Annotated in this window: 55 protein-coding genes (1 of these 55 cut by a window edge); 49 read left to right on the top strand and 6 right to left on the bottom strand. The window is 45.8% G+C overall.

Features of this window, described 5'->3' with window-relative positions:
• From DESPCE1_RS0112945 to cobC, 10 genes are all read left to right on the top strand, one after another.
• A protein-coding gene (locus DESPCE1_RS0112945) for a molybdopterin-dependent aldehyde oxidoreductase (protein ID WP_019850724.1) crosses the window boundary here: on the top strand, window positions 1-1,995 show its 3' portion. 738 nt of this gene lie to the left of the window's left edge; 1,995 of the gene's 2,733 nt are visible here — the last part of the coding sequence; its start codon lies off the left edge, out of view; the stop codon is at window positions 1,993-1,995.
• A 101-nt stretch (window positions 1,996-2,096) separates the two neighbouring features.
• On the top strand, window positions 2,097-4,394 hold the full coding sequence (locus DESPCE1_RS0112940; RefSeq protein ID WP_019850723.1) for a pyridine nucleotide-disulfide oxidoreductase/dicluster-binding protein: 2,298 nt from the start codon (window positions 2,097-2,099) through the stop codon (window positions 4,392-4,394).
• Window positions 4,391-4,600: a DVU_1557 family redox protein gene (locus DESPCE1_RS0112935; protein WP_014794413.1), complete on the top strand. Its 210-nt coding sequence runs from the start codon at window positions 4,391-4,393 to the stop codon at window positions 4,598-4,600. The genes DESPCE1_RS0112940 and DESPCE1_RS0112935 overlap by 4 nt, the downstream gene beginning before the upstream one ends.
• An 11-nt stretch (window positions 4,601-4,611) precedes the next feature.
• Window positions 4,612-5,058, top strand: coding sequence for a DVU_1555 family C-GCAxxG-C-C protein (locus tag DESPCE1_RS0112930; protein ID WP_019850722.1), 447 nt, complete (start codon window positions 4,612-4,614; stop codon window positions 5,056-5,058).
• Window positions 5,042-5,791, top strand: coding sequence for a DVU_1556 family methyltransferase (trsM, locus tag DESPCE1_RS0112925; protein ID WP_019850721.1), 750 nt, complete (start codon window positions 5,042-5,044; stop codon window positions 5,789-5,791). The genes DESPCE1_RS0112930 and trsM overlap by 17 nt, the downstream gene beginning before the upstream one ends.
• A complete protein-coding gene (gene trsS, locus DESPCE1_RS0112920; RefSeq protein WP_019850720.1) occupies window positions 5,788-7,113 on the top strand; it encodes a radical SAM (seleno)protein TrsS in 1,326 nt (441 codons plus the stop codon). Before trsM ends, trsS begins: the two co-directional genes overlap by 4 nt.
• A 2-nt stretch (window positions 7,114-7,115) precedes the next feature.
• Window positions 7,116-8,456 (top strand): DVU_1553 family AMP-dependent CoA ligase, encoded by a 1,341-nt coding sequence (locus DESPCE1_RS0112915; RefSeq protein WP_019850719.1) that lies wholly within the window; start codon window positions 7,116-7,118, stop codon window positions 8,454-8,456.
• Window positions 8,453-9,613 carry a DVU_1551 family NTP transferase gene (locus DESPCE1_RS0112910; RefSeq protein WP_019850718.1) on the top strand — a complete coding sequence of 387 codons (1,161 nt, stop codon included), beginning with the start codon at window positions 8,453-8,455 and terminating at the stop codon, window positions 9,611-9,613. Before DESPCE1_RS0112915 ends, DESPCE1_RS0112910 begins: the two co-directional genes overlap by 4 nt.
• Window positions 9,606-10,733: an XdhC family protein gene (locus DESPCE1_RS0112905; protein ID WP_019850717.1), complete on the top strand. Its 1,128-nt coding sequence runs from the start codon at window positions 9,606-9,608 to the stop codon at window positions 10,731-10,733. The genes DESPCE1_RS0112910 and DESPCE1_RS0112905 overlap by 8 nt, the downstream gene beginning before the upstream one ends.
• On the top strand, window positions 10,730-11,335 hold the full coding sequence (gene cobC / locus DESPCE1_RS0112900; RefSeq protein WP_019850716.1) for an alpha-ribazole phosphatase: 606 nt from the start codon (window positions 10,730-10,732) through the stop codon (window positions 11,333-11,335). Before DESPCE1_RS0112905 ends, cobC begins: the two co-directional genes overlap by 4 nt.
• 17 nt (window positions 11,336-11,352) lie before the next feature.
• On the opposite strand, the gene DESPCE1_RS0112895 is transcribed toward cobC, so the two are convergent.
• Complete coding sequence (locus DESPCE1_RS0112895) at window positions 11,353-12,909, bottom strand: ABC-F family ATP-binding cassette domain-containing protein (RefSeq protein WP_019850715.1); 1,557 nt, start codon at window positions 12,907-12,909, stop codon at window positions 11,353-11,355.
• 121 nt (window positions 12,910-13,030) lie between these two features.
• Between DESPCE1_RS0112895 and DESPCE1_RS0112890 the strand changes: the two genes are divergently transcribed.
• The 8 genes from DESPCE1_RS0112890 to DESPCE1_RS0112855 all read left to right on the top strand — a co-directional run bounded on the left by DESPCE1_RS0112890 (window position 13,031) and on the right by DESPCE1_RS0112855 (window position 21,917).
• Window positions 13,031-13,366 carry a hypothetical protein gene (locus DESPCE1_RS0112890; RefSeq protein WP_014794404.1) on the top strand — a complete coding sequence of 112 codons (336 nt, stop codon included), beginning with the start codon at window positions 13,031-13,033 and terminating at the stop codon, window positions 13,364-13,366.
• 93 nt (window positions 13,367-13,459) lie between these two features.
• Complete coding sequence (locus DESPCE1_RS0112885) at window positions 13,460-14,176, top strand: ClpP family protease (protein WP_172637660.1); 717 nt, start codon at window positions 13,460-13,462, stop codon at window positions 14,174-14,176.
• A gap of 194 nt (window positions 14,177-14,370) precedes the next feature.
• Complete coding sequence (locus DESPCE1_RS0112880) at window positions 14,371-16,731, top strand: DNA translocase FtsK (protein ID WP_014794402.1); 2,361 nt, start codon at window positions 14,371-14,373, stop codon at window positions 16,729-16,731.
• A 67-nt stretch (window positions 16,732-16,798) separates the two neighbouring features.
• Complete coding sequence (gene mnmH, locus DESPCE1_RS0112875; protein ID WP_014794401.1) at window positions 16,799-17,875, top strand: tRNA 2-selenouridine(34) synthase MnmH; 1,077 nt, start codon at window positions 16,799-16,801, stop codon at window positions 17,873-17,875.
• Entirely contained in the window at window positions 17,811-18,596 is a 786-nt protein-coding gene (locus tag DESPCE1_RS0112870; protein WP_019850712.1) for a DUF3388 domain-containing protein, read from the top strand. Before mnmH ends, DESPCE1_RS0112870 begins: the two co-directional genes overlap by 65 nt.
• Before the next feature lie 22 nt (window positions 18,597-18,618).
• Window positions 18,619-19,401 carry a RodZ domain-containing protein gene (locus DESPCE1_RS0112865; RefSeq protein ID WP_019850711.1) on the top strand — a complete coding sequence of 261 codons (783 nt, stop codon included), beginning with the start codon at window positions 18,619-18,621 and terminating at the stop codon, window positions 19,399-19,401.
• Between the two features lie 47 nt (window positions 19,402-19,448).
• Complete coding sequence (locus DESPCE1_RS0112860) at window positions 19,449-19,940, top strand: YajQ family cyclic di-GMP-binding protein (protein WP_019850710.1); 492 nt, start codon at window positions 19,449-19,451, stop codon at window positions 19,938-19,940.
• Window positions 19,941-19,994: 54 nt separating this feature from the next.
• Window positions 19,995-21,917 (top strand): YgiQ family radical SAM protein, encoded by a 1,923-nt coding sequence (locus tag DESPCE1_RS0112855; RefSeq protein ID WP_019850709.1) that lies wholly within the window; start codon window positions 19,995-19,997, stop codon window positions 21,915-21,917.
• A gap of 3 nt (window positions 21,918-21,920) precedes the next feature.
• On the opposite strand, the gene DESPCE1_RS0112850 is transcribed toward DESPCE1_RS0112855, so the two are convergent.
• Window positions 21,921-22,526, bottom strand: coding sequence for a hypothetical protein (locus tag DESPCE1_RS0112850; RefSeq protein ID WP_028305564.1), 606 nt, complete (start codon window positions 22,524-22,526; stop codon window positions 21,921-21,923).
• A gap of 270 nt (window positions 22,527-22,796) precedes the next feature.
• Here DESPCE1_RS0112850 and rimO point away from each other — a divergent pair, with 270 nt between their 5' ends.
• The 7 genes from rimO (at window position 22,797) to DESPCE1_RS0112815 (ending at window position 31,215) form a co-directional block, all read left to right on the top strand.
• On the top strand, window positions 22,797-24,125 hold the full coding sequence (gene rimO / locus DESPCE1_RS0112845) for a 30S ribosomal protein S12 methylthiotransferase RimO (protein WP_019850707.1): 1,329 nt from the start codon (window positions 22,797-22,799) through the stop codon (window positions 24,123-24,125).
• Window positions 24,122-24,679, top strand: a complete 558-nt coding sequence (gene pgsA / locus DESPCE1_RS0112840) for a CDP-diacylglycerol--glycerol-3-phosphate 3-phosphatidyltransferase (protein ID WP_014794394.1) — start codon at window positions 24,122-24,124, stop codon at window positions 24,677-24,679. Before rimO ends, pgsA begins: the two co-directional genes overlap by 4 nt.
• A gap of 227 nt (window positions 24,680-24,906) precedes the next feature.
• Window positions 24,907-25,446, top strand: a complete 540-nt coding sequence (locus DESPCE1_RS0112835; RefSeq protein ID WP_019850706.1) for a hypothetical protein — start codon at window positions 24,907-24,909, stop codon at window positions 25,444-25,446.
• 19 nt (window positions 25,447-25,465) lie between these two features.
• A complete protein-coding gene (locus DESPCE1_RS0112830) occupies window positions 25,466-26,947 on the top strand; it encodes an AAA family ATPase (RefSeq protein ID WP_019850705.1) in 1,482 nt (493 codons plus the stop codon).
• An 800-nt stretch (window positions 26,948-27,747) separates the two neighbouring features.
• Entirely contained in the window at window positions 27,748-28,995 is a 1,248-nt protein-coding gene (locus DESPCE1_RS0112825) for a competence/damage-inducible protein A (protein WP_019850704.1), read from the top strand.
• A gap of 7 nt (window positions 28,996-29,002) precedes the next feature.
• Window positions 29,003-30,595 carry a DEAD/DEAH box helicase gene (locus DESPCE1_RS0112820; RefSeq protein WP_014794390.1) on the top strand — a complete coding sequence of 531 codons (1,593 nt, stop codon included), beginning with the start codon at window positions 29,003-29,005 and terminating at the stop codon, window positions 30,593-30,595.
• Window positions 30,596-30,891: 296 nt separating this feature from the next.
• A complete protein-coding gene (locus DESPCE1_RS0112815; protein ID WP_014794389.1) occupies window positions 30,892-31,215 on the top strand; it encodes a hypothetical protein in 324 nt (107 codons plus the stop codon).
• A gap of 168 nt (window positions 31,216-31,383) precedes the next feature.
• Here the strand turns inward: DESPCE1_RS0112815 and DESPCE1_RS0112810 are convergent, their stop codons facing one another.
• Entirely contained in the window at window positions 31,384-32,046 is a 663-nt protein-coding gene (locus DESPCE1_RS0112810) for a CatB-related O-acetyltransferase (RefSeq protein ID WP_345787846.1), read from the bottom strand.
• Between the two features lie 644 nt (window positions 32,047-32,690).
• Between DESPCE1_RS0112810 and recA the strand changes: the two genes are divergently transcribed.
• From recA to DESPCE1_RS0112755, 10 genes are all read left to right on the top strand, one after another.
• Window positions 32,691-33,731 (top strand): recombinase RecA, encoded by a 1,041-nt coding sequence (gene recA, locus DESPCE1_RS0112800; RefSeq protein ID WP_014794387.1) that lies wholly within the window; start codon window positions 32,691-32,693, stop codon window positions 33,729-33,731.
• 1 nt (window position 33,732) lies between these two features.
• Complete coding sequence (locus tag DESPCE1_RS0112795) at window positions 33,733-34,227, top strand: regulatory protein RecX (protein ID WP_019850702.1); 495 nt, start codon at window positions 33,733-33,735, stop codon at window positions 34,225-34,227.
• A 367-nt stretch (window positions 34,228-34,594) separates the two neighbouring features.
• Window positions 34,595-36,169, top strand: a complete 1,575-nt coding sequence (gene rny, locus DESPCE1_RS0112790) for a ribonuclease Y (protein ID WP_033422454.1) — start codon at window positions 34,595-34,597, stop codon at window positions 36,167-36,169.
• A 179-nt stretch (window positions 36,170-36,348) separates the two neighbouring features.
• A complete protein-coding gene (locus tag DESPCE1_RS0112785) occupies window positions 36,349-36,861 on the top strand; it encodes a hypothetical protein (RefSeq protein ID WP_014794384.1) in 513 nt (170 codons plus the stop codon).
• An 83-nt stretch (window positions 36,862-36,944) separates the two neighbouring features.
• On the top strand, window positions 36,945-37,724 hold the full coding sequence (locus DESPCE1_RS0112780) for a TIGR00282 family metallophosphoesterase (protein WP_014794383.1): 780 nt from the start codon (window positions 36,945-36,947) through the stop codon (window positions 37,722-37,724).
• Between the two features lie 136 nt (window positions 37,725-37,860).
• Window positions 37,861-38,121 (top strand): stage V sporulation protein SpoVS, encoded by a 261-nt coding sequence (spoVS, locus tag DESPCE1_RS0112775; protein ID WP_011459952.1) that lies wholly within the window; start codon window positions 37,861-37,863, stop codon window positions 38,119-38,121.
• Between the two features lie 106 nt (window positions 38,122-38,227).
• The gene (locus tag DESPCE1_RS0112770; protein WP_014794382.1) at window positions 38,228-39,175 is read left to right on the top strand and encodes a dipeptidase; all 948 of its coding nucleotides are present in this window, start codon (window positions 38,228-38,230) and stop codon (window positions 39,173-39,175) included.
• Between the two features lie 38 nt (window positions 39,176-39,213).
• On the top strand, window positions 39,214-40,065 hold the full coding sequence (locus DESPCE1_RS0112765) for a PHP domain-containing protein (protein WP_019850700.1): 852 nt from the start codon (window positions 39,214-39,216) through the stop codon (window positions 40,063-40,065).
• Between the two features lie 36 nt (window positions 40,066-40,101).
• A complete protein-coding gene (locus DESPCE1_RS0112760) occupies window positions 40,102-41,268 on the top strand; it encodes an aminotransferase class I/II-fold pyridoxal phosphate-dependent enzyme (RefSeq protein WP_019850699.1) in 1,167 nt (388 codons plus the stop codon).
• 36 nt (window positions 41,269-41,304) lie between these two features.
• Window positions 41,305-41,613: a translation initiation factor 2 gene (locus DESPCE1_RS0112755; RefSeq protein ID WP_172637620.1), complete on the top strand. Its 309-nt coding sequence runs from the start codon at window positions 41,305-41,307 to the stop codon at window positions 41,611-41,613.
• Between the two features lie 45 nt (window positions 41,614-41,658).
• On the opposite strand, the gene DESPCE1_RS0112750 is transcribed toward DESPCE1_RS0112755, so the two are convergent.
• Window positions 41,659-42,144: an HD domain-containing protein gene (locus DESPCE1_RS0112750; protein WP_019850697.1), complete on the bottom strand. Its 486-nt coding sequence runs from the start codon at window positions 42,142-42,144 to the stop codon at window positions 41,659-41,661.
• A gap of 233 nt (window positions 42,145-42,377) precedes the next feature.
• On the opposite strand from DESPCE1_RS0112750, the gene DESPCE1_RS0112745 reads away from it, so the two are divergent.
• The 4 genes from DESPCE1_RS0112745 to DESPCE1_RS0112730 all read left to right on the top strand — a co-directional run bounded on the left by DESPCE1_RS0112745 (window position 42,378) and on the right by DESPCE1_RS0112730 (window position 46,055).
• Window positions 42,378-42,956: a TetR/AcrR family transcriptional regulator gene (locus tag DESPCE1_RS0112745; protein ID WP_014794377.1), complete on the top strand. Its 579-nt coding sequence runs from the start codon at window positions 42,378-42,380 to the stop codon at window positions 42,954-42,956.
• Between the two features lie 80 nt (window positions 42,957-43,036).
• Window positions 43,037-44,107 (top strand): P1 family peptidase, encoded by a 1,071-nt coding sequence (locus DESPCE1_RS0112740; protein ID WP_019850696.1) that lies wholly within the window; start codon window positions 43,037-43,039, stop codon window positions 44,105-44,107.
• A 65-nt stretch (window positions 44,108-44,172) separates the two neighbouring features.
• Complete coding sequence (locus DESPCE1_RS0112735) at window positions 44,173-45,408, top strand: hypothetical protein (protein WP_019850695.1); 1,236 nt, start codon at window positions 44,173-44,175, stop codon at window positions 45,406-45,408.
• Between the two features lie 194 nt (window positions 45,409-45,602).
• The gene (locus tag DESPCE1_RS0112730) at window positions 45,603-46,055 is read left to right on the top strand and encodes an N-acetyltransferase (RefSeq protein WP_014794374.1); all 453 of its coding nucleotides are present in this window, start codon (window positions 45,603-45,605) and stop codon (window positions 46,053-46,055) included.
• Between the two features lies 1 nt (window position 46,056).
• Here the strand turns inward: DESPCE1_RS0112730 and DESPCE1_RS0112725 are convergent, their stop codons facing one another.
• Window positions 46,057-46,275, bottom strand: a complete 219-nt coding sequence (locus tag DESPCE1_RS0112725) for a hypothetical protein (protein WP_019850694.1) — start codon at window positions 46,273-46,275, stop codon at window positions 46,057-46,059.
• Between the two features lie 182 nt (window positions 46,276-46,457).
• A complete protein-coding gene (locus DESPCE1_RS0112720; protein ID WP_019850693.1) occupies window positions 46,458-47,216 on the bottom strand; it encodes a M48 family metallopeptidase in 759 nt (252 codons plus the stop codon).
• 545 nt (window positions 47,217-47,761) lie between these two features.
• On the opposite strand from DESPCE1_RS0112720, the gene DESPCE1_RS0112715 reads away from it, so the two are divergent.
• The 10 genes from DESPCE1_RS0112715 to rd all read left to right on the top strand — a co-directional run bounded on the left by DESPCE1_RS0112715 (window position 47,762) and on the right by rd (window position 57,442).
• Entirely contained in the window at window positions 47,762-49,039 is a 1,278-nt protein-coding gene (locus DESPCE1_RS0112715) for an ATP-grasp domain-containing protein (protein ID WP_014794371.1), read from the top strand.
• Between the two features lie 9 nt (window positions 49,040-49,048).
• Window positions 49,049-49,336: a hypothetical protein gene (locus tag DESPCE1_RS0112710; protein ID WP_014794370.1), complete on the top strand. Its 288-nt coding sequence runs from the start codon at window positions 49,049-49,051 to the stop codon at window positions 49,334-49,336.
• Between the two features lie 81 nt (window positions 49,337-49,417).
• On the top strand, window positions 49,418-50,314 hold the full coding sequence (locus DESPCE1_RS0112705; RefSeq protein WP_014794369.1) for a CoA-binding protein: 897 nt from the start codon (window positions 49,418-49,420) through the stop codon (window positions 50,312-50,314).
• Between the two features lie 225 nt (window positions 50,315-50,539).
• A complete protein-coding gene (locus DESPCE1_RS0112700) occupies window positions 50,540-51,427 on the top strand; it encodes a CoA ester lyase (protein WP_014794368.1) in 888 nt (295 codons plus the stop codon).
• A 184-nt stretch (window positions 51,428-51,611) separates the two neighbouring features.
• Window positions 51,612-52,868 (top strand): NADP-dependent malic enzyme, encoded by a 1,257-nt coding sequence (locus DESPCE1_RS0112695; RefSeq protein WP_014794367.1) that lies wholly within the window; start codon window positions 51,612-51,614, stop codon window positions 52,866-52,868.
• 249 nt (window positions 52,869-53,117) lie between these two features.
• Complete coding sequence (locus DESPCE1_RS0112690) at window positions 53,118-53,693, top strand: lactate utilization protein (protein WP_019850692.1); 576 nt, start codon at window positions 53,118-53,120, stop codon at window positions 53,691-53,693.
• Window positions 53,686-55,839 (top strand): L-lactate dehydrogenase (quinone) large subunit LdhH, encoded by a 2,154-nt coding sequence (gene ldhH, locus DESPCE1_RS0112685; RefSeq protein ID WP_014794364.1) that lies wholly within the window; start codon window positions 53,686-53,688, stop codon window positions 55,837-55,839. The genes DESPCE1_RS0112690 and ldhH overlap by 8 nt, the downstream gene beginning before the upstream one ends.
• A 129-nt stretch (window positions 55,840-55,968) precedes the next feature.
• Window positions 55,969-56,661, top strand: coding sequence for an HAD family hydrolase (locus DESPCE1_RS0112680; protein ID WP_019850691.1), 693 nt, complete (start codon window positions 55,969-55,971; stop codon window positions 56,659-56,661).
• 19 nt (window positions 56,662-56,680) lie between these two features.
• On the top strand, window positions 56,681-57,133 hold the full coding sequence (locus DESPCE1_RS0112675; RefSeq protein ID WP_019850690.1) for a hypothetical protein: 453 nt from the start codon (window positions 56,681-56,683) through the stop codon (window positions 57,131-57,133).
• A 144-nt stretch (window positions 57,134-57,277) separates the two neighbouring features.
• On the top strand, window positions 57,278-57,442 hold the full coding sequence (gene rd / locus DESPCE1_RS0112670; RefSeq protein ID WP_019850689.1) for a rubredoxin: 165 nt from the start codon (window positions 57,278-57,280) through the stop codon (window positions 57,440-57,442).
• The last annotated feature ends 229 nt before the right edge of the window (window positions 57,443-57,671 follow it).

The raw sequence follows: 57,671 nt of genomic DNA, 5'->3' as shown, positions 1-57,671 counted from the left end.
GGGAAAAACCGCATTACCGGTTTGATCACTTTCCCGAACAATAAGGGGGATGGTTGGGACCGTCCCATTCTTTGCGATGAAAAAGTATTCCAATTCGGCGATGCCATAGCTATTGTAGCCGCCGATACCGAAGAACATGCCCAGGCTGCTGTTGAAAAAGTTAAGGTTGAATTGGAAATCCTGCCTGCTTATATGAGCGCACCGGCGGCTATGGCAGATGATGCCATCGAAATCCACCCCGGAACACCCAATATTTATTGGGAAACGAAAGTCATTAAAGGGGAAGAAACTGCTCCCGTCATGGAAGACCCCAATGTTGTCGTAGTACAGGATGATTTTTATGTGGGACGTCAGCCCCATTTGCCTATGGAGGCGGACGTGGGATTTGCCTACATTGATGATGAGGAGCGGGTTGTTATTCACTCCAAGAGTATTGGCATCCACTTGCATCACGCTATGATTGCTCCGGGGCTGGGTTTGGAACCCGAGAAATTAGTGCTGGTTCAGAATCCCGCGGGCGGAACCTTCGGCTACAAATTCAGTCCGACCATTGAGGCCCTGCTGGGAGTCGCAGCAATGGCCACCGGAAAACCGGTATTTTTGAACTTTGATTATTATCAGCAAATAACCTATACCGGAAAGCGTTCACCCTTCTTTATTAACCTTAAATACGGAGCGACAAAGGAAGGGAAATTGCTCGCTATGGAGGCGGACTGGAGCGTTGACCATGGTCCCTATTCCGAATTTGGCGACTTGGTCACTCTGCGGGGCAGTCAATTTATCGGCGCAAGCTATATGATTCCCAATATTCGCAGCAATGGCCGTACTGTCTGTACAAACCATGCCTGGGGTTCCGCTTTTCGTGCCTATGGATCTCCCCAGAGTCTCTTTGCTACCGAGGTGCTGATGGATGAATTAGCGGAGAAGCTTGGCATGGATCCCTTTGAACTTCGCTATAAGAACGTTTATCGGCCAGGTGATACCACGCCGACAGGGTGTCAGCCTGATGTCTATAGCCTGGTTGAAATAATGGATAAATTGAGACCTCTGTACGATGCCGCTAAAGAAAAAGCCAAAGCAGAATCTACTGCAGATAAAAAACGGGGAGTAGGTATCTCCCTTGGTGCTTATGGAGCAGGTCTTGATAATCCGGATGGTTCGGAAGCCTGGGCTGATTATACAGAAACAGGTGTTACTATTTTCAATGCCTGGGAAGATCACGGTCAAGGCGCGGATATGGGAACATTGGCTACTGCTCACCAGGCTTTATTGCCCTTGGGAATCAAACCGGAACAAATCAAGCTGGTTATGAATGACACGTCTAAGACACCGGCCAGCGGTCCTGCCGGAGGGAGCCGCTCCCAAGTGATGACCGGGAATGCAACTAAAATTGCCTGTGAAGAATTGTTAAAAGGTATTCAAAAACCTGACGGCAGCTACAGAAACTATGCTGAACAGGTAGAAGCAGGTCTGCCCACCCACTTCGTCGGTAAGTACAGTACCCCCGCCGGCTATAACGGCTGCGATCTGGAAACCGGACAAGGGGCCCCCTTCACTACCTATATGTATGCAGCTTTCCTGTCTGAGGTGGAAGTGGATATTAATACGGGAAAAACAAAAGTTCTCGGCATGACAGGTATCTTTGATGTGGGAACCCTGGCTAATAAGCTGGTGGTGGACGGCCAGATGTACGGCGGGATGATCCAAGGACTTGGTCTGGCCTTAAGCGAAGACTTTGAAGATTTAAATAAACATATTGACCTGATCAGCTGCGGTCTGCCTTATTCCAAAGATGTTCCCGATAAACTGGTGGTCGACTATGTTATGCCCCCTCGTGAGCATGGACCCTTCGGAGCCTCCGGTGTCGGCGAAGCACCCCTGACCTCTCCCCATGCATCCATCATCAATGGCATTACCGATGCTTGCGGCGTACGCATAACCAAACTGCCTGCCCTTCCGGAAAAAATCCTGGCTGGGTTAAAGGCCAAACCATAATCTTTTTACTTTCTGATGCTGCTGCAAGCCTGGCCGGCTCAGGCCGGTAAGGTTTGCAGCGGCCCTTTCTTTAGTAGATTAAGGCAAAAGTAGGGATGAAAATGGAGCAGGATGAACTGAGACGATTGGAAAGTAAATGTATCCAGGAAAGTCCTCCCGCTTGCACGGCAGGATGTCCTATCCACGTTGATGCCAGGAAGTTCCTGCAGGCAATCCAGAATCAGGACTGGCAGGGAGCCTTGGCGGCCCTATGGCAAAAACAGCCTTTTCCGGGGATCATCTCCCGAATCTGTGATCATCCCTGCCGAGGGGTTTGCCGGCGCGGAGAGGTGGGGGGGGCCGTCTCTATCTCCGCCCTGGAAAGATATTGTGTGGAAAACCATATTTATAAAACCCCCAAGGTCAAACCTATGGCGTATAAAAGTCAAAAGGCCGCCGTGATTGGCGGGGGGCTGAGGGGGTTAACCGCTGCACTGGATTTAGCGAAAAAAGGGTTTCAGATCACCATCTTTGAGGCAATGGACCGGCTGGGCGGGAGGCTCTGGGCTTATCCTGAGCAGCGGCTGCCCACCGATGTCATCAGGGAGGAATTGAAGCTTCTCAACCGTCCTAACATGGAAATACGTGTGAATTCCCTCATCACCCGACAAGACCTGCCCTCCCTGCAGGAGGAATTCGATGCCCTGTACATCGCCCTGGCAGCTGGGGCGGCTCCAGCTGCGGATGTGTTGGGAGCCAACTGTTCTGTGGATAAACATACCTGTGCCACTTCCCAGGCCGGAGTGTTTGCCGGGGCCTATATGGGCGAGCCTTCACCGATTCAGGCGGTCGCTGAAGGCAGAAGGGCCGCCCTGTCCATCGACCGTTACCTGCAAGGGGCTTCCTTGACGGCCTCCCGGGAATGGGAGGGTGAGTATATCAGCAATCTTTTCGTCAATTTGGAGGGGATTGCTCCTCTTGATACTGTGGCCATGAAGGATGAAAACCAAGGATATAGTGGCGAAGAAGCCTTGGCGGAGGCCAGGCGTTGTCTGAATTGTCAATGCCTGGAATGTGTTAAAGCCTGCAAATACCTGGAGTCCTATGGCCGGTACCCCAAGAAATATCTGCGGGAGATATACAATAATGATGCCATTGTCAAAGGAACCCGTTATGCCAATAAAATGATTAATTCCTGCAGTCTCTGCGGGTTATGCGCAGAAATCTGTCCCCATGAACTGAATATGGGGGAGGTATGCCTGAGCTCCAGGGAAGGGATGGTCAGAAACAAGCGGATGCCCCCTTCAGCCTATGATTTTGCCCTACAGGATATGGCGTTCAGCAACAGTGAGCAATTTCAGTTGACCCGCCACCAGCCTGAATTCAGTGAGAGCAGGTTTGTCTTTTTCCCTGGGTGTCAGCTCAGTGGATCGGCACCGGAGCATGTGGAGGAAGTATATGCTCTATTGACGGCACATCTGCCGGGAGGGATGGGGTTGATGCTGCGCTGTTGCGGAGCCCCTGCCCAATGGGCTGGAGAGCAGGAAATGTTTCAAAAGGCAATGGCTGATCTCGTCAAAGAATGGGAAAGCTTGGGGCGGCCTCAGGTCATTGTGGCCTGCTCCTCTTGCTATAGCTTATTTAAAGAGATGCTCCCTGTGGTATCTCTCTGGGAAGTGCTGAACACCCTGGAACTTTCTCTTCCAGTCCACAATATACCCTATAAATTTGCGGTACAGGATCCTTGCACCACCCGGCATGAGGAGAGTATTCACAGGGCTGTTCGGGAGCTTTTAAACAAACTCAATTGTCAAGTGGAAGAACTGCCTTTTAGTAAAGAGTTGACCAAATGCTGCGGTTTCGGTGGACTGATGTCTTTTGCTAACCGCAGTTTAGCTAAGGAGGTCACGGTGGCGAGAAGTCAGGAAAGTTCTCTGGACTATATTGCTTACTGCGCTATGTGCCGTGATCGTTTCTCAGCTTATGGCAAACGGATCGTCCATATTTTCGACCTGATTTTTCCCAAGGCAGAAAGGGATGCAGCTGCACGGGAAGATCCGGGGTTTTCACGCCGCCACGAGAACCGGGCTAAGCTAAAGAGAACAATGCTTCGGGAAACCTGGCGGGAAGCTTTGGAATCCGAAAGGGGGGATCGAGCCATAGAACTGATAATCAGGGAAGAGGTCAGAAAAAGCATGGAAGAGCGGTTGATCTTGATTGAAGATGTTCAGCAGGCCATCCAGGCGGCTGAGAAAAGCGGCCGAAAGTTCATTAATCTTGAGAATGGCCATAGTTTGGCTCATCACCGTCCAAGCCGGGTTACTTACTGGGTGGAATACAAGACTCAGGAGAGCGGTGCCTACCTTGTTCATAATGCCTACAGCCACCGGATGGAAGTTATCGAGGAAGTGAAGTCATGAGCAAGGGAGAGAATCAACCTAAAACAGTCTGGAAATGCGGTAAGTGCAACGCCGAGCTTAGCCGGGGTACAGTGACGGTTGCTTACCTGGGCAATGAAATCCGGGTAGAAGAACTGAAGTGTGCCCAATGCGGCTTGGTCTTGATTACGGAGGATCTGGCCTTAGGAAAGATGTTCGAGGTGGAGCAAAGCCTAGAGGATAAATAGAGGTGATAAGGATGCCGGTAGATGGTTTTCGTTTGTTCCAACTGGCGGCCCAGGGATTTTGCTGCAGCCAAATTCTTTTAATCATTGGTTTGGAGGAAGAAGGCAAGGATGCTCCGGAACTTATACGGGCCATGCATGGTTTATGCGGCGGTATGGGGCGTTCCGGTGCTACCTGCGGTGTGCTGACCGGGGGAGCTTGCCTGCTAGGATTGGTAGCCGGTAAAGGAACCGTGTCCGAGCAATCTCATCCCCAAATCCATAGGATGGTGCAAGAGCTGCTGGAGTGGTTCGAAGAAACTTACGGGAGTCTGCTTTGTGAGGATATTCTTCATTACAAACTGGAAGAAGGGACAGACTATCCGGTCAAATGTGGCAGTACTATCTCCGCTACCTATGACAAGGTTCAGGAGCTTGTTGCCACTTATCTGGAAACGGAAAAAGATGATGAGGAATGTTAAAGGCACCTTCTACGAGAAGAATTTGTTGCGTGAAACAACCGGCAATACCTTACGCCCCGGCGGATTTGAGTTGACAGATCTGGCTGTGGGAAACTGCAGGTTTCAGGTGGGTGACAGGATTCTTGATGTGGGCTGTGGCTGGGGAGCCACTGTCGATAGGCTGAGATCCTTATATCAGTTGGAGGCCTATGGGATTGACCCCTCGCAAAGATTACTGGTATGGGGCCGGGAGGCCTATCCCGGTTTACCGATAAGCCAGGGGAGGGGGGAGGATATTCCCTTTGAAGCTAATTCCCTGGACGGGGTTTTCCTTGAATGCAGCCTTTCCTTAATGTTGGATATAAACAAGGTCTTGTCTGAAATACAGCGGGTGCTTAAGGTTGACGGCCGGCTGGTTATCCATGATGTCTATGCCCGCGACCCCCGAGGTGTCCCAGACCTTCAGGCTCTCAGGATGGATTCTTGTATTAGAAGTGCCCTGATCAAGGAAGAGTTGGAAAATTGTTTGCAAAGTAGGGGCTTGCGGATCAGCCAATGGCAGGATCATTCGGCCCTCTTAATTCAACTGACCATGGAACTTATCATGACCCATGGTTCGATGAGCGCATTCTGGCTGAAGTCCACGGATTGCTCAGCAGATCCAGCTGAAGTTCAGGCTGCCCTTAAGAAAGCAAAAGTTGGGTACTTCCAGTTGATTGCCCAAAAGGAAGGTAGAGAGGAGGCTGAACATTGAGGGATCACAGTATAACGGATACCCGCAGTGTTTGCCCGGAATGTCTGAAGCGGATTCCGGCCAAGCGAATAGCAGAAGAGGATCGGGTTTATATGGTAAAGCAATGCCCAGAGCATGGAGAATACCGCGCCCTTCTCTGGCGGGGAAATCCCAGCTGGGAATCCTGGATGAGACCGACGATCCCCAGTCAACCCCTGGCCTGCTTTACAGAGGTGGAAAAGGGCTGTCCCTACGATTGCGGATTATGTGCCGATCACTGGAAACAGACCTGCACAGCGCTCATGGAGGTCACCCGGCGCTGCAACTTAAACTGCCGGTATTGCTTTGCCGATGCCGGTGACAGTGTTCAGGACCCATCCCTGGAGGTTTTGGCCGGTTGGTATCGGAAAGTGATGGAAGCCAGTGGTCCCACCAATATTCAATTATCCGGGGGGGAACCGACCCTGAGGGACGATTTGCCTGAAATTGTGGCTTTGGGTAAGGCGGAGGGATTTGGTTTTATTCAGATTAATACCAACGGGCTGCGTTTAGCCCAGGATATGGACTATGTAAGGCGATTACAGGAAGGGGGATTGAATTCGGTATTTCTGCAATTTGATGGAGTGGATGATTCCATTTATAGAGCGCTGCGGGGACGGGAAATGCTTCAGGACAAGATGAAAGCCATAGAGAATTGCTCTCAGCTTGGGATAGGGGTGGTTCTTGTCCCTACCTTGGTGCCGGGCATCAATACACAGCAGATCGGTGATATGGTGAGGTTTGCCCTGGACCATCATCCCGGGGTGCGGGGAGTTCATTTTCAGCCTGTCAGTTATTTCGGACGGATCCCACAGGTGCCCGGGGATGAGGACCGCTTTACTTTACCTGAGGTCATTCAGGCTATTGAAGAGCAAACGCTGGGACTCATACAAGGGATAGATTTAAAGCCCAATAACGGGAGATGCTCTTTCAGCGGCAGCTTTGTCAAACAAAGTGACGGTACCTTAAGAAGTGTTCAGACCACTAACTGCTGCGGCGAACCTGAACCGGCCGAGGATTTGGTTCGCAAAACCCGGGCCTTTGTCGCCCGGCAGTGGGGCGGGACTGGAGAAACGGACTGTGCCTGCCGTGACGAAAATTCTTGGGACTTTCAGCTTAAGCGGATTAAAGAGGCCGGCTTTGCCGTCACCGGTATGGCCTTCCAGGATGCCTGGAATCTGGATTTAGAGCGTTTGCAAAACTGCTGCATCCATGTTCTGAGCCCTGAGGAGAGAATGATTCCTTTCTGCGCCTATAATCTTACCAACCGTCAGGGGAAATCTCTCTACCGGAAGGGGTCATAGCTGTGACGCCGGAGAAAACACCTCTCGAATCCTGGATTGGGCGGAAAATCACCGGGAGCAGTTCAGGAATACTTGCCTCGGAAGGGCTTAAAGAGTACCAGCTGAACAAGCTGGGGGAGACTTTAGACTATGTAAGGGAAAAGAGCTCCTTTTATCAAAGGCATTTAGGAAAAACCGATTACACCTTGACTCATCTTGAGGACATGGCAAAGCTGCCTTTTACCACGGCTGATGATCTCCGCCGATTCGGGCAAGAGATGATTTGTGTTAAACCAAGCGATATTCATCGGATTGTGACTCTCCAAACCTCCGGAACGACCGGACAGCCTAAACGAGTCTTCTTCACCGAAGAGGATCAGGAATTGACCCTGGATTTTTTCCATCAGGGGATGCTGACCATGGTTAAGCCCGGGGATCGGGTGTTGATCCTTTTGCCGGGCAGTGTGCCGGGCAGTGTGGGTGAGCTCTTGCAGCGCGGTTTAGCCCGTGCCGGAGCCGAGGGCCTTGTTCATGGGCCGGTCTACAACCCTCAGGCCGCCCTTGAACACATGATACGGGATGGGGTTAATGTGCTGGTGGGTATACCGACCCAAATCCTGACCTTAGCCAGAGTGCAGAAAAAAATGCAGGTCCCGATCCCGCCCTTGCTCAGTGTTTTATTGACCACAGATTATGTTCCCCATAGCATAGTCAGGGAATTGGTCAAAGTCTGGGGCTGTCAGGTATTTAATCACTATGGCATGACGGAAATGGGCCTGGGCGGCGGCGTTGATTGCCAGGGATTTAATGGGTACCATTTGCGGGAAGCCGATCTCTATTTTGAGATCATCGATCCGTCGACAAGCCGTCCTGTTCAGGAGGGACAAAGCGGGGAAGTTGTCTTTACCACCTTAACCCGCACGGGAATGCCCCTCATCCGTTATCGGACAGGAGATTATTCCCGCTTTATACTTGAGGCCTGTCCCTGTGGTACGGTTCTGCGCAATTTAGAGAGGGTGCGATCCAGGGATAGAGTGGATCTCGGTGCTGGTAAAATCCTGAGTATGGCTGATTTGGACGAAGCCATTTTTGCTCTGGACGGGGTACTTAATTTTTCGGCGGTCATTGCCGGGGAGTGTGGTAAAAAGATTCTCGCCATTGAGGTTCTTATGGACGGGGCGGTTTCGGAAAGGGCAAAGAAGATGATGCTTCAAGCGATTGAGACCTATCCCATAATCCAATCGGTTTTAAGCAGCGGTCAGACCCAGTTGGCTTTGACCTTCAATACAAATACAGCCGCCTACAGCGGTGAAAAGGGAACAGGGAAAAGGATGATTCTTGACCAAAGGGGGTGGGGGGCATGAAAACAGCCACAACTGGGGAGCCAAGAAAAAGTAAGATTACCGCCATCATTTTGGCAGCCGGTTTTTCCTCCCGGATGAAAAGCTTTAAACCCCTTTTGCCTTTGGGTTCAGCCAGTGTTATAGAAATTGCCGTCCGGTCATTCCAGGAGGCAGGTTTCAAGGATATTCGGATTGTCCTCGGACATAGGGCCGGGGAGCTTATTCCGGTGTGTGATGCATTACATGTTCAGTGGATCTTTAATGAACATTATGCTGAAGGGATGTTTTCTTCAGTCAAGGCCGGAGTAATAAGTTTAGGCCCGGAAGTGGAGGGTTTTTTTCTCTTGCCGGTTGATAATCCGCTCATCCATGAAGACACCTTACATAGGTTATACGAAGCGTTTAGCATGGAGCATAAAGGTATAGTTTATCCGGTCTACCGGGGCAAAAGAGGTCATCCCCCTTTGATTTCCCGATGTTATGTGGATAGTATTCTAAGCTGGACAGGTAAAGGCGGACTTAGGGCCCTTTTGGAACACTATCAGGGGGATGCTCTTGAGGTCAGCATGGAGGATCAAGGGGTGCTCCTGGATATGGATACTCCTGAGGATTATAGGAGGATTTTGAAGTACTATGGGTATGCACCCACTCCCACAGAATTTGAATGCTATGAATTGCTTAGAGGAAATAACACCCCGGAGAAGGTTATCAAACACTGTGAAATGGTGGCTTGGCTAAGTGTTTTTTTGGGTAAGCAATTAGAGGAGGCGGGGCGGCACTTAAATCTGGAATTATTAAAAGCCTCTGCTTTATTGCATGATATAGCCAGGCTTAAACCCAATCATCCCCTAGAAGGAGCGAAGCTTACTGCAGCTTATCCAGAGGTTTCCGCTATTATTGCCGCTCATATGGACTGTTCATGGGAGCCTTCGCAACCGCTGACAGAGAAAGAGATAGTCTACCTTGCTGATAAATTGGTGGCAGATGACCAGATTATTTCGCTCCAGGAACGCTTTAACAGTAGTGTAGAACGATATAAAAACGAACCGGAAGTTCTTGAGCATATCCACCGGCGTTTTTATCATGCCTATAGAATCCTTTATCGCGTAGAAGAAAGAGTAGGAAAATCTGTACAGACCTTAATCAAGTTAAATCTAGGGAGCGATGTTCATGGATAAAGAGATTAAAATGGGGCTGCGGCATGTTCTTGAAGAAAAACTGGAGGCAGCTTTGATTACAGTCACCAAAGTGTTGGGATCCGCCCCCAGGAAGCCGGGAGCACAAATGTTAGTTTTAGCAGATGGGACGACCACAGGGACCATTGGCGGCGGTTGCGGTGAGGCAGAGGCCAGGCAGGCGGCGCTTCAAGTCTTATCCACGGGGAGAGCAAGGAAACATTCTTTGAATATGACAGCGGACATAGCTGAAGATGAAGGAATGGTTTGCGGTGGTATTATGGAGTTATTTATCGATTACCTTGGTCAGGGTAATGTATCGGAACAGTTAATTCTATTGGAAAACTATTTACTTTCCTTCAATCACGGCGAAAGCCCTGTATTGGTTACCTTAACGGAGTCCAAACAAGAGAATATCGGCCAAAAGCTTGTGGTTCAAAAAAACAATCAGTATTCAGGTGATTTAGGTTTACCCATACTGAATCGGATTGCTCTTGAGCAAGTTTTGGCTAGTAGGGGTCATAGTCATTTTTCTATGGTCAATCTGGACGAAGGGTTCAATCCATGTGATACAAAAGCTGAAATCGCCTACCAATTGCTCCTTGAGCCACCGGTCTCAGAGACAAAGCTGGTGATTTTAGGAGCAGGGCATATTGGCTTGCCTTTGGCCGGCATGGGAAAAATGCTTGGTTATGAGGTTACCGTAGTAGATGACCGGCCCTCCTTTGCCAATACCCTTCGGTTTAGAACAGCTGACCGGGTTATATGCAATGATTTTGAAAAGGCCTTGGCGGACTTGGTTATCGACCCCCAGACTTATGTGGTCATCGTAACCAGAGGCCATCGTCATGATAAAGTCTGTCTGAAAAACGTGATTCATAAACCGGCGGGATACATAGGGATGATTGGCAGCCGCCGCAGAGTAAAGGCTATGTTGGCCGAATTACAGGAAGAAGGTATTCCAGCCGAGAAATTAGAGAAATTGTACTCCCCCATTGGGTTGAAAATCGGTGCGGAAACCCCTGAAGAAATCGCAGTCTGCATTCTGGGCGAAATAATCAAGGTTCAGAAGGAGCAAACTGTCTCTATAAACAATGAAGAACCCCAAAAGATGCTCGTATGAAAAAAGTTTATATTGTGCGCCATGGTGATATAGGATTGGGCAAAAATAAAAGGTATATAGGTATTAAGGATCTTCCCTTAAGTGCAGAAGGCAGGAAACAAGCCTTTTCTTTAAAAGAGCGTTTACGGGAGATTCCTTTAGACAGGATCTATTGCAGTGCTTTAAGCCGGTCACGGGAGACCGCTGCTATCATAGCCGAAGCACACCCCTTATCCTTAACCGTTCTTCCTGATCTGCATGAGATAGAGATGGGAGAATGGGAAGGAAGGCTCTTCAGTGAAATACAGGAGCTGTTTCCAGCTGAGTACCGGCAGAGAGGTGAGGATATTGTTAATTACCGCCCTCCCGGGGGGGAAAGTTTCCTCCAGTGTTACCTTCGCATCATCCCGGTATTCGAAAGAATTGTCCGATCAGATGCTGAAACCAGCCTTATTGTCGGGCACGCCGGGGTCAATCGGGTGATTTTATGTCATGCCCTCGGGCTGCCTCTTCCTGATATATTTAGCTTCAAACAGAATTACGGATGTTTAACTCTTTTGAGCCAAAACCATAGGGGGCAGTGGGAGGGAAAATTAAATATCCTAGCCGTTACTAACGGCTAGGATGCTGTTCAGGGTGTTTATACGATTTTAGTGGTCCATTGCTCCAAATTCCAGATATCACTGACCCAATCACTGTAGAAGTCAGGATCATGGGATACTAAAAGAATCGTACCCTTAAACTCCTTGATGGCCTTCTTTAGCTCGTCCTTGGCATCTACATCAAGATGGTTGGTGGGCTCGTCCAGAACGAGGAAATTGATGTCTTTCAGCATGAGCTTACAGAGGCGTACTTTGGCACTTTCTCCACCGCTTAGGACCATCATCTTATTGGAGATATGCTCATTGGTTAGTCCGCATTTGGCCAGAGCTTGACGAACTTCATAATTCGTGAGTCCGGGATACTCCTGCCATATCTCCTCGATGGGGGTATTGGTATTGCCGCGATTGGATTCTTGCTCAAAATAACCGGGGGAAAGATAGTCCCCTAAGATGACTTCTCCGCTAATAGACGGAATGATCCCCAGCAAGGTTTTAAGCAGGGTGGTCTTACCCAAACCATTGACCCCACGGATGGCCACTTTCTGTCCTCTTTCCAGTTTCAGACTGAGGGGGCGGGTTAGGGGCTCATTATAGCCAAGAACCAAATCCTCGGCTTCAAAGATGACTCTGCCAGGGCTTCTGGCCTCCTTAAACCGAAATTGGGGCTTGATTTTCTCTTTGGGTTTTTCCAGGATCTCCATTTTGTCCAACTGCTTTTGGCGGCTTTTCGCCCGGCCGGTGGTGGAGATGCGGGCTTTGTTGCGGGCGATAAAATCTTCCAAGCGGTCCACTTCTTTTTGTTGCTTTTCATAAGCCTTCAGCTCTTGTTCTTTTTTAATTTGATAGAGCTGCATAAATTGCTCGTAGTTTCCGGTATAACGGGTTAAGTCTGCATTTTCCACATGATAGATCACATTGACCACATCATTTAAGAAGGGGATATCATGAGATACCAGAATAAAAGCGTTCTCGTAGTTCTTCAAGTAATTGCTTAACCAAATAATATGTTCAGCATCTAAATAGTTGGTGGGCTCGTCCAATATTAATATAGTAGGCTTTTGCAGTAAAAGCTTGGTCAGGAGGACTTTTGTTCTTTGACCACCGCTCAAATCCGTTACATCCTTATCCAGGCCGATTTCACCGAGGCCTAAACCGTTAGCCACTTCCTCCACCTTGGCATCGATCATGTAGAAACCATTGCTCTCAAGTATGGTTTGAATTTCTCCTACATCCTCCATCATTTTGTTCATCTGCGCTTCTGTAGCTTCGGCCATGCGGTTGTAGAGCTCCAACATTTCAGCTTCCAGCTCGAACATTTTTTGAAAGGCTTCTCTGAGAACATCGCGAATGGATTTACCTTGGGTCAACACAGTGTGTTGATCCAGATAACCCACGGACACCCGGTTGGACCATTCTACTTTGCCTTCATCAGGAATGAGCTTACCGGTGATAATGTCGAGAAAGGTTGATTTCCCTTCTCCGTTAGCCCCTACTAAGCCTACATGTTCCCCTTTAAGAAGGCGGAAGGTTGTATTTTCCAGAATCTTACGGCCGCCGAAGCCGTGATTTACATTTTCTACATTTAATATGCTCATGATAAAACTCCCTTTATCTTCATACTCATCTATCTTAAAAAAAGCTTATAGAGTTGTCAAAGGATATTTGCAAAGAAGACAGGTTTTTGGGCGTTATAGATTGGGTTAGGACGACATAGGGATGAGTAGAGGGGGAATGGGAGTGGTTCTCATAGTTTTGAATTTAATGTTCGTCTGTCTGCTCAATATTCCGTTTGGTTATTGGCGGGAGAATGTAAAGAAGCTTTCCGTACAATGGTTTATGGCGGTCCATTTTCCGGTGCCTTTTGTTGCCCTGCTGAGAAATCATTTGGAATTATCCGGGGCCTTAACACTCTTACTTTTTGTGGCTGCTTATTTCATGGGACAATACCTTGGCAGCAGATTATCCAGGGAGTTCCGACATTATGGAAAAGTCAGCTCATCCTTGGCTCATGACTTAATTCGCCGCTCTTGGATTATAATCATAGGAAGATGAAGGATGCAGGAAGGTTGGCCTGCATTTTTTTATGGGCAAATCTCCATAATAGTATCAGGCTGGTTAATCGGTCTTTTGAGAATTGGGAAGGAAATGCAGACGTTGTCGGAAGGAGTGCACCTTGTGAGAAATGAAAATCAAAATGAACCCATAAATCCGGAGGTCCAGACCTTAAAAGAGCTGGGCCAGATTCGTATCCCTGAACCTTCAGAGAGCATTTATTGTCTGACCGTCGTCGGTCAGATTGAAGGACATCAGGTTCTTCCCGCTCAGTCGAAGGCCACCAAATATGAACATGTCATTCCTCAATTGTTCGCTGTAGAGCAGAATCCAAAGGTAGAAGGGATATTGCTGATTTTAAATACGGCCGGAGGGGATGTAGAGGCTGGGTTAGCCATATCTGAGCTGGTGAGCAGTTTAAGCAAACCCAGTGTCTCCATCGTTTTGGGGGGCGGGCATAGTATTGGAATTCCTATAGCTGTAAGCTGTGATCGCAGCTTTATCTCGCCCACGGGAACCATGACTTTGCACCCCATACGCTATACGGGGTTAGTGATCAATGGCCATCAGCAGTTTGAGTATTTACAAAAAATGCAAGAGAGAATTAATCGCTTTATCCTCCAACATTCAAAGATAACGGAAGAGCAGCTAAAAAAGCTCATGTTTGCAACAGGTGAATTAGCGCAGGATATTGGGACCATTTTAATCGGGCAGGACGCCGTAGAAATTGGACTGATTGATGCTGTTGGAGGGCTAAAGGAAGCCCATGAAGAATTAAAGCGGCTAATCGCTGAAAAGCGTGAAAGTTAAATTTACGATTAAATCGGCTTAAGAGCCGATTTTTTGTTATAATTTAAAGATGACAAGCATAGTGGAACAGGGAAAAATTCCCTTTGCGTAGAAATAAATAATACATAAAGCTTGGCATGAATCGGGATGAATCTTCTCACCATGCTCTCGTGAGAGGACTTCCTAAGTATAAAGAATGATGTGAGGGATGTTTTTTGGCTAGGAAGAAAAAGAAGATGACGGTAAAGAAAAAGGGTTTTCTTAAAGATAATGTCCGCCATGAACTTATAGGCATTGTGGCCTTGGGATTGGCGGTATTGGGCATTGTGGCCCTATACTCCGGAAGCAATGGTGTTGTAGGTGGCAAGATTAAAGAAGGCTTAACCATGCTGGCCGGCAACGGCCGGGTATGGTTGCTTCTCATGCTGGGTGCTTGGGGAATCGCTTATATGAATCTTAAACATATAAATAACCAATGGAGAACGGTGGGAGTTCTCTTATTATGGTTAGCTTTTGAAGGACTATTGCATTTTCAACTCCCGGGGATTGAGGCTTTTGATCACGAGACTATGTTCGATGAAGGCATGGCAGGTCACGGAGGAGGACTAATTGGCGCACTGATAGCCATAACCCTGAAAAGCTCAGTGGGTATTTCCGGAGGGTATGTGGTGCTCATTGTCATAGCACTCATCGGAGCATTGCTGGTAACGAACCGTTCCCTCATCGGAGGTCTGCAGCAGGTTCAAAAGGCCGGCAAAGAATCAGGACGTTGGGTCAAAAACCATGTAGAAGATTTCATCTATGTGATTCAGGATTCTGAAGAGAATCCTGAAGAGGTAGTTCCTAAAGAGCCCATGGAAAAGAGGCCTTTAAAGAAAAATGTCAAGAAGAAAGAGACAAAAGCGACAACGGAGCCTTTAAAAGTGCTGGAACCTGAACTGGTGGAGCGGCCGGTAATTATTAAGACTCTTCAGGATATGGCGGACCATACCGGGGAGGAAGAGAAGCCTCTTTCCGATAGTCCAATGATGCAAACCGTACTCCCTTTTGCCGAGGAAAAGAAGCAAAAAAATCTTCCTCCGGGCAAGGTCACAGGGACGCCTGTTTCCAGGCTGGCCCAAAAGGAGAGCGGCGATTTTCAACTTCCTAATTTTACTCTTCTTAATAAAACCATGAAGGTGAAAAATCCTCGTATTAATAAGGATTTGGCGGATAATGTGAAGATTCTTGAAGATACCCTGGAAAGCTTCGGGGTTAAGATTAAAGTCACCCATGTGACCCAGGGACCGGCCATTACCCGCTATGAAGCTCAGCCTGCACCCGGGGTCAAGGTTAGCAAGATTACGAACTTATCCGATGATATCGCTCTGAGCTTAGCCGCTACCGATGTACGTATCGAGGCTCCTGTTCCGGGAAAATCCGTAGTGGGAATTGAGGTGCCTAATAAAGAGATAGCGACGGTGCATTTTCGGGAAGTACTGGAGACTCCGGAGTTTCAGAATTCCCCCAGTAAGCTGACGGTAGTTCTGGGAAAAGATATTACAGGAAGTCCTATTGTCGCGGATTTAACTAAAATGCCTCATTTATTAATTGCCGGTGCCACAGGTTCGGGAAAGTCCGTCTGTGTCAATACTCTGATTAATAGCATTTTGTATAAGGCCAGACCGGATGAGGTAAAATTTTTATTGGTGGATCCGAAGATGGTGGAACTGACCAATTATAATGGAATCCCTCATCTGATCTCGCCGGTGGTAACGGACCCGAAAAAGGCGGCAGGGGCCTTAAAATGGATTGTCACCGAAATGGAGACCCGTTACGAGCTTTTTGCCGCGGCGGGAGTAAGGGATATCGTACGCTATAATTTTCTGCGCACCCAGGAAAAGAAAGAGGATGCGCCGCCCCTTCCCTATGTGGTGGTGATTATCGATGAGTTGGCGGATCTCATGATGGTAGCCCCCGGAGATGTGGAAGATTCGATTTGCCGCTTAGCTCAGATGGCACGGGCAGCGGGAATCCATCTCTTGATTGCCACCCAGCGTCCATCGGTGGATGTTATTACTGGCTTGATCAAAGCCAATATTCCTTCCCGGATTGCTTTCGCTGTGTCTTCTCAGATTGATTCGCGAACCATATTGGATATGAACGGGGCGGAAAAACTCTTAGGCCGCGGGGATATGCTTTACTATCCTATGGGGGCCAGCAAGCCCATAAGGGTGCAAGGATGCTTCCTGGCTGACAAGGAAGTGGAAAATGTGGTCCTCTTCCTGCAGAATCAGGCCAAACCGGAATATCAGGAGATTCCCAACATTGAGCTGGGAATGAATAAACCGGCGGAAGATGCCGGAGATGAGCTGTTTCATCAAGCGGCCCTGCTCTTTATCGAAGCAGGGAATGCTTCCGTCTCTTTATTGCAAAGAAGGCTCCGCATCGGCTACACCCGGGCGGCCCGCTTGATGGACCTGTTGGAAGAAAAAGGGGTCGTGGGCGGATATGAAGGATCAAAACCCCGGGAAGTTTTGCTGACCAAGGGGCAATTTGAGCAAAAGTTTGGTTTGGAAGAAGAAGAGATAGGGTAATAGTTGCACATTTTGTCGAGAGGATTTATGATAATAAAGGAGAATAGTATAATTTAGAGGCAATAAAATGATTCATGATATAACTATTGAAGAATTGCGAAAAATTAAAGATATAGTTCTTTTGGATGTTCGTTCTGAAAATGAATATGAGGAGGCCACAATACCTGGTGCTCTGAATCTGCCTCTATTTAATAATGAAGAACGAGCTATGATTGGGACAACTTATGTACAAATCTCTCCCGCTTTGGCCAAGGAGCAAGGATTGGCTATAGCCGGTCCTAAATTGGATGGGCTTTATAACCAAGCCAGACAATGGTCAAATGGCCGGCCTGTGGCGCTTTTTTGTTGGCGGGGGGGGATGAGAAGCAAATCCTTAGCTACAGTTTTTGCTCTGATGGGCTTGTCTGTTTACCGTTTACAAGGGGGATACAAGGCCTATCGTCATTTGGTTAATGATTACTTTACTCAAGAGTTTCCCTTTAAAGTTGTTGTGCTGCGGGGAAACACGGGTGTAGGTAAGACAGAACTATTGAAACGCTTAAGGGCTGATGGCTATCCGGCCATTGATTTGGAGAATATAGCGAATAATAGGGGCTCTGTATTCGGCTCCGTTGGTTTGGGTTCTGCCCCTTCACAAAAGTCTTTTGAGTCCGCTTTATATGAACGGCTTAGGGAAGTGGAGCATTTTCCTTACATCATAGTCGAATGTGAAAGTAAGCGAATTGGCAGAATCAATTTGCCTTCAAGTGTATATGAAGCTATGAATGCGGGTCCCCAGATCTTGGTCTATGATTCCATTCATAACCGGATTGAGCGCTTAATCAAAGAATACACCAGCTACCCTAATGCCACCCTTGAGATTAAGTCGGCTCTGGGGCGTCTGACGAAAAACCTGGGACATAATAAGATTGCTCAGTGTCATTCTTTGCTTGAACTAGGGAATTTAGAAGAGTTCACTGAAGAAATGCTAAACTATTACGACGCTCTTTATTCCTATCCTAACCATCCCAGCGATGATTATGATTACTCAATAAGCCATGAAGATCCTGATAAGGGGATCAAAGAATTGGAGGATTACCTTGATCACTGGTCGGGTATACCCGGAAGAACAACTCTACCTGGAATACGTGATACAGCAAAATAAACCCGGCTTGCTGGGTGCTGTCTCCACATTATTGGGAATGCTTGAGATCAATATTTTGACCGTCAATGGAATTGGGAAAGATCGCCGGGGATTTTTGCTTCAGTACCCATCCCAGGACAAAGTCCAAGCCCTTAACTCGGCTTTGGCATATGTTGACTCTATTCAGGTAACGGCTTTCCGATCTCCGACACTCTTTGATCGTCTGGCATTACGTCATGGGCAGCGTTTGGATATGGCGGAAAGCGACCCGCCAACCTACCATTTTATTAGGGAAGAATTAGGGTTGCTTGTGGACTTTTTAGGGGATACTTTAAAGGAAGGCGGAAATCAATTCATTGGTATCCGAGGGGTTCCCCGGGTTGGAAAAACGGAAGCAGCGATCAGCGCTTGCGTTTATGCCAACAAAAAATGGATACTCCTTTCTTCTACTATAATCCGGCAAACCTTGCGTACAACCCTTATGCTGGACGAAGCCGAGGATTCGGTGTTTTTGATTGATGGGATGACAAGCACCTCCCGTGGAGATGATGCTCACTGGCAATTATTAAACCGGGTGATGGAATTACCTACACCAAAGATCATCGAGCATCCTGATGTTTTTTTGCGTGATGGTCATATTAAGAGAGAACTTGATTTTATCATTGAGATTCGTAATCAACCTCAAGATGAGATTAGGATTGACGATGTAGCAATTAGTTTTTCTTCTTTTGATATTAGTTAAAACACAAAGAGGAGGGTTTATCATGGCAGGAGAGGGACAAATCCTTCGCAACGCTCGTGTGGATAAAGGGTGGAGCTTAACCCAAGCTGAAGAAGTTACCAAAATCAGAATCCGCTATCTGGAAGCTTTGGAAGAAGAAGCGTATCATATTTTACCTGGCGCAACCTATACCAAAGGGTTTTTAAGAACGTATGCCAAGCATTTGGGAATAAGCCCGGAGGAGGTTTTGGAACGTTATAATGCCTCAGAGCAACAACCGGAAAAACCGCTGATAGTTGAGCCTGTTCCACCACCCCGCAAGAAGCCTCAATGGATTAAGCCCGCTCTTGTGGCAATCACCGGAGTAGTTGCTCTTGTGGTCGTTATCGGAATCGCTTCTTTGAGCAAGCCTCAAGGTACCAATATTGCTCCGGAAAATATCATCACTCCCTTGCCTACTGTGCCTCAAGAAGAAATAGCCCAACAACCGGAGAATACCCCACCGGTCCAAACCCCTCCGCAAAATCCACAAAATGTTATCGCCCAGGAAAATGAGGATGTGGTGGCACAGCTGGTATTTAGTCAGCCATGTTGGATTCGGGTCAATGTAGATGGTCAGTTTGCTTTTGAAGGAACCTTTACCCAGGGGGCCACTAAAGAGCTGAGAGCAAAGGAGCAAATTGAACTTGTTACTGTCGGCAATGCCGGTGGTCTTACCGTAACACTCAACGGCAAGGCTTGGCCAAGCCTTGGGGCTCAGGGACAGGTGGTTCATAATATCATTCTTAAGAAGGACACCGAAAGTCAAGTCAGCTTAGTGCCCTGAGATCTTGTGCTGACTTTAGGTATCATACTATAAAAGGAGAGAGATTCGTGGCGAAGGATTCATCATTTGATATTGTTTCTAAAGTGGAAATGCAGGAAGTAACCAATGCAATTCACCAAGCGCAAAAGGAAATTGAACAGCGTTTTGATTTTAAAAACAGTAAATCTTCCATTGAGCTGCAGGATGAAAAGATCATCTTGGTTTCCGATGACGATTTTAAACTCCGTAACGTCATAGATATTTTAGAGAGTAAACTCGTTAAGCGGCAGATATCCCTTAAAGCCTTAGACTATGGCAAAGTTCAGCCGGCAGCCGGAGATACGGTCCGCCAGGAAGTAAAGCTTGTTCAGGGAATATCCCAGGATAAAGGAAAAGAAATCAACAAGATCATCAAAGACAGCAAAATCAAAGTATCCAGTTCTATCCAAGGGGATCAGGTCCGTGTAACGGGTAAGAACAGGGATGATTTGCAGGCGGTCATCGCCTTGTTGCGCAAGCAGGATCTGGGTATCGACCTTCAATTCATCAATTATCGTTAAATGAATTCACACCTCCCACAACTGTGGGAGTTTTTGATTTTTCTACTTTAAGGAGTGAGCCCGATTAAAATCCCTCAATTTCTGCCTATTACTAAGAAGGATATGAAAAAACGAGGCTGGGAAGAGCTGGATTTCCTGCTTATTACAGGAGATGCCTATGTGGATCATCCCAGCTTTGGCATTGCTATAATATCCCGTGTTCTGGAGAAGCATGGCTATAAAGTTGGAATTATAGCCCAGCCCAATTGGCGTGATGTTCAAGCGTTTCAAGTCTTGGGCAGGCCCCGCCTGGCCTGCCTCGTCTCCGGTGGGAATCTCGACTCTATGGTTAACCATTATACTGCAGCTAAGAAACGGCGTCATAGAGATGTCTATTCCCCGGGAGGTAAGGCAGGATTGCGTCCCGATCATGCCACCATTGTCTATGCCAACAAGGTCCGTGAAGCTTTTCCGGGGTTGCCTGTCATTATTGGCGGTATTGAAGGCTCTTTAAGACGATTTGCTCATTATGATTTTTGGAATGATAAGGTTAAACGGTCCGTGCTCTTGGATAGTCAAGGAGATTTGCTTGTATTTGGGATGGGTGAAAAGGCTATTGTCGAGGTGGCCAATGCCTTAAAAGACGGTATTCCCATTGATGAGATTCAAGGGGTCAGAGGGACCATGGTTCCTTGGAAAAAAGATATTCCGGAAGAAGTGATACAGCTTCCTTCCTTTCAGGATGTGGTTGAGGATAAGAGGAACTATGCGGAAAGCTTCTGGGTGCAGTATAACCAGCAGGATCCCTATTATGGCAAAGCGATGTACCAAAGCCATGGGCATGAAGGAATTATCCAGTATCCTCCGGCCTATCCTTTGACTCAATCCGAGATGGATGGAGTATATGCTCTACCCTATGTAGGTACCTATCATCCTATCTACGAGGAAGCAGGCGGGGTACCTGCCATCGAAGAAGTAGAATTCAGTCTGGTCAGCTCCCGGGGATGTTATGGAGGGTGCTCCTTCTGTGCCCTGAACTTCCATCAGGGACGTATCGTCCAAGGGCGGAGTGCGGAGTCCATCGTCAGAGAAGCTGAGCAGTTGACCTGGAGTCCACGATTTAAAGGATATATCCATGATGTAGGAGGACCCACGGCCAATTTCCGCCGCCCGGCCTGCAAAGCCCAACTTAAACGCGGGGCATGTTCCAACAAGCAATGTCTCTTTCCTTTCCCTTGCGCCAAGGCGGATGTGGATCATACAGAATATATTGAGCTCCTGCGCAGATTGCGCGGTCTGCCTAAAGTAAAAAAAGTCTTTGTCCGTTCCGGGATTCGCTATGATGCGGTTTTGGCGGATAAAAATACTTCCTTTTTGCGTGAACTGTGTGAGCATCATGTGAGTGGGCAGCTTAAAGTTGCTCCCGAACATATCAGTGACAAGGTATTAAAGAGGATGGGGAAGCCAGGTAAAAAAGTCTATGAACGTTTTGTTGATGATTTTAAAAACATCAATGAAACGCTCGGGAAAAAGCAGTATTTGGTACCCTATCTCATGTCCTCCCATCCGGGCAGTGGCTTAAGAGAAGCTATAGAACTGGCGGAATATGTTCGGGATATGGGGGTCAACCCGGAACAGGTTCAAGACTTTATTCCTACTCCAGGAAGTCTATCCACCTGTATGTATTACACAGGGTTGGATCCCCGCACCATGGAAAAGGTTTATGTACCTCGCACCATGGAAGAAAAGGCCATGCAAAGAGCCTTAATTCAATACCGGAATCCTAAGAATTACGACTTAGTGGAGAAGGCGCTGAAGTTGGCCCATCGGGAGGATCTCATCGGTTATGGTTCTCAATGCCTTATCCGTCCCCGCTCTCAGCACAAAAAAAGCCCTGGTTCCGTCGCAAAAAGCTCTCCTTCTGCCTCTCTGTCCCGTGGCAAAAAGAGAACTGATGTAAAGGGAAAATCCAGGGTTAAGTCCAGGCATAAAGGGTGAGCCTTAATCACATACCTCCCCGAACTCTTCTATCAGCATGTCCTCAACTTCTTCCATTTCTACAGTCCCCAGCTCTTTCTGAAAAGAAGGTTCGAGTTCGATATATTTTTCGTAGGTTAATTCCTCATCCTCCTCGATAAATTTGGAGAAGGAAAAGAAAATCCCGTCCTTGCTTTCTTCGAGGCGCTTCAGAATATAATACTCCGAGGGGTCTAATTTGCTTTGCAAAACAAGAGCATTTCCGTTTATCACGAAGAGAACTTGAGCATCTTCATAAGAGCGGCGATGGAACTTCCAGATGAACCCTTGGATAAGTGAATCTTGATATCCGATGGTGTCATCCTCTCCAGAGGTTTTCCAGGAGAATACGATGGAAAGCACCTCTCTTGCTTCCATTTCTTCGGCTAATTCATCAAGACGGGAAGCCACAGCAGAGGGAATGCGATATTCGTCGCACATGGAACTTCCACAGGAATAGACAGGTACATTGATGACTTTACCAGCGCCATGGTTCAGGGCGATGGGAAGGGTGCGGGAGGTTAAAAAACCTGTATCCCCACATCCGCATTGATCCACAGGTGAAAGAGTATCGTTCAACAAACCGAGCACCTCGCAATGATTATTGATGAAAGTCCATAGAGCTTACTCACATCATTCTACTTTAATCCAACGGAAAACAAAAGATAAGAGTAGAAAAGATCTTCTTTATAGTTTACCACATTTTACCTGGAAAATCATTTTCCTAAGACTGGCAATTCTCCATAATTAGTTTTGACACTTGGGGAAATATTAGTTTATACTAGATTAGTAATTACACATAAATAAAGATTTTAAGTCAAGGTAATCTTAGAAAAATGATACTATGCAGAGGTGCAAGCATTGAATAAAAAAGTTGCTATTGTGACTTTAGGATGTCCGAAAAACCAAGTTGATAGTGAAATCATGACCGGTCATATGATGGAAAAATATCAGGTCGTGACTGAGCCGGAGCAAGCGGATATTATTATTATTAATACCTGTACTTTTATTGAAAGTGCCAAGGCTGAATCCATCGATACAATTCTCCAGATGTCTCAATATAAGGGCGAAGGACAGTGCAAGACTCTTGTGGCTACAGGGTGCTTAGCTCAACGTTACGGAGATGAGCTTTTAGCTGAGATTCCCGAACTGGATGGAATCATGGGGACTGGGAATATCTCAGAGATTCTGCAGACTCTCGAGGAAGCAGAGAAGAGTAAGGTTAAGAAGATAAGTGCTGAGGCCCCGGCCTTTATCTATGATGAAACTATGCCCAGGGTCCGCTTAACTCCTAAGCAGTATGCCTATGTCAAGGTGGCTGAAGGGTGCGACAATTATTGCACTTATTGCATCATTCCTCATGTGCGGGGGCATTTTCGTAGCAGAAAACAAGAGTCCATCCTTCGTGAGGTGGAAGCCATGGCTTCCGAAGGAGTTAAAGAAGTTTTACTGATCGCTCAAGATACTACCCGTTATGGAAAAGATCTCTATGGCGAGTATAGGTTGCCTTCCCTGATCAAAGAGATTGCCAAGATTGAAGGAATAGAATGGATCCGCCTCATGTACTGTTATCCGGAATTGTTCACTGATGAACTGATCACGGTTATGAAGGAAACTCCAAAAGTTTGCCGTTATCTCGACCTTCCTCTTCAACACGCTCATAATAAAGTATTAGCTGAAATGAATCGGAGAGGTACTATTCAAGAAGCTGAAGGATTAATTGAAACATTACGTCGGGAAATGCCTGATATTCGTCTTCGCACAACCATGATCACCGGGTTTCCCGGGGAAACTGAAGAAGAGTTTCAAACTGTTTTGGATTTTGCCAAGAGAATTCGCTTTGAACGCTTAGGGGCATTTGCCTATTCTCAAGAAGAATCCACTCCTGCCGCCAAGAGGGAAGATCAGGTGCCAGAGGAGATTCGCGAACAGCGACGTAATGAACTGATGAGACTGCAGTACGACATCGCTTACGAGCAACAGCAGAGGTGGGTGGGGCAAACCCTAAAGGTCCTTATCGAAGAAAAATTGCCGGATAAACGCTGGGTTGGTCGCAGCGAAGGGGATGCTCCGGAAATCGACGGTTTAGTCTATGTTCATTCCCCAGGAGAACTTGAGATTGGAGACTTTGTCCAGGTTAAGATTAGGGAAGCAGATAGCTATGATTTAGTGGGAGAGGTTGTGCAGTGAATTTACCCAATCAACTCACCTTAGCGCGGATAATATTAATACCCATATTTATGGCCTTGTTACTCATACAATTTCCTAAAGGTCAGCCGATTTTTCCTCATCAGGATTTTGTGGCAGCGATGATATTCATCCTGGCAGCTACGACGGATGGATTGGATGGCTATATTGCACGTAAAAGAGGCCAGGTTACAGTCCTTGGGAAATTTATGGACCCGCTGGCAGATAAGCTTTTAGTTTCGGCAGCATTAATTGCTCTTGTGGACTTAGGGGATGTGCCGGCGTGGATTTGCTGGACCATACTAGCCCGGGAGTTTGCAGTGACAGGATTAAGAGCCATAGCTTCTGCTGATGGAACCGTGATTGCAGCCAGTAAACTAGGCAAGATCAAAACCGTATCTCAGGTCTTGGCTATTTCTCTGATTCTGCTTCATGATTGGCCGTTATCTCTCTTTGATATATATCTAGGGCAGCCCTTTCTCTATGTAGCCCTTTTCTTTACGATTATTTCAGGTGTGGATTATTTAGTAAAATCAATGAAGTTTTTGAAGAAATAGAAATAACAATGAACAGCAGGGTTTTCCAAGGGTTGGAAGACAATGCTGTTTTTTGTATTATTGGCACGAATTGGATATAAGTGCAACCCATCATCCGTGCTATAATATTGGAGTGAATTAGTATATACCTGGTGTTATACTCGTGTTTGCATCACCAACCGGATAAGAGTACACGCTGGGATAGTATTGCATTATAAGATTATAAAAATAAAGATCGGAGGCGCTTTATGACGAAGCAGCGGCTCACCATCATCAGCTTAGTAAGTATACTTATTTTTGGCTTATTATTAAGCGGCAAGCTTTTATATGAAAATAAATGGCTCGAAGGTTCTTTAATTAAGGAAAGTCAACAGATTTCAGGGGTAATATCTGCTGAGATATTGAATAGACAAGGGGCTTCTGAAATGTTGGTCAATACCGGTCAGGTAAGTAATCTGCAAACTATTTGCACTCAGTTGAAGACTATTTCCGGAGCACGTCCAATTCGTCTGGCGGATCAACGAACTCCTGAGTTGGAAGAGATCTTTCAGCAGATGCAATTTGCTATTCAAGAGGGTATGGCCATGGGAAACTTCACGCAAATGGAGGAAACCCTTACGACACAGGCGGGGCAGGCCGGAGTGATTATGAGCCTGGCCATGGATAACGAAGCCATCTATCTCGTTTTGACTAAAGGAGAAAATCAATTGGTTTCTGTTATAGAGAGACATGGACAGGGAATATTCCTTCCCAGTGTCGGAGGGGATTATAAAACCATGAACCAATAGGTGGGAAGGAGGAGAGAGAATGGGATTGGCTAAAGATATAGCAGCCGGGGTTGGACTAGGATTGTTTTTTTATCTTTGGGTTTCCGGTTACAATGTTTTGCCCATTGGATTTTTGGTGCTTTTGGCCGTTATGTTTTGGAAGTTTATCCCCCGACCTATGGTAGGAGGATCTGAAAAAGGGGTCCGGATTTCCGGCGGCACAGTTGATTTTGAAGATATAGGCGGTCAGAATGCCGCTAAAAAAGAACTGCAGGAGGCCCTGGACTTTCTCTTATACAGTGAACGCATGAGGGAACTGGGGATTCGGCCTCTGAAAGGTATCCTTTTATCCGGTCCGCCAGGAACTGGAAAGACCTTATTGGCTAAGGCGGCGGCTCGTTATACGGATTCTGTTTACTTAGCCGTTTCAGGCAGTGAGTTTGTGGAAATGTACGCAGGTGTGGGAGCGGAGCGGGTAAGGAAACTCTTCAAAAAGGCAAGAGAGACGGCTAAAAAAGAAAAGAAAGATCGGGCAATAATTTTCATTGATGAGATGGATATTCTTGGAGCTAAGCGAGGCAGTAATGTCTCCCACCATGAATACGATCAGACTCTCAACCAGCTTCTGGTGGAAATGGATGGGCTGGGAAACAGTGAACAAGGTTCCCAAATTTTAGTTATTGCTGCCACTAACCGTGCAGAAGCACTGGATCCGGCTCTTTTGCGTCCGGGGCGTTTTGATCGTCAGGTCAAGGTGGACTTACCGGATAAAGAAGGGCGTTTAGCCATCCTCACTATTCATACTAAAAACAAACCTTTGGCTCCCTGTGTGGATCTGGAGCAGATTGCCCAAGAAACCTATAATTTTTCCGGTGCTCATTTGGAAAGCGTAACCAATGAAGCGGCAGTCTTTGCTCTAAGGAATGATGCTCAGGAAATTAACATGTCTCATTTCCGGGAAGCGGTTGAAAAAGTTCTCTTAGGAGAAAAACTGGATCGCAAGCCTACGGATGAAGAATTACAGCGGGTGGCTATCCATGAGGGGGGCCATGCCTTGCTTGCCGAACATGTACGGCCTCATTCAGTGTCGCAAATCTCTATTCGCTCCCGGGGTAACGCTTTGGGCTATGTTCGTCACTATCCTAAAGATGATTTGTATCTTTATACCCAGGCCATGATTGAAGAACAGATTATGGTTGCCCTTGCCGGAGCCATAGCCGAGGAAGCCATCCTGGGTACGCGAAGTACCGGCGCAGCCGGTGATTATGAACAAGCCCTGCATATGGTGGAGAAAATGCTAGCCTCAGGAATGTCCACCCTCGGAGTCGTGGATGTGGCGAAATTAGGTGCTGAACAGCGTCAACAAGTCACTGGCGAAATACTTGAACAATTGGAGGAGAGGACCCGTCAGATTATCCTGGAGAGGAAGGGCCTCCTTGAGAAAGTAGTTAAGGTATTAAAAATTGAAGAAGTTCTTGATGGAGAAAGACTTCGTCTGCTTATTGAAGAGAATGCAGCTTAATCCATTACTCATGAGATCCTGGAAGACAGGATCTTTTTTTCTGCTCTGAAAAAGGCTCGAAAGCTGATTCTCCAGGATTTTGCTTTCGGCGTTCACTCTATAAGCTGCGCGGAGCAATCTAATCGCTCAAGCTCAATGGGCGGTTGGAAACGTCCTGTTTCCAACCCGACTCCGCTACAGTCTTTTCGCGAAGATTGCTTACCTGCTCGCTTAGAATCCGTTCTCTGCCTTAAAGCCAAATCCTTGGGCTACCTTTCGGGCTTGAGCGGCGCAGCTACCCGACCTGGATCAAGCTTTCATCTCTGCTGGTGCTATCCCGCGGTATGGTCGATTACTCTGAAAAAGACCCCAAAACAGAGTCAACAAAGACCTGGAAGCGTAGCTTTATGCACAAGAGCGAAGGATTTTCACTGTGTATAAGGCAGCTAAGGCTTCTGCTTCGCTTCACTCACCATAAGCCAAGCTTTCTTTAAGCGGAAGGGCGGTCGGGTTAACGAGGCTTTCTTAACATTGCGTAGCCATGGTTCACATCAGGTATTGCCCTAAGGTTTGGCGGAGCAGTTAAGAAAGCGGGTTGACCTGCCCCGGAGCTACTGAGTGAGCACTGTGCGTAAAGCTACACGACCCGGATAGCTTTTTCATTCTCTGTCGGTGCTGTGGCAGCGGCATGGAGAAAATTATTTGATTAAGACTTTACTCTATCCGAGAGGATAAGTTTTCGAAAGAAGAGAAATAATTTAAAGGAATTATTTTAATATCTACTTATATTTGCGTTTGTAGAGGGAGAGTGATAAAATATCATGAAAGCTGAAATTGTTGCAACTGGAACGGAAATACTATTAGGACAGACCTTAAATACGAGTGCACACTATCTTACAGGAAAGTTATCTGAATTAGGAATTGAAGTGGATTACCATACGACGGTTGGAGACAACAAAGAACGGTTGAGAAAGGTAATCCTACAAGGAATAGAACGATCGGATCTGCTTATGATTACCGGAGGGACAGGGCCAACGGAAGACGATCTCTCCAAGGAACTCATTGCGCAGATTTTTGGATTAAAAATGATTCTTGATCCGCCTAGTCACGAAAAGATTCAAGAGTTTTTCGCCATAAGAGGCAGCGAAATGCCTAAGGCGGAAGAGAAACAAGCATACTTTCCTGAAGGATCTCAAATTCTTCCCAATCATTTTGGGACAGCACCAGGGGCTATTGTCCGAAAGAATAATAAGACCATCATCCTCTTGCCGGGCCCTCCATCGGAAATGGAGCCTATGTTCAAGAGCTATGTATGGCCATTTTTGGAGCGAATAGCTCAAGGAGATTCTGCTAGAATGTACGTTCGAGTGATGAAGGTTGTGGGCTTGGGGGAGTCGGAGTTGGAAGAGCTACTCCGAGATTTCATGGGAAGGCATGATCCCAGCATGACCTTGCTTTGCAAGCATTCTGAAATGCATATCCGCTTAGTGGTGAGAGGGAATGCCGATGAAGCCGCAGGGATTCTCGCTCAAGCTGAAAGCGTGATTCGTGAGCGACTCGGGGATAAGGTATTCGGAACGGATGAGGATACCATGCTTGAACTTGTCAGTAGGGGATTGAAGGAACATCGGTTGACTCTTGCCACGGCGGAATCATGTACGGGTGGACTATTGGGTGCACAGCTTACCCAACAGCCTGGAAGTTCGGATTTCTATCTGGGTGGAGTCATCAGTTATTCCAACGCTCTGAAGGAAGGTTTTTTGGGAGTGAGTTCCCAGACCTTGTGCCAATATGGTGCTGTCAGTGCTGAGACAGCACGGGAAATGGCCGTAGGTATCCGAAATCGTACCCAAGCAGATCTTGGCATTAGTATTACTGGAATTGCCGGACCCGGAGGAGGAAGCCAGGAAAAGCCTGTTGGATTAGTCTATATTGGCTTAGCTACTTCGGAAGGTATCAAAGCGCATAAGTTTCAGTTTCATGGAGGCCGTGATTCAATTCGTCAGCTGACTGTTCAAGCTGCCCTGGATTGGATTCGCCGTTATATGTTGAATATTGAAAGGGGTTAACTATTCATTGAGTGCAGAACGTTTACAATCTTTTGGTGAAATAAGTTTGAGCAAACAAACTCTCCAAGCATTATCGGAAATGGGGTTCGAGGAACCCTCGCCGATTCAGAAAGCAGCGATTCCCGTGGCTATAGATGGAGTGGACCTAATTGGACAGGCCCAAACCGGTACAGGAAAAACAGCTGCCTTTGGGATTCCCATCTGTGAAAAAATCAACCCTAAGTTTCAGGCGGTTCAAGCCCTTATTTTGACACCAACTCGGGAATTGGCAGTTCAGGTGTCGGAAGAGATCAGCAAGATCGGAAAATATCGCCATGTTAAACCCTTACCCATTTATGGAGGTCAATCCATAGACCGCCAGATCCGGGCACTGCGTTTTGGCAGCCAAGTGGTTGTAGGAACTCCGGGCCGTATCCTCGACCATTTAAATCGTGGGACGTTAAAACTACAGTACGTAAAAATGGTGGTTCTGGACGAAGCCGATGAAATGCTGGATATGGGATTTGTTGAAGATATAGAAACTATCCTTAAGCAGGTTCCCAGGGAAGAGCGCCAGGTTATGCTTTTCTCCGCTACTATGCCGCCGGAAATCAAGAAATTGGCTCAGAATTATATGAGTCAACCCAAATCTGTAGCCGTAAGCCGTGATGAACTCACAGTTCCTTTGATTGAGCAAGTCTTTTATGAAGCCAGAGACAAGATTAAAGTCGACGCCCTGTGCCGGATTATCGATATGGAAGATATCGGCCAAGCCATCATCTTTTGCCGGACCAAAAGAGGGGTTGATGAGCTTGTAGCTGCTTTGGAGGCAAGAGGGTATTTTGCTGATGCTCTGCATGGTGACTTAAGCCAGCAGCAGAGAGACCGGGTCATGAAGAAGTTCCGTGATGGCAAGGTCGAACTCCTTGTGGCTACGGACGTGGCAGCCCGGGGACTGGATATCGATAATGTCACACATGTTATTAACTTCGATATTCCCCAGGATCCGGAGTCTTATGTCCATCGTATCGGACGTACCGGCAGAGCCGGGCGCAAAGGTCAAGCCATTACTTTGATTTCCTCCCGGGAATACCGCCAACTTCGTTTGATCGAACGCTTGATTAAGACCCGGATCGTACGCAAAGAATTACCGACCTTAGCCGATGTCAGTGAACGGCAAGCAGAAAATCTCAAGAATCATCTTGTTAAGATTTTACAACGAGGCCACCTGGGAACCTATCGTTCCATCGTGGGCTCCTTGCTGGAGGAGTATGACTCCGTGGATGTAGCGGCGGCAGCCTTGAAGTTCGCCGTGGAGGGTGTTGACGAGCGAATTGAAGAGGAAGATGATATTGCCTTTGGTAATACGGGAGCAGCTCCCGGCATGGTCCGCCTCTTTATGAATATCGGCCGTCTTCAGCAAGTCCGTCCTCAGGACATTGTGCGTTGGATAGCAGACGAAAGCGGGATTCCCGGCAATATTATCGGGATGATCAACATCTATGATAAATTTACTTTTGTGGAAATCCCGGAACAACACGCCAGCCGTGTTCTCAGCTGCATGCATCAGAACATGATCAAAGGCCGTAAGGTCAACGTGGAACCGGCTAAGGCCAGATAAAGAAACAAGAGGCCGCTGTAAAATGGACTGCAAGTCCGTTGAACAGCGGCCTTTTTGTTGGCATAGCGGATTTCGGATACGCCCTGATTCTCCAGGATTTTGCTTTCGGCGTTCACTCCATAAGCTTCGTGGAGCAATCTAATCGCTCAAGACCTTCGCTGCGTGGAGAGAGCGCTTGCTTCGCATATAAGAGGTCGTGGGTTCGAATCCCCTTATCTTCGCTAGAAAATTGAGACAAAACAGATGCATTTGCTTTGCCTTGACTTTTATATTATATTTTATTTAGGAGGGTAGTAATGAAAAAATTATTATTCTATATGCCAGCTATTATGTTCACACTTTTTTATGGAATAGTAGCACTTAGTGGTTTTAGTGCTATTTCACCTATTGTTGCGGTTTGGTTACTCTTATGGTTTATTAGCGGCTTTCTTCTTAATAAAAGTTATTTCTGGGGTAGTTTATTGGGTGCACTGCCAGCAATCCATTTAGTTTATATGGGAACGCAGGAAACTGGCCAGATTTTCAGTGAAACACCAATAGGCATTGTAGTCTTAGTTTTTTATGTTATTTGTGGATATTTGGTTTATAGAAAAAATACAAAACTATCAAACAAACTGTAAATGCATAATTATGAATACCATTTTACCTGCATCTATTTTGTACTAATGACACATGAAAGAACGTCGATATTGATACAATATTGACACGCTAAGAAGGCCCGGTAGGTATTACCGGGCCTTCCTTATTTCATATGATTGGCTGACTTAGCTATCTCTGATAGAAGAAAGCTATTTTTTCAGCATTTCTTTCAGTTTAGCACGTACAGATTCCAAATTGCTGTCGCACAGGATGGGTATAAACGCCGTAAGCTGTTCCGGTTCAAAATCCCACCATCTCAACTCTTGCAGCAAAGCGATCAGTTCGTCGTCAAACCGTTTCTTAATAGGCTTTGCCGGGTTCCCGCCTACAACGGTATAGGCCTCCACATCCTTGGCTACCACCGAATAAGCGGCGACAATAGCTCCGTTACCGATTTTTACACCGGGCATGATGACGCTTTCGCGGCCTATCCACACATCGTTGCCGATGATGGTGTCCCCCTTGAAAGGAAGCTGGGAAAGATGGGGCGGTGCAGCTTCAGTCCATGCGCCGCCAAAGACGCTGAACGGATAGGTGCTGATACTGCTGATGCGGTGGTTGGCGCTGCCCATGATAAACCGTACACCGTTGGCAAGGGCGCAGAATTTGCCGATAATGAGCTTGTCTCCAAACTCCGGCCAATTGAACAGTACATTGTTGCGCTCAAAGCCGGTGGGGTCAACGGCGTCATCGTAATAGGTGTAGTCCCCTACAAAAATATTGGGGGCTGTGATTACATTTTTTAAAAAGCAGGATGTTTTATATTCATTAGGAAAGATCTCATTCGGATCGAGAATCTGTATTTTATCCATAGTTTCCATCAGTTATTGCTCCTTTATTTTAGTAGTGTTATCACCTCCGGATTTATTGATTGGCGACGTAGCTACCGCCCTTTTTCTTCGAATTTCTTTCATAAATTAATCGTCTCCTTTTCTAAACGAAACCAGAACAATAGTGCATTCTATATCCTGATTGTAATAGTTAACTGTTACTTATATAATCCTCAGCTTATGGATTTATACTTATACCATTATATCATACGAGGTTTAACTTTTTTATGCGGCTATTCATTTGAAAAATCGTCGTTTTTGCCATATGCGGCCTCTGAAGCTGTGTGGCCAGGTAATTGGATAGCGATTTGTTTATCATTGTTGACCTTGATGCTTTTGCTTTCGGATGAAACAACACTACTGACCGTTCGAGACCCAATCGGTCCGACCAATGTATATGTAGGCGGAGTGGAGAGTTTCGATGATTTGAGTGAATCTACACAAAGAGCTGTTTGTGCATTTTATGAGGAGCAGCTACTCTGAAAAGTAGATCGGCAACCCCCTCTGTTATTTTCTTCTAAATAAATGATTGACAGGCTTCACGCACAAAAGTATAATAATAATCGAACAAATGTTTGTGCTTATCGTGAAAAAATTAAAAAGTATTCGCTTGAGGAGGAAACGAGATGGCCGGTAACGATAAATTAAAAGCCCTGGATATGGCTTTAAGCCAAATCGAAAAACAATTTGGAAAAGGGTCGATTATGAGATTGGGGGAGGCTTCCGCTAAAATGGCGGTAGAAGTCATTCCAACGGGTTGCTTGGCCATTGATATAGCCCTTGGGGTGGGTGGAGTGCCCCGGGGACGTATTATTGAAATCTACGGGCCTGAGTCTTCCGGTAAGACCACCGTTGCTTTGCATATTGCGGCAGAAGCTCAGAAGCTTGGCGGTGTTGCTGCTTTTATCGATGCGGAGCATGCTCTTGACCCGGTCTATGCCAAGGCTTTAGGGGTCAACATCGATAATCTCCTGGTATCCCAGCCGGATACAGGGGAGCAGGCCCTGGAGATCTGCGAAGCCTTAGTGCGCAGTGGAGCTATCGACGTCGTCATCATTGACTCTGTGGCGGCTCTTGTTCCCCGTGCAGAGATTGAAGGGGAAATGGGAGATTCTCATGTGGGTTTACACGCCCGCTTAATGTCCCAAGCGCTGAGAAAATTAACCGGCGCCATCAGTAAGAGTAATACCTGTGTTATCTTCATTAACCAGATTCGGGAAAAAGTGGGAATTATGTTTGGCAATCCGGAGACCACAACCGGAGGACGGGCCTTAAAATTCTATGCTTCCGTCCGTTTGGAAGTACGCCGTCAGGACACACTGAAGCAAGGTCAGGATATGATTGGCAATCGTACCAAAGTCAAGGTTGTTAAGAATAAGGTGGCTCCACCTTTCAAACAAGCGGAATTTGACATTATGTATGGTGAAGGTATTTCTCGTCAAGGCAGTATTGTGGATGTAGGTGCAGAACTGGATATTATTAATAAGTCCGGGGCCTGGTACTCCTATAAAGGTGAGCGGTTGGGCCAAGGAAGAGAGAATGTCAAAGAGTTCTTAAAGCAGCATCCTGATATTGCCGCTGAAATCGAGCAAAGCATCCGGGCAAGTATTACCAACATAAACGCTCCGGCGGCAGATGATGCCCTGGAGGAGCCTGAAGATATCTAAGATGAAGGATGCCTTGAATGCCGCTTTAACCTATTTATCGAGAAGGATCCTCACCCGTCGCGAACTCATCCAAAAGCTGGAGAAGAAGGGATTTCCAAGTCAGGACATCGAAGCTGCTATAGAGCGGCTTTTAGAATGGGGCTATCTGAGCGATCAGGAGTATGCCCGTACTTATTGCCTGAGCAAGCAGATGAATTACTCCAGAAAGAGAATTACCTATGAGCTAAAGGGCCGGGGGATTGAAGAAGGTGTAATTGAGCAAGCTTTGCAGGAAACCTATCTGCCGGGACAGGAAGCAGAACTTTGTCGAAGACATGCCCAAAAACTTTGGACTGAGGAATCCCGGCGTTGGGAAACTTCTTATCAACATAAGAAGAGCTATGAAAAAATTCCCCGAGGATTTATGTTAAGGCAAAGAGTCGGGCAAAAGCTCATTCAAAAAGGATACCCTCAGGAAATGGTTTTTCAGATCATTGAAGAGATTAGGGAGGAATAACAGGAAGGCAGAGTCCTTCCTGTTTTCATATATGCGGATCAACAATAATAATGAAAACAGAGGAGCGCCGTTTCTTAGAATACTTGTACTATACATCTATATTCTATGTGGTTCTTGACAAATTTTTCAAAAGATATTACACTAAAAAGAGCCTATTTCTTTTAAAGTGAGACCTTTAAGGTTTTCTTATAGATTGCATCGTAGTTAGTATTTTATATGGAGGTATCGAACTAGCGGCGTGTAGGTTTGTAGGAAAAAAGAGACAATTTCTTTGTCTTAAATTGAAGGTTTTCTTTTAAAGAGCTGGCATGGTCCCAGTCTTTTTGTTTTTATAGGGAGAACTAGGAGAATGATAACCAAAATAAGTATGTGTTTAGGAGGTGAAAATTACTTGGAACTATCTGAATTGATCTTTATAGTTATAGCAGTCGTGGTATCCCTTTTTGTGGGCGGTTTTATAGGCTGGGTTATTCGCAAGAATACCTCGGAAAAGCTCATTGGATCAGCTGAGGAAGAGGCAAAACGTGTCATCGAAAATGCACAGGGTGCCGCTGAGGCAAAACGCCGAGAAGCTGTCATTGCTGCCAAAGAAGAAGTCATGCATATTCGCAATGAAGTGGAAAAAGAATCCCGGGAACGCCGCAATGAGATTCAGCGGATGGAGAGACGGGTTATCCAAAAAGAAGAGTCTTTAGACCGTAAAATGGAGTCTTTAGAGCGCAAGGAAGATAATCTTCATCGTAAAGAAGAAGAAGTAGACCAGCTCAAAGAGGTCCTGACGCAAACTGTAGCCAAAGAAAAACAAGAGTTAGAACGTGTCTCTGGTTTATCCACTGAAGAAGCGAAGCAAATTCTGCTGCAAAGTGTAGAAGAAGAAGTTCGTTACGAATCCGCTATTATGATTAAAGATATTGAGACAAGGGCTAAAGAAGAAGCAGAGAAGCGGGCTAAAAACATCATCTCTTTGGCGATCCAGCGTTGTGCAGCAGATCACGTGGCCGAGAGCACCGTGTCTGTAGTGGCCCTTCCCAGTGATGAAATGAAGGGACGAATTATCGGACGGGAAGGACGTAACATTCGTACTCTTGAGACTTTAACAGGGATTGATTTAATTATTGATGATACTCCCGAAGCTGTAATTCTCTCTGGGTTTGACCCAATTCGTAGAGAAGTTGCCCGGGTTGCCCTGGAGAAGCTCATTGCCGATGGACGGATTCACCCGGCCCGCATCGAAGAAATGGTTGAAAAATCTCAAAAAGAGGTGGATCAACATATTCGTGAAGAGGGAGAGCAAGCTACCTTTGAAACGGGAGTTCATGGTTTACATCCTGAAATCATCCGCCTCTTAGGGCGATTGAAATTTAGGACCAGTTATGGTCAAAATGTCCTGAAGCATTCTATGGAAGTATCCCATTTGGCAGGTTTAATGGCTGCCGAACTGGGTGCCGATGTCCAACTGGCTAAACGGGCAGGATTACTGCATGACCTAGGAAAAGCTGTGGATCACGATACTGAAGGGACTCATGTTCAGATCGGTGTCGATCTGGCGAAGAAGTATAAGGAATCTTGGGAAGTTATTCATGCTATTGAAGCCCATCATGGTGATGTTGAGGCTAAGACCATAGAAGCGGTCTTAGTGGCTGCAGCAGACGCAGTCTCAGCCGCTCGTCCAGGGGCTCGTCGTGAGACTCTCGAATCTTATATTAAGCGTCTGCAGAAGCTGGAAGAGATTGCCGACACCTATGAAGGTGTAGAAAAATCCTATGCAATTCAAGCAGGACGTGAGATTCGGATCATCGTAAGACCGGACAAAATTGATGATGTTCTGGCTCCGAAAGTGGCTCGCGAAATCAGTAAGCGTATTGAAGATGAATTGGAATATCCAGGTCAAATCAAGGTTGTAGTAATTCGTGAAACTCGTGCAGTGGATTATGCAAAATAATCATGGAATAGTTTAATCTTGAACATTGCGGACAGGTGAGAACATCGCCTGTCCTTTATATTTTCACAAGAAACATGGAGGAGGAAATCATCTGGCAGGACTTTACCCGAAATTGACGAATTATTATGGAGTGATGAGAAGCAGCAAATATTCAGTTTGATTAGAAAGAGGATGACACTATGGGACGTTTGAACCTCCATTATAATGATGGGGGAAGTGCACCTGATGGAGTGGGGTTACTGATATCCATTTTAATCCGCTATCCGGAAGTATGCTCTGTCCGTTATCAACAGCCGGACCATGCCCTGACTTTCCGCTTTACAGTAGCGGGCTCCAATCAGGGAGAAAAGTTTAGGGATACATTGAGAGAGGCCTTAAGGGCTTATCATAGAATAGAAGGCTATCCAATGCGGATCTGCGAAATAGAGCTTAAGCTGGAAAGCGGTGTGGCATTAGTAACCGTTACCCGGGACGTTGAGAGTATGAACGAGAGAGAGATTGGTCTGATCGTTGATTTGGTGAGGGACATAACTCAGAGCATAATCTATGATGAGACTGAGATTCCTGAGGAAGAGCAAGCATTTCAGGAGGAAGTTATCGGGCAGATTCTCCAGTCCTTTCGCGACTGCCGCTTAGAGAAAGGGTTTATTGCGGTTCGGGAAGAAGGACGGGTTTTGGTCTATAATAGTTAGCATTGAGTGGGTAGGTTTTGGATGGGCTCTTTTTGGGCATATCAATACTATATCGGATTGGCGAATGATTGGGGATTTATAGAGTGAATATACTATTTATTGGCGATATTGTAGGCAACCCTGGCCGTGAGGCTATTAAGGTATTCCTTAAACCTCTTATAAAAGAGTATGGAATTGACTTAACCATAGCTAATGGAGAAAACGCTGCCGGAGGTAAAGGACTGACCAAGGAAGTAGCTGAAGAGCTCTATGACTATGGAATCGAGTTTATCACCATGGGTAATCATGTCTGGGATCAGCGGAGCATCATGAAGTTTATTGACCAGGAAGCCCGCTTGATCAGGCCGGCCAATTACCCTGTTGGTGCACCGGGAAAAGGATATGGCTATATAAGAACAAAGGGGAAGAAAATCGGAATACTTAATCTTTCCGGTCGAGTATTTCTCAATAATCTTGAGGATCCCTTTAGTGGTGCCATTCGCTGGATTAATGAGATGCGGCAGGAAACCCCTCTCATTATTGTCGATTTTCATGCGGAAGCTACCTCAGAAAAAGTGGCTCTGGGCTGGTTTCTTGATGGTAAAGTTTCAGCGGTTTTGGGGACTCATACACATATCCAGACGGCCGATGCCCGCTTATTACATCAAGGAACTGCCTATATTACGGATGTGGGGATGAGCGGACCCCGGGACTCTGTTTTGGGGGTTAAAAAGGAAACCATTATTAATCGATTTTTAACCCAGCTCCCTGCTAAATTTGAATTAGCGGCAGGCCCCATACAACTTAACGCAGTGGTTATCGATGTGGATGAGAGTACAGGTAAAGCCCGTTCAATCAAGGCTATTCAGCGAGTGCAGGAGTAAATTTTGGCAATAGGAAAAAATATTTAAAAAAGTCTGAAAGCTCTCGGATAAAAAGAGGATTTTTTCCACCTTCTGGAGAATAGAACTAATGTATGTGGAATATATGTCAAGTGATTCGAACAGGAGGTTGTCGTTCATGGATGTGTTAAAAGTCTCAGCAAAATCAAGCCCAAATTCTGTTGCAGGTGCTTTGGCTGGAGTGCTCCGTGAGAGGGGAGGTGCGGAGTTGCAGGCCATTGGTGCAGGTGCACTTAATCAAGCTGTAAAGGCAGTAGCTATTGCCAGAGGGTTTGTTGCCCCGAGCGGAGTCGATCTTGTATGTATTCCTGCTTTCACCGACATACAAATTGACGGAGAAGAGCGAACGGCAATAAAGCTCATTGTAGAACCACGTTAAGGAAGGTTCGGTAGGGTATTATACTTTTAATGATTATGGTTTAGAAGCAGGACACCTGTTGGCTTAAGGCGGCAGGTGTTTCTGATTTTGCTAGGGAGGATAAGGTATGAAGGATTTTTGGGTCATAGACGGTCATTGCGACAGTATCCTCGATTTTTTGGAAGGAAAAAGAAGTCTGACTGCCCCCCAAGAGGGAGGGCATTGGGATATCCAAAGGGCAAAAGAAGGCAAAGTGATTCTCCAATTCATGGCTGCTTTCATTGAAAGCCAGTATAAACCGGAAAAAGGTACTCTTAGAGGATTGGAGCTTATCCATGCTCTCCATAGATTCATTCAGGCCAACACGGAAAACGTGGTTTTGATCAGGCAAAAAAAGGATTTGGCAGACCTTCACCCTTCTAAAGTGGGATGCTTATTAAGTATTGAAGGGGGAGAAATCCTTGGCAACAGCCTGTTTCTCTTGGATATTATCTATGAATTAGGGGTGCGCGCTTTAGGCCTTACCTGGAATCAGAGAAATGCCATCGCCGATGGCGCAGGGGAAATGACCCAAAGCACCTTGACCCAATTCGGTGAGAAAGTCATTCAACGTATGAATGAACTGGGTATGCTTATCGATGTATCTCACCTCAATGAAGCAGGGTTCTGGCATGTTCTCAAGCTCAGTACCGAGCCTATCCTGGCCTCTCATTCCTGTGCCTATGCCCTTTGTCCACATCCCCGTAATCTCAACGATGAACAACTTAAGGCACTTGCTCACAATGGGGGAGTTGTGGGTGTGAATTTTTATCCGGGGTTCTTAACTCAAGAGCCCAAAGCCAGCCTTTATGATGTGGTGCGTCATATCCAATATATAGCGGAATTGGCGGGGGTGGATGTGATTGGCTTGGGTTCGGATTTTGATGGCATCGATGATACCCCCGCAGGTCTGGAAGGAGCGGACAAATATGGAGATTTAGCTGAGGCTTTGCATCACGCCGGGTTTAGCGGTAAGGAAATAGAAAAAATAATGTATAAAAACTTTATGCGTTTACTTTCTACCGTGCTAAAATAGAATAGTCAGTGTATATTCCCTGGAAAGAGGTAAAGATCATGCCCGAAGTTAAACTTAGATACCCGGAAGCTGATTTGCATTGTCATACTAGTGCATCTGATGGTTTGCTTACGACCTGGGAGCTGGTTAAACAGGCTGCAGAATTAGGACTTAAGGCGGTAGGAATAACGGATCACGATACCCTAAGCGGTTGGGAAAAGGCCATCCAGGCAGGCAAACATTTCAATGTGGATATCCTCAAAGGAGTTGAACTCAATACAGATTGGGCTGGCGTCGAAGTTCATATTCTAGGATACGAGATGAATCCCAAAGCAATGATACTTGAAGATAAGCTTTCCGAGCTAAGGGAAGCACGCTTCAATAGAGTATATAGGATTATTGAAAAACTGCAGGATTTAGGTATTCCGATTCAGAAAGCAGAGGTCGAAAGAATAACGAAAGGGGAGTCCGTGGGGAGACCCCATATTGCTCAAGTTCTTGTTAATAAAGGGGTGGTAAACTCCATTCGTGAAGCTTTTGACCGCTATATAGGAACCGGAGCACCGGCCTATGTTCCCCGCTTAAAAATAACTCCGGAAGAGGGAATTATTCTTATTCGCGAAGCCGGTGGCGTTGCTGTATTGGCTCATCCCGGGATATATGGATTGGAAAAGGGAATTGAGCAGTGGGTCAAAGTAGGGTTGCAGGGGATTGAGGTGAATCACTCTGAACACACCTCTGAAGATGAGAAGAAATACCGAGCCATAGCAAAAGAATATGGATTGCTGATGACGGGTGGTTCAGATTTTCATGGGGAAGAGCGAAAACCGGGTGTTCGTTTAGGCGGATGGGGAACTTCCTATGAGATCGTGGAAAAAATCCGCAATCTAGCCTATTCGCATCATGTCTGAATCGCCGGCATAGGTAATTGGGTAGGAGGTAAGGTTTTGAAAGCGCGACGTTTAAGCAGTTTAGGAGCATCTGTATTTACGGAAATGGACGATTTAAGAAAAGAATTGGAGAAGGCTGGAAGAACTCTGATTAATCTCAGCATTGGTAGCCCCGATCGCTCCCCCTCGGAAGAGATTCGTCAAGTCTTGGCTGAAGGAGTCCTTAATGGCAGGAATTATGGCTACACTCTGACCCGGGGAACGGAGAACTTCAGATCAGGATGTGCCCGGTGGTACAAAGAGCGCTTCGGCGTGGATCTGGACCCTGAAAAGGAAGTTCTGCCTTTAATGGGCTCCCAAGATGGGCTTGCTCATATCTTTTTAGCCCTGTGCGATCCTGGAGATGTGGCTTTAATACCTGATCCGGGATATCCCATATACACAGCGGGATTGGTCTTGGCCGGGGGAGAAAAAGTTTCGCTGCCCTTAAGGGAGGAAAACGGCTTTTTACCGGACCTGTCAAGTATTGAGGATCAAGTAGCCCAGGAAGCTAAAATTATGTTTCTTAATTATCCCAACAACCCCACTGCTGCAGTGGCTCCTTTGTCCTTTTTTGAAGAGGTCGTTGGTTTTGCACGAAAAAATAATATTGTCGTTTGTCATGATGCCGCCTATTCTGAGTTGGCTTTCGATGGTTACCGCCCTGTGAGCTTCCTTCAAGTTCCGGGTGCTAAAGAAGTGGGAATAGAATTCCACTCTGTCTCCAAAACATACAATTTGGCAGGGGTCAGATTAGGGTTTGCGGTCGGCAATACTGAAATCATTGACGCCTTGGCTGAACTAAAATCAAACATAGACTATGGGGTATTTGAACCCGCTCTACAGGCTGGTGCCTATGCCCTCAGTGCCTCTCAGGAAAATGTCGAACAGAACCGTCGGGCCTATGAGGAACGGAGAGATATCTGGGTTGAGGGGTGTGCACAAGCGGGGTGGTCCATGCCCACTCCACAAGGTTCCATGTTTATTTGGGCTCCAGTACCCACATCACAGGATTCTCGCAGCTTTGCCTTTGAGCTGGCCCGCGAGGCTGGAGTTATTGTCGTCCCCGGTGTTGCTTTTGGGGAATATGGAGAGGGGTATGTACGGATTGGCATGGTTCAGGATCAGGAGGTCTTAAAAGAGGCTGTTCGGCGAGTTCAAGAGTTTCTGGCCGCAAAGGATTAAAAAGTTCAACCTTGGCATAGAATACCTATGTAGACTATGGCTAGGGGGGACAGAGGCTTGGAGATTCATGAAGAAATTAGAAATCTTCGCGAAGAGCTCAGGGCTGCAAAAGGGCGAATCGAGGAATTGGAACAGCGGGTGGAGCATCTAAGGGTTAGCCGCAGAGTCCTTATGAATCTACTTGAAAAGGTAGAGCGGGAAAAGGTAACTCTTATTCATAAATTGGAAAAGGAAAATATCCGTTTGCAACGGGATAATACCCGTTTTGCCAAATGGATTTTTTCTAAGAATCGGGAAATAGTCAAGCTGCAGGAAAAAATTGAGGAATATAAAGAGAAGGCTTAAACGAAAGAAGCCTTCTCTTTATATTTATACTTTAATGCTTAACCCTTAATGCCGGTTATCCGCCAAGTAAAGCAAGTATCCTTCCTGACTGTGAGGAGTATGATGCTCTCCGATGAGTTCAACGATGTGAGGATCTAAACCGATTTCTGAAGCCATTTCCGCCCCCCAAGCCGGATGGGCTTCAGCCGCCCGCAAGGGAGCAGAGATAGGGAAGTGAGAGGAGATTAAGGTGTTCCAAATTTTGCGAGGCCCCTTTTGCAGCAAAACAATAGCAATCCGCTCCCACACTTTGAGAGGATATCTTGTCTTTCCGCAATCATGAAGAAGAGCTGCGATGAGGAGATGGGAATCCCGAATCCCTGAGTTCCATAAATCCAGTGCCACATCCATTGCATGACGCTGTTCCGGAAGTGGCTGGGCTTGAAATAATGGGAGAGAATGAGGAGGAAGGAGGGAGATGGCCCATTCCAACTCTTCCTCCCGGATGATTGGATGTATTGCTTGCCAAAATTGGTGGACACGATAAAACATGGAAACCCCCTGGAATATCAGTATTTGTTCTGCGCAGATGAATGAAATCGCGGGAAAGTAGCTTTTCATATTATTTTACAACGAACTCCGGTGATTGTACATTTACCTCGGTGAGATCTTCCTGGATACAATATAGAAGAAAATTCCAGACAAACTCTTCTGAGGAAGGAAAATAATGGGATTAAGCGAATAAGGAATTATAGGATAGCGGAATGTTCAAAGGAGGATTGATTATGTCTGAGTTATCTCGCCGGGAGAGAAAAAAACTGGAGACGTATACTCGACTTTATAAGTGTGCAATGGAGCTTTTTCACAAACAAGGATATGAACAGACCTCAGTGGAGCAGATTACCCAATTGGCGGATGTAGGTAAAGGTACCTTTTATAATTATTTTCAATCCAAGGAAGCCGTCGTATTGGAATACTCCCGACGTAAATATCAGGAGTTGATAGCTTCAGGCAGGGAGGCTGGATACTCCCTTCAGGAGCGTTTGGACCATGTGCTCAAGAATTGGTCCCAATTCATGACCAGGGAAAAGGAACTGGCTTGGGTAGCTGTTAAACATAGGGAAGAAGCCGAGCTGGATAAAGGATTACACTATGGAATTATAGGTATTATAAGCCATGGTCAGCGCATTGGTGAAATCAGCAAGCGCTATGATCCTGTTTTTTTAGCAGAGAGCCTAGAGGGCATGGTGTTACAGCATTTTCTGCATTGGTTTGTTACAGGAGAAGGAAACTTAGAGAAAGAGATGGAGGATGTCCTTAATCTGTTTTTTGAGGGACTGAGTGAACGAAAGCTTAGGGCTTAGAATCATTATGAAGGGGCAGAGAGCAAAAGTCTGTTCTGATCTATCCCTTGAAGTGCATAAAGTGTCAAGGGGTGGTAAAAATGGAACGGCGAAGTGCCCGATCCTACGGCTTATGGATGGGGGAGCTCCTCCCTGGATTACATAACGATATCACTGATGTGCCCGGTGTTTTGGTGGGTCATGTTTCCTTAATCAAAGGTTACGGGCCGCTCATTCCTAGTATGGGCCCTGTCCGTACCGGTATTACAGCCATTCGTCCTCACCCGGGAAATATCTACCGTGAACCCTGCTGGGCGGGAATTCATGTCATCAACGGCTTTGGAAAGTCTCTGGGTATACCCTATATACAAGAGACCGGCCTGCTTAATTCTCCCATTCTCTTGACCAATACCTTGAGTGTCTATGATGCAGCCCAAGGGATGCTGACTTATTTATTGCAAGAAAATCCGGAGATCGGTCATGATGCCCGAACCCCGAATTTGGTGGTTTTTGAATGCGATGACTCCTATCTGAATGATATCCGCGGCCGCCATGTGAAGCCCTGGGATGGTATTTTAGCCCTGAACCGTGTGGCAACGGGACCGATAGTCCAGGGGGGTGTCGGGGCGGGAGTCGGAATGTCCTTATTTCAATTGAAGGGAGGAATTGGAAGTGCTTCACGTATGGTCCCCGTCAACGATAAGGAATATAGGGTGGGTATGTTGGCCTTGACCAATTTTGGACAGTTAGAGGATATGCTCATCAATGGAGTTCCTATAGGTTTAATGATGAAAAGGATGAACCATGATGAGATTCTCTGCCAGGTTCCGGGCTCCCTAATTTTAGTGGGTGTGACCAACGCCCCGCTCAGTCGCCGGCAATTGGATATGCTGGCGGCAAGGGCCCCGTTGGGATTAGGCAGGACAGGCGGGATATCACGGATGGGGAGCGGGGAATTTTGCTTAATGGTTAACAACAATGGGTTGGAACTTAAGAATCCTATCAGTGACTGGGAGTTGGATCCCTTTTTTAAAGCGGTGGTCGAAATAACCGCTGAAAGTATCTGGAATTCCATGTTCTATGCTACGTCAATGGAAGGACGGGATGGACATGTGCGCAAGGCTCTTCCGATTGAAGAGGTATTATGCTGGATGGGACTAAATTCTCCTTAAGATGTCATGATATCCCCGGTTTGAGCGTAAATATGTAGTGTGACAAAAGTTAAGGGAGGATCATTGTGAATAATTGGCTTAAAATCTGGGAGCAGCATCCGGATGTTTTTATTGCCCAAAACTGGCAGGAGTGTCCTGTCGAAAAAAGAAAAGATTTGCGCCTTCCCCAGCAGTATAATTATTTCTTTGGTGGAGAGACTGCATTGCGTGTTGGCATCGTGGTAAGCCAAACCCTGCTGAAAGAAGAGGAATTTTTATTAGCCGGCATGCTTTGGGCGAACCGTTTGAGCAATGGGGCACGAACGGTTATATATTTTGTTGCGCCTGATTTTTCACCCTTTTTATTGCATGCTTTATCGAAAATAGGAGGTCTCATCAATGCCAAAGCGGTGTATTGGAGAGAACGCTTATCCCCCAGCCTCTATTTAATACCTGAGGCGCCGTCAGGCGCTCAGAAGCGAATTTCAGTGGGGGAACGCAGGCCCAACTGGCTGAAATGGAGGCAAGAATTAAACCCGGTAGCCCAGCATCAGCTCTTTGTAGTCAAAAGTTTTTTTGACAAGCTTGCCGATCGAGGGGTACGATGCGAATTAAAACCTCAAAGCATTTCCTATATGTGGGGAAATATAGAGATTGCTGAGATAAAACGAAAAGGTAAAAAATTTGAATTTACGACAAAAGTTAAAGGGCTGAAAAATGGAGAAAAGGCTCAGTCCCTTCTGCGTCAAGGCTGGGTAGATGCTTCAGGGGAGTTGAATAACGAATTCTGTGCAGCTATCCTGCAAATTCTGGAGGATATAGAAGAGAAGGAGCGAAAGGGACAACTCAAGCCGAAAGATCAACTGTCTTCATGGCTTTATCAAGGCAGTGGCGTACTTTCTTCTTTATGGGGGGCACCCAAAGATTGGCCGTGGTTGCCTAAGGATCGAAGTGAATCCTGGATAGCGGATCTGGGTCAATGGCATTATTTCGAAGGAAATGGTCAAATCAGTGTCATCTGCCCGATCCTGGATAAACCATTGACACAAGCCAGTCAAGCTATTCTTCTGTCCAGCGTTTTGGAAAAGAGCACCTTACTCCATCCTGACAAAACAAAATCCAACACTTCATGGGATATGCGGATTCATTGGCTCACCTTGAAGGACTTTGAAGAAGAACTGAGACTTTGGCTTTCTTGGCTGAAATATCCAGAAAGATATCAGGTATGGATTTTGCCAAGTAACTGGCAAGAGGAAGGACTGAATGAGTTGGTTTGCCGGAGCTCTCCCTACCGAGAGAGAATCATGGATGAATATTCTTAATTGAGCCGAAACAAAAGAGTGCAGAACCCCTGTGTTCCAATCAACATAGGGGTTCTGCACTGTTCATATCCCAAAGTTATCTGGGATAATTTCCGTTACTTATGGGTAAATGGATCTAAAAACAAACATTAAAAAAGATCTGTAATAAATATTAGATATATCGTATAATTATACAAATAAATGGAGGGAAAGATATGAATTTACGAAGAGCCAATTTAATGGATGTAGAAGCTATGATGTCACTGATCAATCACTTTGCTGATCAGGGCTTGATGCTTCCCCGGTCCCGGAACTCACTCTATGAATGTCTCAGAGAGTTCTTAGTCGTCGAAGAACAGGATAAGATTATTGGCACAGGAGCCCTGCACATTATCTGGGATGATCTGGCTGAGATACGGGCTCTCGCCGTGTTAGAAGACTATCAGGGTAGAGGAGTAGGCAGAAGTCTTGTTAATGCCCTATTGGATGATGCACGAACCATCCTGTGCCCAAGAGTCTTTACTCTAACCTATCAACCCGGTTTTTTTGAACGTTGCGGTTTTACCATGATAAATAAAGAAGATATGCCCCATAAAGTATGGAAAGAGTGCATTCATTGTGTAAAATTCCCTAATTGTGATGAAAATGCTTTGATGTTGAAGTTATAAATCAGGCAATAGAAGAGGATTTGTTGAAGCAAATCCCTCGGTTCGAGCGGTGTGACAAGATTCCTCCGTCGTCAAGTATCATGCGCAGAAATTTCCACTGTAACTCAAGGTAAGCATTGGCCAAATCATGTTCACTTGTACCCTGAGCAATCAAAACTTCACGACAAGAAGATTCGAATTCACGAATAAATTCTAAGGCATCTTCATGAGATGACAACATAACCAATTTCACCTTCCTAATACTTATTCTATTGACAAAAGGAAAATATTTTAGAGAAATCTGTACTATCCTTAACTTGTCTCTATTATAAAAAATCCCTTCCGTGAAAAGTGTTGTAATTAGGAGAAGACAAGCCGTTTAATTAGATAAAGAATGATGAAAAATAGTGTTTTTGTGTAAATTTATGCTGGATGAGTAGTAGGGGCCTTAATAGTTCTCCAAAGAGAAATATCAAAGATACGGATATTCCCCAATAAGTAGTGTTTTTTCGCTTGAGGATACTCCTTTAAAACGGCATAACAATCTCCGAGGGAATGATGAAGCGTGGCTGTATAACTTAAGGTAAGCAGAAACTGAGTGAAACGATTGGCCCCATTAAAAGGAAATCCAGACTTTCTGGCCAGGGCTAGACTCAGTTCATAAATCTTGATGGCGGCATCCCACTTATTCATTTGCCGTAGGACATGACCCAGTACACAAAGCAAAAGAGGATCTGAAGTATAGTGAGGGTTGTCGTGGATTATCCTTAAGGCATGCTTGGGACGGCCCTCACGCAAGAGAATGTCGGCAAGGGTTGCGCACACAAGAGGATCATGAGTGTTTTGATACTTCTCTAATAAGACAATGGCTTGCCTTGCCTCATTGAAATAGAAATAAAGTTGACTAGAAAAATGGGAAATTGCTAGGGGTGTAGAATCCTGAGTGATTTCCTTTGCCATTTTTTGAGCAATGGTCTTTTTATCCGGAGTGGGGAAACTTTTTTTGTGCATCATTAAAAAATAGGAAATAAGAAAGCCAATGATGAAGGCTGAGAACCCGATGATGTGACCAAAACGCCAGCCCAAGATCAGACTGGCCGGACAAAAGAAGATAAGTAAAGAAAAGAAATGATAAAGTTTATAGACATAGAGAACTTCCAAATCATATTGAACTTGACGCATGCATAACCTCCTAATATAAGACAATCTCTGAAGAATTATATGAGCTTGATTCATTCAATATGATACTTGGGATGATGAATCCTCTTGACTCTTAGATCCTAATAAAAGAGGAAAGATGTTTTCATACTATAGCGGTCTGACCTTCAGGAGGTATAATAATTTTTTGATTTCTTTGCAGGAATTTTGTTGCGAATATAGAATTAGATACATAGTGTTTTAAATGGTAAAACGATGTTTTAATAAAACGAAACAGGAAATACCTAATAAAAATGGAAGTCGAAATATTCTCAATAGATTATCTTATCTAATTTATACACAAAAATGTTGACTTAAGGGTCTGTTCCATAGATAATAGGATTATACAAAGGAAAATGAAACTGTGTTTCAATATGTAAAACCCAAACCTTTGTATACCTAATCCTATCCATGGTGCTCAAACGAAAATCATTGATTTGAAGTAGAGTCAAGGGAAGGGGTGAGGGACTTCTTTAATCACGCTAAGAACGTCTCTGGTACAGAAAAAACAGTATGGAAGGGATTTATGCATGGCAAGATTTCTAGAGTATCAAGGTAAAGAATGGCTTGCAAAAGCAGGAATGCCGGTACCCAAGGGTCGTCCGGCATCGACCCCCGAGGAAGCAAAAGAAATTGCTGAATGGATTGGCGGGCCTGTTGCAGTAAAAGGTCAAGTACAAGCGGGTGGTCGTGGTAAAGCAGGAATTGTTAAACTGGTTAACACTCCTGATGAAGCAGCAGCAGCTGCTGCTGAAATTCTCTCCAAAACAGTTAAAGGTCTACCGGTGCGCACAGTTCTTGTGGAAGAAAAGCTGGATATCAAAAAAGAATTCTATTGCTCTTTTGTTGTTAACGGAGCAAGAGAAGCCCGCTCGCCAATGCTTATGTTTAGTCTTGAAGGCGGTATGGATATCGAAAGTGTTCCGGAAGAGCAATTGCTGAAGATCAATGTGGACCCGATCAATGGACTTCAGACTTATGATGCGGTAGACTTGGCTGCTAAAGCAGGAGTTGCTCCGGAAGAATTAACAAAGTTTGCTAAATTTTTGACGAAACTTTCTCAAACTTATAAGAAATACGATTGCATGACACTTGAGATTAACCCCTTCGTTATGACAGGGAATGGAAACCTCATCTGTGCTGACTGTAAGATGGAAATCGACAACAGTTCAGTAGGTCGTCATCCAGAGTTCGGTTTTGACATTGCCCGCGATCTGCCTGGTGAGCCCACTGAGTTGGACTACATCGGTTGGAGCATTGAAGAAACGGATGCCCGTGGTACCGGCTTCCTCATGAATATGGGATATGATGAAGTCAGCCCCGGATACATTGGCTATCATCCCATCGGCGGCGGTTCTGCCATGATGGGCTTGGACGCCCTCAATCAAGTGGGTCTGAAGCCGGCCAACTATGCTGACACCAGTGGTAACCCTGTAGCCTCCAAAATCTATCGTGTTGCCAAATCGGTACTTTCTCAACCCAATATTGACGGATATCTCCTTGGGGGCTTCATGATGGCCAACCAAGAACAATGGCATCATGCTCATGCCATAGTCAAAGTTCTTCGTGAAATCCTTCCGACCCAAAAACCAGGACTGCCTTGTGTTCTCCTGCTTTGTGGTAACCGGGAAGATGAATCTCTGGAAATTCTTAGAACGGGCCTGGCTGATCTTATGACCAGTGACGGACCGGGAAAAAGAATTGAGATTTATGGAAAAGAATATGTAACCGATACGAAGTTCATTGGTGAAAGACTCTTAGCCCTGAGCAAAGACTATCGGGCTGAGAAAGAAGCTCAAGGAAAGTAGGGAAATAACGTGCTGGAATTCGCTGAAAAAAGTTGCAAAATCACAATCGATACCAGCAAGTGTGATACATGCCAAACAAAAGCATGTGCAGACGCCTGCAAAAAGTATGCGAGAGGGTTGCTTGGAATAGACGATCAAGGCAAAGCTTCAGTAGCTCATCGTACTGAGGAAGAAGTTCTTCGTCTTGGTACGGAATGTCTGGCCTGTGAATTTGCTTGTAAATTCCGCGGCAATAATGCAATTACGATTGAAGTTCCTGTAACCGGTTTGGACGAATATATTGCAAAACGTGCCTAATTGAAGGAACGATTTGCACGACAAACTCTACAGAAAAGTTACCCTAGGTAAACTAGCAATTTGTTTAAATGAGGGATAAAGATGGGCATTTTGATCAATAATGAGACCAAAGTGATTGTCCAAGGAATTACCGGACGGGAAGGTTCGGTGCGGACAAAGTATATGAAAGACTATGGTACGAATCTGATCGGTGGAACAAGTCCCGGAAAATCAGGACAAGAAGTTCACAGTGTTCCGGTATTTAATACTGTTAAGGAAATTGTCCGCGAACAGGGTGATATCGACTTCAGTGTAATTTTCGTACCGGGAAGTGCTTTGAAAACAGCTGTTATGGAAGCTGCCGACGCTGGGGTTAAGAATATTATTCCCTGCGTAGAAGGCACTCCTATTCATGACATTATGGAAATGATCGCTTATGCAAAGGCTAAAGGTTCAAGATTGATTGGACCGGGTTCCATTGGTATTCTCACTCCGGGAGAAGCCGTAGTCGGATGGCTTGGCGGCAACGTGGAGTGGGCTAATAAATTCTTCCAAAAAGGTCACATCGGTGTATTTTCACGCAGCGGCGGGCAATCAGGAACTATTCCCTGGGTGCTTAGAGAAGGTGGCTTTGGCGTCAGTACTGTCATTCACACCGGAACAGAGCCTGTTCTTGGTACCTCCATGGCTGATCTCTTGCCCTTCTTTGAAGAAGACCCTGATACCCATGGCGTAGCGGTTTACGCAGAAATCGGTGGATCCCAGGAAGAAGAATGTGCTGAAGTTATCGCAGCCGGTAAATTCACCAAGCCTTTTGTAATCTATGTAGCCGGTGCCTGGGCTCCGGAAGGTCAACGCTTCTCCCATGCTTCTAATATCGTTGAGCGTGGCCGCGGTTCTGCAAAGAGCAAGATGGAAGCAATCACCCAAGCCGGTGGATTTGTAGCTGAAAGACCGACAGATATTCCCTTGATCCTAAAAGAAAAATTAGGTAAATAAGGTTAGCTTATAAGCTTAAAACTATTTCGGTATAGATGGGATATCCCCATCTATACCGAAATAGAAAACCAAGGTAGGTTATTCGATGACTTAGCGCCACTAAGTGGCATCATAATTTAGTGGCGGTCAGCCATCGAATAACTGATGACAATCCATTGATTAACTTCGCAACTAGGGGCAAATGCTCTTAGAAATATTATTAAATTATTAGGGGGTATATCTACCATGGCTGTTATGAGATCCGTTATGTACATTCCCGGAAACAATCCTAAAATGGTGGCTAAAGCACCTGAAATTCCTGCCGACATCATTACCTTCGATTTAGAAGATGCTGTACCACCTGCGGAAAAAGAAGCAGCTCGTCAGATCGTAAGAGAAAATTTAGAATATGGTGCCACTGGTGGCGCCCAAGTATTTGTTCGTCTCAATAACTGGGAAACCGGCTTAACTAATGATGACTTAGAAGCTATTGTATGGCCTGGCCTCCATGGCGTTACCTTAGCTAAAACCGGTTGTGCAGCCGACGTACAACGCCTGGAGTGGAAACTGGAAGAGTTGGAAATGCGTCGCGGAATTCCTGTTGGAACTGTAAAAATTTCCATGCTTCTTGAAACTGCTAAAGGTATTGCTAACGCTGAAGAATGCTGCTTAGCCAGCAAGCGCAATGTCAATGCTATCTTTGGTGCTGTTGACTATTGCCGTGACATGCGTGTTAAAATAACAAATGAAGCGGTTGAGCAACAATATGGCCGTTCAAAAGTCGGAGTAGCATGCCGTGCTGCCGGAATCGTTGCTATCGACGCTCCTTTCGTTGATTACGCCAATATCCCTGCCTTTGAAAAGAACGTTGCCGAAGGTAAACAAATGGGCTATGAAGGTCGCATGATCATTCACCCAGGACAAGTTGAACCTTCCAACAGACTGTATGCTCCAGATCCTGCTGATGTTAAATGGGCTCAAGATGTAGTTAAGGTCTTTGAAGAAGAAGGTCTGGCCAAAGGTAAAGCTGCCGTTTCCTTAAATGGAAAAATGGTAGACACCCCTGTTTATCTTAATGCAAAGGATATCTTAGCGTCTCAAGCTGAAATTGATGCTAAAAATGCCGGCAAATAAGCGGTCATGAACATCGTACTTCATGCATAAACTCAATAGTGGCAGGTCGCTTCTTCAGAAGCGCCGCCACTATTGAAGAACTTCGAAACAACGTTTCATTTTGTGTCCTAAGGTTATGCATTTAAATTGATTTTCAGGCAAAACATATACTATCCTTTAATCGAAAATGAGAGGGGATGTCTAAATGAGTCGTATTAAAAACTTACGTGAAGAGGCTTTAGAATTCCACAAAGTGCAACCGGGTAAACTTGAAGTACGTGTTACTGTCCCAGCCAAAGACCGGGATGACCTTACACTTGCCTACTCTCCAGGAGTGGCAGAGCCTGTCAAGGAAATTGCCGAAAATCTAGAAAATCTTGATATCTACACCAATCATGCCAACTATGTCAGCATTGTTTCTAATGGAACGGCTATATTAGGCCTTGGCAATCTGGGTGCCGCGGCATCCATGCCTGTTATGGAAGGAAAATCACTTCTCTTCAAAGCGTTTGGAGATGTTGACGCATTTCCTCTTTGCGTAAACACTACAGATGTAGATAAAATTGTTGAGATCGTTGAATTAACCGCACCCACCTTCGGTGGCGTAAACTTGGAAGATATCAAAGCTCCAGAGTGCTTTGATATCGAAGAAAAACTTAAAACCCGCGGAATCTTCAAAGGCCCGATCTTTCACGATGATCAACACGGAACCGCTGTAGTAACCTTAGCCGGCTTGATCAATGCTTTAAAAGTTGTTGGCAAGAAAATCGAAGACATTAAAGTTGTCGCCAATGGTGCAGGTGCAGCCGGCATTGCTATCATCAAGCTTCTTATGAGCATGGGCCTGAAAAATGTTATCATGTGCGATACAAAAGGTGCTATTTACGAGGGTCGTGCTGAAGGTATGAACCGTTGGAAAGAAGAGATTGCCAAAGCAACCAACCCAGAGAAATACAGCGGAGATCTTGCCGGTGCTTTAGTAGGAGCAGATGCTTTTATCGGAATCTCTGCAGCTAATGTCCTCAATGAAGATATGATTCGTTCCATGGCTAAAGATCCCATCGTCTTCTGCCAGGCTAATCCAATACCGGAAATCTGGCCTATTGAGAGAGCCTTTGCAGCCGGCGCCAAAGTAATTTCCACCGGACGTTCTGATGTCATCAATCAAATCAACAACGTTCTGGCCTTCCCGGGAATGTTCCGCGGAGCTATTGATGTTCGGGCAACCGATATTAATGATGCCATGAAAGTTGCAGCTGCTTATGCCATTGCCGACATCGTAAAAGATGAAGAACTTAGTGCAGACTACATCATTCCCAGCACCTTCAATCCTGAGGTTGCTCCTGCAGTAGCTGCGGCAGTCGCTAAAGCGGCAATGGATTCCGGTATTGCCAGACGTCCCATGGATCCTCAAGAAGTAGCTGAAAATCTCAAAAAGAGATTAGCAAACCAATATAAATAAAAATTAAATTTCTTATTTTCCCATAAACCACTATAATCTAAAAACCTTTGAGCAGGAAGAGATGGGTCCATACCATCTCTTTCTGCTTTTCTATATACAAATTTAATTCGGGTTTAAATAATAAATTTTAAAAAGACATTGAAATTTTCTGTATTTTGCAGTAACATATTGGCATGGTGGCCTGACCAAATAATATTAGTAGATGTGGGCCCAAGTTTTTAGAGAGAGAAAGAAGAAGGGGTGTGCCTGATGGGAGACATGAATTTTTTATATGAGCGTTTTCAGACTAAGCTCCAAGCTGTGTCTGGCGAGTGTTATCGTGCAAAAACGCTCAAAGATGCTGAAGAATTAATTGCCCAGATAGTGAAAGAAAAAGAAATTGAAAGCGTAGCCATGGTAAATTCCCCCATAGCTAAAGCAATGAGCCTGCCTGAGAAGCTTTCCGATCGAGGGATAACTGTATATACAGAGCGTTATCCGGAAGTTACTCCTACTGTCGGTGCAGGGATAACCGAGATGAAATGGGCTATTGCTGAACTAGGGACATTAGTCCAATATGCAGAGGATGTGAATGAACGGCTTTGCTCCTCATTTACTCCAATACATATCGCCTTGGTTCAGACCTCTACCTTGTTGCCTGATATTATGACTGCCTTAGCTACAGTTCATAAGGAGCCCAGAATTCCAGGATTTGTTGGTTTTATCACAGGTCCCAGCCGGACTTCAGATATTGAACGGGTCCTGACCATCGGAGTTCACGGTCCTGAGCAATTGATCGCAATATTTATTGATGAAGAGGCAGGGGAGGGTGTAAGCAATGGCTGATGCGCGTTTTAAACAAGAGATCGAGAATGCTTTAGATAATGATATCCTTAGAGGAGCTTTAGGCCGTTTCGGGGATGTCTATGGCAAAAACCGGGAGCAGGCTTATCAAGGGTATGATTTTGATACTCTCCGTGAAAAAGTCGTAGAAGCCAAAGGCTATGCTGCCAATCATCTGGATGAGATGATTGAGCAGTTTGAGAAAGCGGCTACCTCCCGGGGAGCAAAGGTGTTTCATGCCGAAACAGGTGAGGATGCCAAAAAGTATATTATTGAATTGGCCAAACAGCAAAAGGTCAAAAATATTGTGAAATCCAAATCCATGGCTTCGGAAGAAATCCATCTCAATGCGGCTCTGCTCAAGGAAGGCTTTGATGTTCAAGAGACGGATTTGGGGGAATGGATCGTCCAGTTAGCAGGGCAGAGACCTTCCCACATGGTTATGCCTGCTATCCACATGACCAAAGAGCAGGTGGCAGACACCTTCAATAATAATCTGAGCTATACCAGTGATCCGGTCATCACCAAATTGGTGAAGACTGCCCGGCAGGAAATGCGCAAGAAATTCGTCGAGGCCGATATGGGAATATCGGGAGCTAATATCGCGGTGGCCGAAACAGGAACCCTGATGATGATGACCAATGAGGGAAATGCCCGCTTGACATCTACCTGGCCCCGTGTCCATGTTTTTCTGGTAGGGATAGAGAAATTTGTCCCCAAATTTGAAGATGCGGGGTATATCCTGCAGACCCTGCCCCGGAATGGCACAGCCCAGCAAATTACCAGCTACGTAACCATGATTACAGGCCCTAATCCCACTTATTATCCCGATGGTTCCCTTGAGGATAAAGAATTTCATATTATTCTGATGGATAATGGACGCCGGAAAATGTATGCTGATGAGCAGTTCAAGCAGGTTTTCCAGTGTATCCGCTGCGCTGCCTGCTTAAATGTTTGCCCTGCTTTCCAACTGGTGGGCGGGCATGTCTACGGCCATATTTATACCGGGGGCATCGGCACCATTCTCACTGCGTTCCTGAACTCGGAAAAGGATGCCGAAAATCCGCAAAACCTTTGTCTTCAATGTGGTAAGTGTACTGAAGTATGTGCCGGTAAACTGGATATCCCGGGAATGATCCTGGAGATCCGGAATCGAGTCGGTGATAAAAAGGGCTTGCCCATGACTCAGAAATTCATTCTGGATGTGGTCTCTAACCGACGCCTCTTCCATTCTTTATTGAGAGTGGCTTCCAAAGCCCAGCTGCCCTTTTCTAAAGGTCAGCCCACCATTCGTCATTTACCCTTCTTCTTGTCAGGACTGACTGAGAAGAGAAGCTTGCCAACAATTGTGGATGTTCCTTTTAGAGATGTTATCAAGAAGATGAACCAAGATGTTAAGAATCCTAAAGGCACCATTGCCTTTTTTGGCGGTTGTCTTGTGGACTTTGTCTATCCCAAAATTGGTGAAGGGGTCGTAAAGGTTCTCAATGAAAAAGGGTATAAAGTAACCTTCCCTGAAGGCCAGTCCTGTTGTGGGGCTCCCGCGTCTTACATGGGCGATCGTCAAAATGCCCGCAAATCGGCGATTATGAACATCGAGGCCATGGATGCGGAAAAGGTGGATTATGTGGTTTCTGCTTGCCCCACCTGTACTCATGCCTTGATTGACAGTTTCAAAGAACTTCTTGCCGACGATCCGGCAATGCTCAAACGTGCTGAAGAACTTAGTAAGAAATCCATGGACTTCTCCAAGCTTCTGACAGTCTTAGGCGGCCTTGAGGAAGGGGGAGACGGAGTACCTTTAAAGGTGACTTATCATGACTCCTGTCACTTAAGACGGAAAATGGGTGTCATTCAGGAACCCCGGAATATCCTCTCCAATATCAAAGGCGTTGAGCTGACAGAGATGAATGAGTCGGATCGTTGTTGTGGATTTGCAGGCTCCTATTCCATTAAATTCCCGGAGATGTCCGGACCGATTCTGGAAAGAAAGCTTCGCAATATTGAAGCGACCGGGGCGGATGTTGTCGCTGTGGATTGCCCGGGATGCTTAATGCAGATTAACGGCGGATTGGATCAAACGGACCTCAAAGTTAAGGTGAAGCACACCGCCGAGTTGCTCTTAGAAAAACGCCAAAACAAAAAGTAATTTTGGAGATAAGAGGGAAGCACTGCTCTCATAGCGTGCTTCCCTTAAATTAATAAGTTAATATTTCCTAGAAATGCAGATTTTGTGGTAAAATAGAACTAATCGATAAACAGGGCTCTGGGAGGAACTATGATAAAAGCCATTCTCTTTGATTTAGATGGAACTCTGACCTTAATGGATCAGGAAGAATTCATGAAAAACTACATAGGACTTTTGGCTCCACGATTTAAACACTATATTTCCCCTGATAAATTTGCCAAACAAGTCAGCAAGTCTACTGAGGTAATGATTAAACAACCTCTGGAGGGAAAAACCAATCTTCAAGTTTTTTTTGCTGATTTTACGAAAGCGACTGGGTTGACTTATAATACATTATGGCCTATCTTTGAAGCATTCTACACCACCGACTTTCCGGCCTTGCGTTGTTTAGTCAAGTTAAATCCCTATGGCAAAGAAGCTGTAGAAGCTGCTTTAGAAAAAGGGTATGCGGTAGCCATTGCGGCTAATCCGGTTATGCCGCTCATAGCCATAGAAGAGCGGATTCGTTGGGCTGAGTTATCTCCTCAAACCTTTGACCTCATTCCATCCATGGAATCTTTTCATTACTGTAAGCCTCACACCGGTTTCTATGCCGAATTGGCTCAGAATCTCCGTTTGCAGCCAAGTGAATGTATCATGGTTGGCAATCATCCGGTAGAGGATTTGGTTGCTCAAGAGATTGGGATGAAGACATTTTATGTGGGCGATCCTGTGGAGATTGATACAACCTATAAAGGGGAACTTTCTGATTTGACCCAAAAGATCCGGGAAGGAAGTCTCTAGTTAGAGAGAGGGAGCTGGAATGGGAGTATTTGTTCAGCAAGTGCCATCAAAGGTTTTGAATACTGCAGAATCAAATAGCGTGCCTATACATATCCGAGGGGTCCTTAAAGAGTTTTTAAGAAGACATAGTGAATTGCAGAGGTTAAGGCATCGGGAAATCGCCTCCCTGATGGCCGTTATTTTGTTTGGTTTTCTCAGTCTTTGGGGTATGATGTTTCCCAAATATCCGGAGCTCTCATTCTTGATCAATAGCTTGCTGTTGGCGGGATTTGTCCTGACTTTCAGGCAATATCTTAAAGCGCGCAAGGTATCCCAGCATGTTTATATAAATGTTCATATCCTCTATCATCATCTGTTAGGAAAGCTGGAAGTTGGTTTTTGCGAGCATGAGTCTCCTTGCCAATGTGCCGAGACTTTCCGCAAGTACATGTGGAACCGGTACGGGATTTCATTTTATGGAAATTCAATCTAGCCTTCCTTATTATCGGAATGGTGAAAAAGGTAATGGACATAATATAAAGGAAACTTACTCCAGATGGAGTTAAGTTGACTTATCCTCTCAGAGGATAAAAATCAAAAGTTGAATCTAACGAAACGATGAAAGGGAGGAATTATGATGAAAAAGTATGTATGCAGCATCTGTCAGTATGTCTATGATCCTGAAGTAGGAGATCCGGATTCCGGAGTAGCGCCTGGTACAGCTTTTGAGGATATCCCGGAAGATTGGGTATGCCCCACCTGCGGCGTAGGCAAAGATCAGTTTGAAGTATACGAAGGATAATACATACCAGAATCACCTGACCCGGACACACTTTTCATCTTTGCTGGTGCAGTGACAGCGGCATGAGCGGCTACCCTGAAAAAGATCTGTGAGCTAATTCTCCAGGATTTTGCTTTCGGCGTTCACTCCATAAGCTGCGCGGAGCAATCTAATCGCTCAAGACCTCCGCTGCGTCGGGTGCACCTGAGCCGCTAAGTAATCTCTGTGGCGTGGCGGCTTGGGCGAAACC

Source organism: Desulfitobacterium sp. PCE1, from assembly GCF_000384015.1.
Taxonomy (GTDB): domain Bacteria; phylum Bacillota; class Desulfitobacteriia; order Desulfitobacteriales; family Desulfitobacteriaceae; genus Desulfitobacterium; species Desulfitobacterium dehalogenans.
The sequence above is the reverse complement of the archived record's forward strand: the minus strand, read 5'-3'. Positions and strand labels throughout refer to the sequence as shown.

What these genes read in the sequence shown, in the direction of transcription:
- DESPCE1_RS0112940 (WP_019850723.1), top strand. Translation starts at nt 2,097, where the DNA reads ATGGAGCAGGATGAACTGAGACGATTGGAAAGTAAATGTATCCAGGAA.
- DESPCE1_RS0112935 (WP_014794413.1), top strand. Translation starts at nt 4,391, where the DNA reads ATGAGCAAGGGAGAGAATCAACCTAAAACAGTCTGGAAATGCGGTAAG.
- DESPCE1_RS0112930 (WP_019850722.1), top strand. Translation starts at nt 4,612, where the DNA reads ATGCCGGTAGATGGTTTTCGTTTGTTCCAACTGGCGGCCCAGGGATTT.
- trsM (WP_019850721.1), top strand. Translation starts at nt 5,042, where the DNA reads ATGATGAGGAATGTTAAAGGCACCTTCTACGAGAAGAATTTGTTGCGT.
- DESPCE1_RS0112910 (WP_019850718.1), top strand. Translation starts at nt 8,453, where the DNA reads ATGAAAACAGCCACAACTGGGGAGCCAAGAAAAAGTAAGATTACCGCC.
- DESPCE1_RS0112905 (WP_019850717.1), top strand. Translation starts at nt 9,606, where the DNA reads ATGGATAAAGAGATTAAAATGGGGCTGCGGCATGTTCTTGAAGAAAAA.
- cobC (WP_019850716.1), top strand. Translation starts at nt 10,730, where the DNA reads ATGAAAAAAGTTTATATTGTGCGCCATGGTGATATAGGATTGGGCAAA.
- DESPCE1_RS0112895 (WP_019850715.1), bottom strand. Translation starts at nt 12,909, where the DNA reads ATGAGCATATTAAATGTAGAAAATGTAAATCACGGCTTCGGCGGCCGT.
- DESPCE1_RS0112890 (WP_014794404.1), top strand. Translation starts at nt 13,031, where the DNA reads ATGAGTAGAGGGGGAATGGGAGTGGTTCTCATAGTTTTGAATTTAATG.
- DESPCE1_RS0112885 (WP_172637660.1), top strand. Translation starts at nt 13,460, where the DNA reads ATGCAGACGTTGTCGGAAGGAGTGCACCTTGTGAGAAATGAAAATCAA.
- mnmH (WP_014794401.1), top strand. Translation starts at nt 16,799, where the DNA reads ATGATTCATGATATAACTATTGAAGAATTGCGAAAAATTAAAGATATA.
- DESPCE1_RS0112865 (WP_019850711.1), top strand. Translation starts at nt 18,619, where the DNA reads ATGGCAGGAGAGGGACAAATCCTTCGCAACGCTCGTGTGGATAAAGGG.
- DESPCE1_RS0112835 (WP_019850706.1), top strand. Translation starts at nt 24,907, where the DNA reads ATGACGAAGCAGCGGCTCACCATCATCAGCTTAGTAAGTATACTTATT.
- DESPCE1_RS0112830 (WP_019850705.1), top strand. Translation starts at nt 25,466, where the DNA reads ATGGGATTGGCTAAAGATATAGCAGCCGGGGTTGGACTAGGATTGTTT.
- DESPCE1_RS0112825 (WP_019850704.1), top strand. Translation starts at nt 27,748, where the DNA reads ATGAAAGCTGAAATTGTTGCAACTGGAACGGAAATACTATTAGGACAG.
- DESPCE1_RS0112815 (WP_014794389.1), top strand. Translation starts at nt 30,892, where the DNA reads ATGAAAAAATTATTATTCTATATGCCAGCTATTATGTTCACACTTTTT.
- DESPCE1_RS0112810 (WP_345787846.1), bottom strand. Translation starts at nt 32,046, where the DNA reads ATGGATAAAATACAGATTCTCGATCCGAATGAGATCTTTCCTAATGAA.
- recA (WP_014794387.1), top strand. Translation starts at nt 32,691, where the DNA reads ATGGCCGGTAACGATAAATTAAAAGCCCTGGATATGGCTTTAAGCCAA.
- DESPCE1_RS0112795 (WP_019850702.1), top strand. Translation starts at nt 33,733, where the DNA reads ATGAAGGATGCCTTGAATGCCGCTTTAACCTATTTATCGAGAAGGATC.
- rny (WP_033422454.1), top strand. Translation starts at nt 34,595, where the DNA reads ATGTGTTTAGGAGGTGAAAATTACTTGGAACTATCTGAATTGATCTTT.
- DESPCE1_RS0112785 (WP_014794384.1), top strand. Translation starts at nt 36,349, where the DNA reads ATGGGACGTTTGAACCTCCATTATAATGATGGGGGAAGTGCACCTGAT.
- spoVS (WP_011459952.1), top strand. Translation starts at nt 37,861, where the DNA reads ATGGATGTGTTAAAAGTCTCAGCAAAATCAAGCCCAAATTCTGTTGCA.
- DESPCE1_RS0112770 (WP_014794382.1), top strand. Translation starts at nt 38,228, where the DNA reads ATGAAGGATTTTTGGGTCATAGACGGTCATTGCGACAGTATCCTCGAT.
- DESPCE1_RS0112765 (WP_019850700.1), top strand. Translation starts at nt 39,214, where the DNA reads ATGCCCGAAGTTAAACTTAGATACCCGGAAGCTGATTTGCATTGTCAT.
- DESPCE1_RS0112755 (WP_172637620.1), top strand. Translation starts at nt 41,305, where the DNA reads ATGGCTAGGGGGGACAGAGGCTTGGAGATTCATGAAGAAATTAGAAAT.
- DESPCE1_RS0112750 (WP_019850697.1), bottom strand. Translation starts at nt 42,144, where the DNA reads ATGTTTTATCGTGTCCACCAATTTTGGCAAGCAATACATCCAATCATC.
- DESPCE1_RS0112745 (WP_014794377.1), top strand. Translation starts at nt 42,378, where the DNA reads ATGTCTGAGTTATCTCGCCGGGAGAGAAAAAAACTGGAGACGTATACT.
- DESPCE1_RS0112740 (WP_019850696.1), top strand. Translation starts at nt 43,037, where the DNA reads ATGGAACGGCGAAGTGCCCGATCCTACGGCTTATGGATGGGGGAGCTC.
- DESPCE1_RS0112730 (WP_014794374.1), top strand. Translation starts at nt 45,603, where the DNA reads ATGAATTTACGAAGAGCCAATTTAATGGATGTAGAAGCTATGATGTCA.
- DESPCE1_RS0112725 (WP_019850694.1), bottom strand. Translation starts at nt 46,275, where the DNA reads ATGTTGTCATCTCATGAAGATGCCTTAGAATTTATTCGTGAATTCGAA.
- DESPCE1_RS0112720 (WP_019850693.1), bottom strand. Translation starts at nt 47,216, where the DNA reads ATGCGTCAAGTTCAATATGATTTGGAAGTTCTCTATGTCTATAAACTT.
- DESPCE1_RS0112715 (WP_014794371.1), top strand. Translation starts at nt 47,762, where the DNA reads ATGGCAAGATTTCTAGAGTATCAAGGTAAAGAATGGCTTGCAAAAGCA.
- DESPCE1_RS0112705 (WP_014794369.1), top strand. Translation starts at nt 49,418, where the DNA reads ATGGGCATTTTGATCAATAATGAGACCAAAGTGATTGTCCAAGGAATT.
- DESPCE1_RS0112700 (WP_014794368.1), top strand. Translation starts at nt 50,540, where the DNA reads ATGGCTGTTATGAGATCCGTTATGTACATTCCCGGAAACAATCCTAAA.
- DESPCE1_RS0112695 (WP_014794367.1), top strand. Translation starts at nt 51,612, where the DNA reads ATGAGTCGTATTAAAAACTTACGTGAAGAGGCTTTAGAATTCCACAAA.
- DESPCE1_RS0112690 (WP_019850692.1), top strand. Translation starts at nt 53,118, where the DNA reads ATGGGAGACATGAATTTTTTATATGAGCGTTTTCAGACTAAGCTCCAA.
- ldhH (WP_014794364.1), top strand. Translation starts at nt 53,686, where the DNA reads ATGGCTGATGCGCGTTTTAAACAAGAGATCGAGAATGCTTTAGATAAT.
- DESPCE1_RS0112680 (WP_019850691.1), top strand. Translation starts at nt 55,969, where the DNA reads ATGATAAAAGCCATTCTCTTTGATTTAGATGGAACTCTGACCTTAATG.
- DESPCE1_RS0112675 (WP_019850690.1), top strand. Translation starts at nt 56,681, where the DNA reads ATGGGAGTATTTGTTCAGCAAGTGCCATCAAAGGTTTTGAATACTGCA.
- rd (WP_019850689.1), top strand. Translation starts at nt 57,278, where the DNA reads ATGAAAAAGTATGTATGCAGCATCTGTCAGTATGTCTATGATCCTGAA.